The organism is Proteus sp. G2669 (assembly GCF_009915245.1).
Classification (GTDB): Bacteria; Pseudomonadota; Gammaproteobacteria; order Enterobacterales; family Enterobacteriaceae; genus Proteus.
Genome location: NZ_JAABLX010000041.1, coordinates 115344 through 173014, shown reverse-complemented (window position 1 = coordinate 173014; position 57671 = coordinate 115344). Strand labels below are relative to the sequence as shown.

Sequence of the window (57671 nt, the reverse complement as noted above, 5' to 3'; positions counted from 1 at the left end):
GCATAAATACCCGCATCAAGTGTGGTGAAATCCCCTTGCCCTACTTTACGGAGTTGATCGACAAATTTGATAATGCCAGATAGAGAAACCAGCAAAAATAGTGTCATCAAAATCGACTGTAAAATAGTACGCCCGATATATCTATCTAATACACCAAACATCAGGCAACTCCTTTCTTAAAGCGAGCTCGGAATTTACGCATAGGCAAGGTATCCCAAATATTCAATAAGATAGCTAAGCCAAGATAAACGCCATTAACACTCCACATCGCAATGAGAGGGTCAACTTTTCCTTTTTCGCCATTAGAATGTAGCGAGCTTTGTAATAAGAAAAAGACCAGATAAAGCAACATTGCGGGTAACATACTTAATACGCGACCTTGGCGTGGGTTCACCTCACTTAAAGGCACCACCATCACAGCCATAATGACAACAGAGAAAATCAAAGTTAATCGCCAATGGAATTCAGCGATAGATTCTGTTTCATTAGAATGCCAAAGTTCCGTCATCGTTTTTTGTTCTACACGATTACTGCTAATGGTAGATTCGCGATGCCCGATAACAGCTTGGTAGTCATTAAAATCGGTGATACGAAAATCACGCAATACAGCCGTACCTTCATAGCGAGTTCCCTCACTGAGTACAACAATCTGATTTCCGTTAGGCAATTCCTTGGTATAACCTTTATCTGCCACCACAACCGACGGACGCTGATCTTGCGTTGGACGTAACTGTGCGAGGAACACATCTTGGAATTGGTTACCTTTTACGCTACCTAGATAAAGTACCATATTACGGTCACTGGACATTTTGAATTGTCCTTCCATCAAGGCCGCCAAGCTTGGGTTTGCCTTGGCATCTTCAAGCACTTGCTCTTGATGCGCTGATGACCATGGAATAAGCCAAATGACATTCCCTGCGGCTAATGCGCTAGTCAGCAATGAAAGCAATAGTGCTGCTTGCACTAATGCTTTTTTACCTATCCCGCACGCATTCATGACGGTTATCTCACTTTCAACATAAAGTTTGCTGTAAGTCATCAGAAGCCCAAGAAAGAGGCTTAATGGAAGAATAAGCTGTGCCATCTCTGGAATTCCCAGCCATAGCAGAGAAATCACGAGGTTTGTAGGAATGTTACCTTCTACAGCAGCCCCTAAAATTTCAACCAGTTTCTGGCTAAAGAAGATAAGCATCAGGATAAACAAGATGGCTATCTGGCTTTTAAGGGTTTCCCGAGCTAAATATCGAATTATAATCACGCTAGTTATGCCTGTGAAAACTTGTCTTTTTGCAGGAAAATCGCTAACTTCGTTGTATATCTATCATTTGTGCATCTCAGTTAGACATTCTTGCAGCCCAAATGATATCAAAACATGCTATAAACAGGTTCCCAATAAGAACAAGCTTATAAGTTAGCTAAATTAGTTGTGTTCAATTAATGCATTTAGCTTAACATAAAAAGTAAACTTTCTATGGGGTAGATTAATGCGGATCACTATTCTAAACGATACTTTCCGTTTTTGTCTTTAATATTCAGGAGAACGCATGGAGTTTAATGTAAAAAGCGGCAGCCCAGAGAAACAACGCAGCGCTTGTATTATCGTGGGGGTGTTTGAGCCTCGTCGTTTATCTCCGATCGCGGAGCAACTTGATAAAATCAGTGATGGCTATATCAGCGCCTTATTACGCCGAGGTGAGCTGGAAGGTAAAGTTGGACAATCATTGCTGTTACATCATGTACCTAATGTTCTCTCTGAGCGCGTTTTACTGATCGGTTGCGGTAAAGAGCGTGAGTTGGATGAACGTCAATATAAACAAATCATTCAAAAAACTATTAATACGCTCAATGAAACTGGCTCAATGGAAGCGGTCTGCTTTCTCACTGAGTTGCATGTTAAAGGTCGTAATAATTACTGGAAAGTACGTCAAGCGGTTGAGACTGCAAAAGATTGCCTCTATACCTTTGATCAACTAAAGAGCAATAAGACAGAATTACGTCGTCCATTACGTAAGATGGTCTTTAATGTTCCTACTCGTCGTGAACTACCTAGTGGTGAACGTGCCATTGCTCATGGTTTAGCTATCGCATCAGGTATTAAAGCATGTAAAGATTTAGCAAACATGCCACCAAACATCTGTAATGCCGCTTATTTAGCTTCTCAAGCGCGTCAATTGGCAGACTCCTCTTCAAATGTTTCTACGCGAGTTATTGGCGAAGAGCAAATGAAAGAGCTGAACATGAACGCTTACCTTGCGGTAGGTCAGGGCTCTCAAAATGAATCTTTAATGTCTATCATTGAGTACAAAGGCAGTAAAGATCCTGAAGCTCGCCCAATCGTATTAGTCGGTAAAGGGCTGACATTTGACTCGGGTGGTATTTCTATCAAACCTGCTGATGGCATGGATGAGATGAAATATGACATGTGTGGTGCTGCAACAGTCTATGGCGTGATGCGTGTGGTTGCAGAACTACAATTACCGATTAACGTTATTGGTGTACTTGCGGGTTGTGAAAATATGCCGGGTGGAAAAGCCTATCGCCCTGGTGATATCTTAACAACTATGTCCGGCCAAACCGTTGAAGTATTAAACACTGATGCTGAAGGCCGCTTAGTTCTATGTGATACGTTAACTTATGTTGAGCGCTTTGAACCTGAGTTAGTTGTCGATATTGCAACATTAACAGGTGCATGTATGGTGGCTTTAGGGCATCACTACAGCGGATTAATGTCTAATCATAATCCGTTAGCACATGAGTTAATGAATGCATCAGAGCAAGCAGGTGATCGCGCTTGGCGTTTACCATTAGGCGATGAGTTCTATGAACAAATCGAATCTAACTTTGCTGACTTAGCAAATACAGGTGGTCGTTTAGGCGGTGCAATTACTGCCGGTTGTTTCTTAGCGCGTTTTGCAACGAAATATAACTGGGCTCACTTAGATATTGCAGGTACAGCATGGCGTTCTGGTAAAGCCAAAGGCGCAACAGGTCGTCCTGTTTCTTTACTGTCTCAGTTCTTACTTAATCGCGCGGGTTTGAATAGCGACGAGTAATACCGCATAATTATCAGGGTTAAGGTATTACCCTATTATTATGGTAAATAGAGCAGACTCCAAGAAGGGTATTGCAACGCAATACCCTTCTGTTATCGGGATATCATGAAAAACGCCACGTTTTATTTAATGGAACACCCATCAATACACGATGATTTACAGGCTCATGAGTGGCTTGCCTGTCAACTTACCGCTGAACATTGGCGCTTAGGCAAACGTATTTTGTTGGTTTGTGAGTCTCAGGCTCAAGCTGAATTGCTTGATGAGGCATTATGGGCAAGAGAACCTCATCAGTTTGTTCCTCATAATCTTGCAGGTGAAGGCCCTCGTTATGGCGCTCCTGTTGAATTATGTTGGCCTGGAAAACGTGGTAATGCACCTCGTGATCTCTTGATTAATTTGCAATCGCAATTCGTAGACTTTGCCACAGCTTTCCATGAAGTGATAGACTTTGTACCTATTGATGAACAATTGAAACAGTTGGCGCGTGAACGATATAAAATTTATCGTAGCGTCGGCTTTACTTTGACAATGGCTACGCCGCCAACCTATTGAATATGTAAAGAATATGGAAAATAAATCCGCACCGAAAGAGCCATCGCTCGACACAACATATAATCCAGCAGAGATTGAACAACCTCTGTATCAGCATTGGGAAAAAAACGGCTACTTTAAAGCCAATGGCGATACAACAAAAGAAAGCTTCTGTATCGTGATCCCACCGCCAAACGTCACAGGTAGCCTACATATGGGCCATGCTTTCCAGCAGACCATTATGGATACCATGATCCGTTATCAGCGCATGCAAGGTAAAAACACCTTATGGCAGTCAGGGACTGACCATGCGGGTATCGCGACTCAAATGGTCGTTGAGCGTAAAATTGCCGCTGAAGAAGGTAAAAATCGTCATGACTATGGTCGTGATGCGTTTATCGACAAAATTTGGGAATGGAAAGCTGAATCAGGTGGCAATATTTCTAACCAAATGCGTCGTTTAGGTAACTCTGTTGATTGGGAACGTGAACGTTTCACCATGGACGAGGGTTTATCTAAAGCCGTTAAAGAAGCTTTTGTGCGTTTACATAAAGAAGATCTTATCTACCGTGGTAAACGCCTTGTTAACTGGGACCCTAAATTACACACAGCGATTTCTGATCTTGAAGTTGAAAACCGTGAAGTTAAAGGTTCAATGTGGCACCTGCGTTATCCTTTAGCGGATGGGGCAAAAACAGCTGAAGGTAAAGATTACCTCATTGTTGCAACAACTCGCCCAGAAACCATGTTAGGTGATACTGGTGTTGCGGTTAACCCAGAAGATCCTCGTTATAAAGATTTAATTGGTAAAGAAATTATTCTACCAATCGTCAACCGCCGTATTCCTATTTTAGCGGACGAACACGCGGATATGGAAAAAGGCACGGGTTGCGTAAAAATCACCCCTGCTCACGACTTTAATGACTATGAAGTTGGACGTCGTCATCAATTACCAATGATTAATATCATGGATTTTGATGGCAATATCCGTGTTAGCGCAGAAGTATTAGACACCAATGGTGTTGAATCTGACGTTTACAGCACTGAAATTCCAGAAGCCTACCAAGGCATGGAACGTTTCGCAGCACGTAAAGCTATGGTCGCTGAATTTGAACGTTTAGGTTTATTAGAAGAGATCAAACCTCACGATTTAACCGTACCTTACGGCGACCGTGGTGGCGTGGTTATCGAGCCTTTACTAACAGACCAATGGTATGTTCGCGCAGCACCTTTAGCGAAACCCGCAGTTGAAGCTGTTAAAAATGGCGAGATCCAATTTGTACCAAAACAGTACGAAAACATGTACTTCTCATGGATGAATGATATTCAAGATTGGTGTATTTCTCGTCAACTGTGGTGGGGTCACCGTATCCCTGCTTGGTATGACAACCAAGGCAACGTTTATGTTGGTCGTGATGAAGAAGAAGTTCGTCGTGAAAACAATATCGCCGCTGATGTCGCATTACGCCAAGATGATGACGTACTGGATACGTGGTTCTCATCTGCACTGTGGACATTCTCAACATTAGGCTGGCCTGAAAACACTGAAGCACTAAAAACATTCCATCCAACGAATGTATTAGTCAGTGGATTCGATATCATTTTCTTCTGGATCGCTCGCATGATCATGATGACCATGCACTTTATCAAAGATGAAGACGGTAAACCGCAAGTTCCATTTAATACGGTTTACATGACAGGTCTTATTCGTGATGAAGAAGGCCAGAAAATGTCAAAATCCAAAGGTAACGTACTTGATCCTCTGGATATGATTGACGGTATTTCATTAGAGAACCTGTTAGAAAAACGTACTGGTAATATGATGCAGCCACAAATGGCTGAAAAAATTGCTAAACGTACTAGCAAAGAGTTCCCAGAAGGTATTGAAGCACACGGTACAGATGCTCTACGCTTTACCTTAGCGGCATTAGCTTCAACAGGTCGCGATATTAACTGGGATATGAAACGTCTATCAGGCTACCGTAACTTCTGTAACAAGCTGTGGAACGCAAGCCGCTTTGTTCTGATGAATACGGAAGATCAAGATTGTGGCTACCAAGGTGGTGAGATGACATTCTCACTGGCTGACCGTTGGATCTTAGCTGAATTTAACAATACCGTTAAAGCCTATCGTGAAGCGTTAGACAACTATCGTTTCGATATCGCGGCGGGTATTTTATATGAGTTCACTTGGAACCAATTCTGTGACTGGTATCTTGAGCTATCAAAACCTGCGGTACACAAAGGTAATGATGCACAAAAACGCGCAGCTCGTCATACTCTGATTGAAGTGCTAGAAGGCTTACTGCGTCTTGCTCATCCAATCATTCCATTTATCACAGAGACAATTTGGCAACGAGTGAAGGAAGTTAAAGGCATTGAAGGTGAAACCATCATGCTACAAGCTTTCCCTGAGTTCGATGCTTCACTGGTAGATGAACACGCGCTTAGCGATCTTGAGTGGATCAAAGAAGTTATTGTTGCAGTTCGTAATATCCGTGCTGAAATGAATATTGCTCCGGGTAAACCACTTGATGTTATTTTACGTGGTGCGGATGACAATGCTAAGCGCCGTGTTAGTGACAATATTGGCTTCTTAAAAGCCATGGGCCGTTTAGCTGATATTCGTCCATTAGCAGAAGGTGAAGAAGCGCCATTATCAGTGACTAAATTGGTTAGCGGTGCAGAATTGCTGATCCCAATGGCAGGCTTTATCGATAAAGATGCAGAGCTTGCACGTTTAGATAAAGAGCTTGAAAAAGTAGAAAAAGATATCACAACTTTAGACAGCAAATTATCTAACGATGGCTTTGTTAGCCGTGCGCCAGAAGCGGTTGTTGCTAAAGAGCGTGAACGCTTAGCGACATGCTTAAGTGCAAAAGAGAAGCTAATCGCACAGAAAATCTCTATCGCCTCTTTATAAGCACTATCGCTTTAAAGACGCTGAGATTGATAATGAAAAAACCGCGTTCTGAAGTGACCTCATAAAGTTGGACACTTTAAATTCGGCGGCTTGTAAGGCCTGATTTCGACATTCAACCGGAGTCAGGCCTTTTAATTTTTCTTTGTAGCCAATCAGCCACATTTTAGCTAGGTAAATTAAGTGATAGACAAAAGTAAACTCAAAAATATAAAGTTTTTTGAAAACGAACCACTGGTTCACCATTTGAATTACGCCCTTTCAGAGTGCGAAGAAAAAAATATTTTGCGGGGTTGGCGACCTTCATGTATGGAAGACAAATGGCTCTCATACAGTGAAGATGGCTGTGTTTTCGTTCACAGAAGCTGGACTGGTCATTTGATGTACAAATTTACGATCCGTGATCAGTCAATACAAAGCGTGGAAATTGCGATGGATGATTTTGTGAATATGACGAATGAACGGAAAATTGAGGTTTTTCTCTCACTTTTACCACGCTTATCAGAAGAGCACGAGAATGATTGGGAATAGCGCGTTATTGCTTTAAGAGTAAAGCCCCAGAATTTGTTAGTGGTTTTAGTGGCTGCGTCGAATATTTTCGGAGACTCATCAGGGAAAAGCATTTCTAAATCTTTGGTAAGGAAGATATTTCTACCTTTCTTATTGAACTTGTTAAAAACATTAACCGCTGTCATTAACTCCATATCACCCTCTACTAAATCCCCCCTCACAAGGGGTTGTTTTGTATATCGCGGGTTTTTACTTAGTCTCTTTCAGCAAAAAAATAAAACCATTTTTCACTTCATTTCTTATTATTCACGGTTCTATTCTCGTCAATACGTCATTTCATCCCCTATTTTCACTTAGATTTAATCACTCACTAAAATATAACGCTAGAAATAAAGGGAGAAATTAAGCAAAGAGAAAGGGTTAACGGTTTACAAACACGCTTAATCAATTAAGATAGTTTTTGTAGCCATCAGTGCTACTTTCAATGAAGAAGTTCCTTTCCGGTGCTCTCTCAATAAATAATCAAAAAATATTCTACTAATAAGTGAAAACGATGAGTGCAACTATGACTGCAACCCAAGCTATAACCTCAAATATTGTTATTCGAGCCATTGAAGAAAAAGACAACGCAAGTATTGCTCGCGTTATTCGTGAAGTCTCAGCTGAGCACGGTTTAACTGCCGATAAAGGCTTTGCGGTTGCCGATCCAATTTTAGATACCCTCTATGAAGTTTATCATCAGCCACGCAGTGCTTACTGGGTTGTTGAAATGGATGGAGAAGTTGTTGGTGGGGGTGGTGTCGCACCACTTGCTGGTGGCGATGGCAATACATGTGAACTACAAAAAATGTACCTTTCATCCAAACTGCGTGGCAAAGGTATTGCGAAAAAAATCGTTCTGCAATCTCTTGAATTTGGTAAAGAGCAAGGCTTTAGCCGTTGCTATTTAGAAACCACAGATATCTTAAAAGCGGCTGTCGGTTTATACGAAAAACTAGGATTCGAATTTATTGATGAAGCATTAGGCAACACTGGGCATAGTGATTGTGAGATCCGTATGGTGAAGCCACTTTAAGCGTTCTTGCTGTTCCCTACGTAATACAATAAATAAAATAAGCTCTACTTGACCCGCATTTCTTATGCGGGTTTTTATTAGCAATAAATAGCACCTATTAACACAAATCCAGTTTATCAAAATGATATAAATACAGTATGTTTATATGCTTATTTTCTCAATTAATTTCTTAATTAATTATTATCAAAATATTATTAATGAAATTCTCATCTTAAATTTTATTAAAAACCACAAGTTTAAATTGTTTTTAATTCCACTCTAGATAATTATATTACCCCTCTTAAATAAAATATTATTTATCTTATTTTATATTTTAAAAAAGAGATTTTTTTATATTGCTATTTATAGCTAATTTAATATCTTTATGCAGATAAAGTCATGCATTGGCTTTTATAACTCTAAAATTTAAAAGGAATTTTTTCATGAAAAACTTTGTTAAAATTGCACTTATTGCTTCTGTAATTACCGTAATGACCGGTTGTACTGGTAGCGTATACAATAAAGAAAAAGACTGTAACTACGACTACTTACTGCACCCAGCAGTTTCTATTTCTAAAATCATTGGCGGTTGTGGCGACACAAGCAAATAAGATTTAAGAAATAAACACATTAATAAACTACATTCTGACTTATTGTTGCTAAGAAAGAATGTAGTTTTTTGTTTTATCATACCTTATATTTTTACTCGTTTTTTATGAGTTGCACTCCTCACCAACATAAGAAATCAGAGCTTAGTGTTTCCATTTTAATGGAAGATAGATTAAATTAACCATTAATAAAATCTATTTTAGGTAATTTTATATGACATTAAACTACAAGATTATTATCGTCACATTATTTTTATCTATTCCTATATTGGCTTATTCCTCCCCTCAAATTAAATGTATTGCCGAAGAAAAGAACTTCTCCGCATGTGAGATATTAGCAACGCAGGGAGATAATAAAGCATTATTAGTACTTGGACGTTTCTATGAAACGGGTACCGAAGTTGAAAAAAATGTAGAGAAAGCGGAACAAATCTATCAACTCTTAGCAGATAAAAATGATGCTGATGGATTTAATCAATTGGCAATGCTTAAGGAAGATCAGGGCAAAAAACAAGAGGCTATTTTACTTTATCAAAGAGCAATAGAACTAGGCTCATCATCTGCTAATTATAATTTAGGCATACTATACAAATATAATAATAATTATAAAAAAGCAAAAGAGATGTTTGAAAAAGCAATTACCGATAATAATTCAGGTAAGGCTATGATGAGTTTAGGCGATTTATATTTTGATGGATTTGGTGTTGAAAAAAATATGGAATTAGCGGAACACTGGTATAAAGCTGCTATTCAAGCTGATAATTATCTTGCCATTACACGATTGGGAATACTGTATGGCAATCTGGAAAAATATGATGAAGCGATAATATATTATCAAGAAGCGATCAAAAAAGGTGATCCCGCCGCAATGAATTCAATGGGATTACTATATCAACATGGTTTTGGTGTAAAACGTGATATCAATAAAGCAGTTAAATTTTATCAAGATGCCACTGAACAAGACGAAATCGGAGGGCTAATTAACCTTGGTCTAATGTATGAAGAAGGCCTTGGGGTACCTCAAAATTATGAAAAATCCATCGAATTATATACAAGAGCCTATCAATTAGGTTATACCGATATTCAGTTACGAATTAATTTCTTAAATAACCATTTAATAAAAAGAATGAATAATTAAATTCTATGTTGCCTGTTTTCGACATATCCAGTCTGGTCTCAAAACAAGAGTATGATAAATACGAAAAGAGCGAAAGTTCTCACCACCAATATATCTACTCAGTCAATATCTCTATTTACTTTTTATAAATTCATTCATTTTTTTTGAACACCATCAACAAATTCCCCCTATTTTGTTCATCACGCGAACACTTTATGATCAGCCTCATTAAGAAATCGCAATAATCTGTATTACCTCCTTCTGTGTCTTGGTTATTGCGGTTTCTTTCCTTAACTCGGAGAACAATCATGACTATCAGACAGATTAATCATATTTATTCGGCGCCAAATTCACACTGGGTAGGTAATGGCTTTCCAGTCAGCACCTTATTTTCCTATCAGGAAAATGGTGAGAAACATAGCCCGTTTCTGCTGATGGATTATGCCGAGCCAACACTGTTTAAACCTGTTACTAATGCCCGTGGTGTAGGAGTGCATCCTCATCGTGGATTTGAAACCGTAACAATCGCCTATCAAGGTGAAGTTTCTCATCATGACTCTAAAGGTCACGCAGGAACGATTACCGCAGGTGATGTGCAATGGATGACAGCTGCTTCTGGTATTTTGCATAAAGAGTATCACTCTGAAAAAATGACCAAAGAAGGCGGTGTATTGGAAATGGTGCAACTTTGGGTGAATCTGCCAACAGCGTACAAAATGACACAGCCTCGTTATCAGGCGCTGAAAGCAGAGGATATCCCTCATGTTGAATTACCGGATAACCAAGGTTATGTCAGAGTGATTGCAGGTAATTATGCCAACACACAAGGTGTGGCAATGACCTACTCGCCGCTGAATGTGTGGGATCTACGTTTAAATCGCGCAGGTGTTTCACATTACAGTATTCCTGAAGGTCATAATGCAATGCTGTTTGTGGTGAAAGGTGCTGTACATATCAATGACAGTGAAATTGCACGTCAGCACGATATGGTGATGTTAGATAATCATGGTGATACGCTCACATTAGAATCAATGGGTGACACCATTGTTTTAATTTTAACCGGTGAGCCAATTAATGAGCCGATTGTAGGACAAGGGCCTTTTGTGATGAACACGCAAGAAGAGTTACAACAAGCTTTTAATGATTATGACAATGGTAAATTTGGTGTGATGGATTAATCGCTCTCCCCTTAAAACCAATAACACCAGTCACAAAGCAATAATTTTGTGGCTGGTGCTATTATTTTGCACTGATAAATCAGGCACAAAGGGACAACATTTAGCAAAAATTAATGTAAGCGTGATGACTTATCAGACTCTTCATCTTCGTCGTCTTCGTCTTCACCGTCTTCATCATCATACTCAGCGTCAGGATCTTCAAAGTAAGTTCCCCAACCATCGTAATAAACACCCATTTTTTCAGCTAAATTCATTAACTGTTCAACTTGAGCATCAATAAGCTCAGCATTTAAACCACTTTCACTCACAGCATCAAAACAAACTAAAATTTCACCTGATTCGACTTCGATTTCTTCAGGTTCAGTCACTTCATAACCTAATTTAAATACTTCAACGGCTGCTTTTTCTAGTGTTTCGAAGTTTTCACAAGAAATATGGTGCTCAATGGCATACAGTGCATCAGGATCACTGCCATCTTCCAGTAATTCTTCAATAATAAGACGTGTTTCTTCACGTTGTTCTGCTAACTCTTTGCTGTCCGCCATAATCATGCTCCGCAATAGTCTGAAAAGGTATCTTGTTCATTCTCCCACAGGGCGAATCAACACTCCATACCTAATATGATGCGCTTATCGCAGACTGTCTAAATTAAAAGTTTTCCTTTAGGGGTTGATGATGAATATTTATTGATATAAATTGAATATAAATTCAATAACAGGATATCACTCTATGAACCCTTTTTATCAGAAATCATTCTTACGTTTACTGGATTTTTCACCTGCTGAAATTCAACAACTACTTACATTGTCAGCACAATTAAAAAAAGCCAAAAAATCAGGTCAAGAAACTCAGTATCTTACTGGAAAAAACATCGCACTGATTTTTGAAAAAGATTCAACACGTACTCGTTGTGCCTTTGAAGTTGCTGCATTTGATCAAGGTGCAAGAGTGACTTATCTAGGGGGCGGAAGCCAAATTGGACATAAAGAATCGATAAAAGATACCGCGAGAGTATTAGGCCGTATGTATGATGGAATTCAGTACCGGGGTTACGGGCAAAAGACGGTAGATGCACTTGCTCAATATTCAGGTGTACCTGTTTGGAATGGTTTAACCAATGAATTTCACCCAACTCAACTGTTAGCAGACTTATTGACCATCACAGAACATCAAACCAAGCCGTTATCGGAAACCGTATTTGCTTACCTTGGTGACGCTCGTAATAACATGGGAAATACTATGCTGGAAGCGGCTGCGTTAACAGGTATGGATTTACGTTTAGTTGCGCCTAAAGCATGTTGGCCTGAAGCAGGTTTAGTGGCTCAATGCCAAGATATTGCCAACAAAAATGGCGGAAAAATCACACTCACTGAAAATGTGGCTGAAGGTGTTAAAAATGCAGATTTTCTTTACACTGATGTATGGGTTTCTATGGGCGAACCAAAAGAAGTTTGGAAAGAGCGTATTGCGTTACTGAAGCCTTATCAGGTCAATATGAACGTTGTGAAATTAACAGGAAACCCAGACGTCAAATTCCTTCACTGTTTACCCGCTTTTCATGATGAAGAAACCACAATGGGTAAAGCATTAGCTAAAGAGTTTAATCTATATGGTGGTTTTGAAGTCACTGATGAGGTGTTCGAATCAAAACACAGTATTGTATTTGATGAAGCAGAGAACCGTCTTCACACCATAAAAGCCGTGATGGTCGCAACCCTTGCCAATCCGTTCTGAAATACATAATCATGCAAAACACCTATTTTTTAATCGAGAAAAAATAGGTGTTTTCTTCGTTTTATCTCAAGCTTATTGATTTTTAAATCAAAAAAAAATTTTTAGAAAAAAACAAAAGCAAACGCTTGCGTGTAAATCTAAGATGCGTATAATGCGCCACAATTTGTCAGGAGGAAAGATGAAACAGCGCCTATTCCAATGTGTTAAAAAAAATCGCACCTTAACCGGTCGCAAGCGCATTCACTTTTTTCCAATAGCCCAATTTTTTAAAACCCCTCTTATGGAGGGGTTTTTTTTGGCCTATAAAAAACCATTCATCGCACAATTCATCGCTAAAGGAGAACTCTAATGACTAATCCGCTCTACCAAAAGCATATTATCTCCATCAATGATCTGGACAGGGAAGATTTGGAAGCTGTTCTTCGCGTTGCTGATAAATTAAAACAGCAACCTAATAACGAATTGTTGAAAGACAAAGTGATTGCGAGCTGCTTTTTTGAAGCATCAACACGTACTCGCTTATCATTTGAGACAGCTATCCACCGCCTAGGTGCATCAGTTGTCGGTTTTTCTGATGGAAGCAACACTTCACTGGGTAAAAAAGGTGAAACATTAGCGGATACCATTTCGGTTCTTCGCACTTATGCTGACGCCATTGTTATTCGCCATCCTCAAGAAGGTGCAGCACGTTTAGCCTCTGAGTTTGCGGGCGATATTCCAGTACTCAATGCGGGTGATGGTGCAAATCAGCATCCAACACAGACTTTGCTGGATTTATTTACCATTCAAGAAACACAAGGCCGCTTAGATAATCTCAATATCGCAATGGTCGGTGACTTAAAATATGGCAGAACAGTACATTCTCTGGCACAAGCATTAGCGAAATTTAAAGGTAATCATCTCTATTTTATCGCCCCTAAAGTGCTCGCCATGCCAGAGCATATTCTTCACTTGCTGGAAGAAAATGGTGTTGAATATAGCCAACATGAAACAGTCGATGAAGTGATGCCAGAGCTAGATATTCTCTACATGACACGCGTACAAAAAGAACGTTTAGATCCTTCTGAATATGCAAATGTGAAAGCACAGTTTGTTTTAACTAGCGCTGATTTAGTGAATGTGAAAGATAACCTTAAGATCTTACACCCACTGCCACGTATCGATGAAATCACGACAGATGTAGATAAAACACCTTACGCTTATTATTTCCAACAAGCTGGAAATGGTATCTACGCACGTCAGGCATTACTTGCCTTAGTTCTGAATAAAAACTTAGTTCTTTAATAAGGAGCACACCATGACACATGATCACAAACTAAAAGTTGAAGCTATCAAACGTGGGACTGTTATTGATCATATTCCAGCGCAGGTGGGCTTTAAAATTCTTTCACTGTTCCGTTTAACTGAAACGGATGAAAGAATAACCGTAGGTTTTAATTTACCTTCAGAAAATTTAGGTAAAAAAGACTTAATAAAAATCGAAAATGTCTTTTTAACCTCAGAGCAAGCAAACCGATTAGCGATGTATGCACCACAAGCAACCGTCAACATTATTGATGATTATCAAGTCGTTAATAAGATGGCATTAAGCTTGCCAGAATTGCTTGAAGATGTGGTGCCTTGTCCTAATAGCAACTGTATTAGCCATAACGAGCCAGTGCAAAGTAGTTTCCGTGTCAAAAAACTGGCCTCAGATGTTGTATTAACCTGCAAGTACTGTGAAAAAGAGTTCGAACGCCACGCGGTTATTCGTTAATTCTTTTAACTATCTGCTCGCAAGGGCAGATAGTTTTTTTATTATTAATACAATAAAATACCAATTTGTACTTATTGTAGATATTTTCTCTACTTAGAATCACCAAAGTAGACCTTCTGTTTTCCCTCATTTTTTGTCACCATAAAGTCAGGATATATCCGCTAAATCATTTACTTAATTACTTTGACAGAGACGAATTTTCGCCTTCTGCGGATAGACTTATGCAAACAAAAACTCGCTTATTACTCTTAACATTATCACTTGCTGTTTTTGGTGTGATCACAACCGAAGTTGCGGTGATTGGATTGCTACCACAACTTGTCGAACAGATGAATATCACTGCACCACAAGTGGGCTTTTTAGTCAGTATCTACGCTATTGTTGTCGCAATAACAGGTCCTACTATTACACTTTTATTTGGGCGATTTAATCGTAAAACGGTACTGTTAGTCATAATGGCTTTATTTATTATTTCCAATACTGTTTATGCATTAACACATCAATATCACGTTATTTTGCTATTTCGTATTTTGCCTGCATTTACCCATGCGCTATTTTTCGCAATAGCACTGATGGTAGCCGCAAATTCAGTACCAGTAGAAAAATCCACTCATGGCGTTGCTATTGTTTTTTCTGGTGTTGCGGTGGGAATGGTTTTAGGTATGCCACTTAGTGCTTTTATTGCTGAAACTTGGTCATTAAATATGGCATTTTGGTTTGGCGCTATCACCAGTGTTATCGCTTTTATTGGTATTGTGTTTTTTGTGCCTTCAATTAAAGTCACGGCACCTCTTAAGATTAGTGATCAACTAAAAGTATTAACAAAACCAACGGTTTGGTTAAGTATTGCTACTGTGACACTTATCTTTTCAGCCATGTTTGCTGGATTTAGCTATATTGCTGATTTTTTAGTGAATATCACTGGGTTTTCAAACAATATAACCAGTACATTACTGATTGTATTTGGTGTGAGTGGTTATTTTGGTAATTTTATTTTTAGTCACTATTTACAGCGAAATGTCGTTAAAACAACAATAACTTACCCAATCTTGTTCTGTTTTATCTACTTATTTATCTGGTTAAGCGGTTCTCAGGCGCTTGCTATGATCCCATTGATTATTTTTTGGGGGATACTACATACATCAGGATTAATTATTTCTCAAACATGGTTAATGAGAGATGCAAAAGCAGCCCCTGAATTTGCAAATAGTCTTTATATCGCCTTTTCTAATTTAGGGATAACCGTAGGTTCGATGGTAGGGGCTTGGGTAATTCAACATTTTGAATTACAAATGATAATTTGGGTAGGTATACTTTTTTCACTGCTTGCATTGAGTACTATTTGGTTACGAGTACGATTGCAATCACCAAATGGTAAAATAGTTTATCAGCAATAACTCTCTACTCATCAAACCCACCTTCTTTTGCCACCTGAAGCAATGCATCTGCTATATAACGTGTTTTAGGTGGCACTTTTTGCCCTTTATGCCACATCATATTGATAGGAGATTGATACCCTTCTGTTTTTATCAATATACGCTGTAATTGCCCTCCTTTAAGCAGATCCCCAATCATCCATAACGGAAGTTGAGCAATACCATAGCCATGGCTCACCGCGTCAAGCATTGCATCACCATCAGCAAGTTCATAAAAAGGAGTGGGAATATACTGGCGGAAGGTATCAGCTTCTTTTAGCATCCAATAAAAAGGGGCTTCTTGGCGAAATCCAACAATACAACGATGGTCTGATAACGCTTCAATTTCTTTAGGAATGCCATGTTTTTGCAGATAAATCGGAGAAGCACAGAGAACCAGTTTTTGTGTTGTCAGTTGTCGAGCAACAACATTGCTACTATCAGGCAAATGTCCGATACGAACGACTAAATCCACGCTCTCTTCATGCATATCAATATAGCGCTCACTAAATGAAATGCTCATCTTAAGCTGAGGTTGCTTATCCATTAATGTCATTAAAACAGGCATAATACATTTACGACCAAAAGCAGACGGTAAATCCAGACGAATTTTTCCTGTTAATACCGACTGATTTTCTTGAACTTGATTATTAGCTTGTTCAAGAATAGAAAGTGCTATTTGGCACTGCTGTAAATAATACTCACCTTCAGAGGTCAACGTTAAACGTCGTGTTGTTCTTAATAGTAGATTAATACCTAAATGCTCTTCTAACCGAGTCACACTTTTCCCAACGGCTGATTTGGTTACTCCTAAACGAGATGCAGCTTCAGTAAAGCTACCTGTTTGAGCTGTTGCAACAAAAGCGGTGATGCTTGAAAGTGAATTGAATTGTGTCATAAGTGCCCGCTGTGATTATTTTTAATCGTACATCAGTAATTCACAGATAAAAAGATCATAAAAAAGCACGATATCTTTCTATTATAGAATAATTACCCCTTAAAATCATAAAGAGGAGATTTGTAAAAAATAGAATTTATACATAAACCTCTTTTTGTGAAAAAAAGTTCTCTAATAATCGGATATATACTGATAAAAGCAGGCGTTAATAAAGGGTAATTGCATGAGTTTATTTTCTTTTTATACTCACAGACTTTATGATAAAGCCTGATATCTGTCATATTGCTAACTTACAGCGCTGGCTATAATAGCGCCGTGCTAATCAAGCGTTAGCCTTAATCTTATAAAAACAGGAGTTCTACATGTCTTACGAAATTAATACCGATAAAGCCCCTGCAGCAATTGGCCCTTATGTACAAGGCGTTGATTTAGGTAATTTAGTGATCACTTCAGGCCAATTACCTGTTGATCCAGCTACAGGTGAATTTGTTTCTGATAATGCCGCAGAACAAGCTCGTCAATCTTTAGAAAACGTAAAAGCAATTATTGAAAAAGCGGGTTTAACTGTTGCTAATATCATCAAAACCACTGTTTTCGTAAAAGATTTAAATGATTTTGGTACCATTAATGCCGCTTATGAAGCTTTCTTTAAAGAGCATAATGCAGCATTCCCAGCTCGTTCTTGTGTTGAAGTTGCTCGTTTACCAAAAGATGCAAAAGTAGAAATCGAAGTTATTGCTATCCGTTAATTTCATTTCAAAAATAGGTCATAAAAAAGCAAAGGTCTCTTTATGAGCACTTTGCTTTTTTTATGCTCTCATTTTTTGATAATAATTTATCACTTCTGTTTTTGGCACATATTTACAATTCAGCTAACCCCTCTTGATGCCTGATGTAGCAAAAATACCTTGATTTAGATCAGTTTTAATGAAGATTATTTCCCTTTCAATTACTATATATTGTGCTTTAATACATACCGACATACAACATATAGTAATTATACACATCTTATCCACAATAAGCCTGAATGCTGTGCCATCACCTGTTTTTATGGGATTTGAGCCTGTGGATAAATAGTTAAGGAGCAAGATTGTGAAAACCATAGTGATAAAACGAGACGGATGTAAAGTCTCTTTTGACCAAACCCGCATCAGCGATGCTATCAAAAGAGCCGCCGTAGCTTGTGAGATCACTGATGATGATTATTGCGATTCTATCGCGCAATCCGTTTCACAATCTCTCGCAGGACGTTCGAATGTCGATATCCGTGAGATCCAAGACGCCGTAGAAAATCAGCTGATGGCTGGTGAGCATAAAGATGTCGCCAGAGCCTACATTGAATACCGTCATGACCGAGATGTTGCCCGTGAGCAACGTGGAAGATTAACTCAGGAAATCCGAGGTCTTATCGAACAAAGTGATGTCTCTATTCTTCATGAAAATGCGAATAAAGACAGTAAAGTTATCCCTACCCAACGTGATTTACTTGCGGGTATTGTGGCTAAACATTACGCAAAATTGCATATCCTGCCAAGAGATGTGGTACTCGCTCATGAGCGTGGTGAAATTCATTATCATGATCTCGATTATTCACCGTTTTTTCCTATGTTTAACTGTATGCTAATTGACCTTAAAGGCATGTTAAACAATGGTTTTAAAATGGGAAATGCAGAAATAGAACCGCCTAAATCTATTTCAACAGCAACAGCAGTAACTGCACAAATTATCGCACAAGTAGCAAGCCATATTTATGGTGGTACAACGATAAATCGTATCGATGAAGTATTAGCGCCGTTTGTAAAATCAAGTTATGACAAACACTATAAAGTAGCGCAAGAGTGGCAGATTGCTGATAAAGAAGCCTATGCCAATGCGCGCACTGAAAAAGAGTGTTACGACGCATTCCAATCTTTAGAGTATGAAGTTAATACACTGCATACCGCTAATGGACAAACGCCATTTGTCACTTTCGGCTTTGGCCTTGGTACGTCAAAAGAAGCGCGTCTAATTCAACGTTCTATCCTTGAAAATCGTATGGCGGGTTTAGGCAAAAACCGTAAAACAGCTGTTTTCCCTAAACTTGTTTTTGCCATTAAAGATGGCTTAAACCATAAGTTCGGTGATCCTAATTACGATATCAAACAACTTGCGCTTGAATGTGCAAGTAAACGCATGTATCCAGATATCTTAAATTACGATCAAGTGGTTAAAGTAACAGGATCATTTAAAACCCCAATGGGTTGTCGTAGCTTCTTAGGTGTTTACGAAGAAAATGGTGAGATGATCCATGAAGGTCGTAATAACCTCGGTGTTATCAGCCTAAACTTACCGCGTATTGCAATTGAAGCTCAAGGTGATGAAGCGACATTCTGGTCACTGCTCGATGATCGCCTCGAATTAGCGAAAAAAGCACTGATGACTCGTATTGCTCGTTTAGAAAACGTCAAAGCGCGTGTTGCCCCAATCCTTTATATGGAAGGTGCTTGTGGTGTTCGCTTAAAAGCAGATGATAATGTAGCCGAAATCTTTAAAAATGGCAGAGCATCAATCTCATTAGGCTATATCGGTGTTCATGAAACCATTAATGCGTTGTTTGGTACTCAAACACATGTTTTTGATGATGAAACCTTAAGAGAAAAAGCAGTAGCGATTATCAATCGTCTGCGTGAAGCAACAGACCAGTGGAAAGCAGAAACAGGTTATGGCTTTAGCCTTTACAGCACACCAAGTGAAAACTTATGTGATCGCTTCTGTCGTTTAGATGCAGCTGAGTTCGGTATTTTGCCGGGTGTAACGGATAAAGGTTATTACACCAATAGCTTCCACTTAGATGTTGAGAAAAAAGTAAATCCATACGACAAACTAGATTTTGAAGCACCTTATCCTCCATTAGCCAATGGTGGTTTCATTTGCTATGGCGAATATCCAAACTTACAACATAACCTTAAAGCATTAGAAGATGTGTGGGATTACAGCTATACCCGCGTTCCTTATTACGGAACAAACACTCCGATTGATGAATGTTATGACTGTGGTTATACCGGTGAATTCTCTTGCACTAGCAAAGGTTTTACTTGCCCACGTTGTGGTAATCACAACCCAGCGAGAGTTTCTGTTATTCGCCGTGTATGTGGATATTTAGGTAGCCCAGATTCACGTCCATTTAATGCGGGTAAACAAGAAGAAGTTAAACGTCGTGTGAAACATCTGGCAAATGGTCAGTTAGGTTAAGAAAGTGAATTACCATCAATATTACCCTGTTGATGTTGTCAATGGCCCTGGTACTCGTTGCACCCTGTTTGTTGCAGGGTGCATACACCAATGCCGAGGTTGTTATAACAAATCAACGTGGTCGTTAACGTCTGGCAAGCCGTTTACTCAAGAGATGGAAGATCAGATTATTGCTGATCTTCAAGATAGTCGTATTAAACGACAAGGATTATCACTTTCAGGAGGTGATCCTTTACATCCGCAAAATTTATCTACAATTTTGCACTTGGTAAAACGAGTTAAAGCGGAATGTCCTGAAAAAGATATTTGGGTTTGGACTGGTTATTTACTGGCAGACTTGACACCAGAGCAACAAGAAGTGGTTAGCTATATTAACGTGCTAATTGATGGGAAGTTCGTACAAGAACTTTATGATCCCGCATTACTATGGCGTGGTAGTAGTAATCAGGTTATTCATAAGTTGAATTAATATCTAGAAGCTCATTTATAATGAGCTTTTTTTCTTTCACCATTCTCATTTAATCACCTCCGTTATCAAATGCGAATCATTTTCAAAAATGATAGTCAAAGTGATTAGTTTTGTTTTATTATTAACGCTCTTCACTATTCTTTTTATGATGATATTTGATATGAAAATAGCACTTTTGCCTTTTTTTTCAATAGTTTTACTTTCTGGTTGTAGCAGCACTTGGGAACCTAAAGGTGCATCAGATTACACATTACAAGAAGCTAAAATGCTTTGTGAACTTGATGCTAATACTCGCTACCCTATTCGCAAAGAAGTGCTACAACGTACTGTTTATCGTGATGTACAAAAAACATGTCGTAAAGATGATAAAGATCACTGTGGGGATAAAAAAACCTACACAGAACGTGTACCAATGACAGAAAGTTATGTTGAAGACATTAATCAAGAAGACAGAAAAACCTTCTACACCTCTTGTATGTCTTTAAAAGGATGGGAACAAAAAAGTCATTATTTTTGGGAATAATAAGAAGTTAAGAAAATAAGAAGCTTAATTACGTAGCCAATAAAGCTTAGTCCCGAACCCCAATTGATTATTCACCATCTTAATTTCTTGCAATTGTAATTCCCATAAAGGTACATGGATGGCGGCTAATGCGACAGGAAAACGTAAGCAATAATGTTTTCTTGCATTGAAGTCATCCTTACCTGCTAGCAAAGAAACAGCCCCAGTAAATTGGATGCCTTGTAAATTGGATACTACAATTTCTTGTGTGCTAATACTCCCTGCAACTAATAAATTTTCCTGCATCATCTGAGCATGACGAGTCTTTTTTTCTGAAAGAAAAACAAGCCTCATCTGACTTTCATCGAACCAATAAAAACAATTAGCACACCAAACATCACCCAACGAACATGTTGTACATAAGGTAAACACATGGTTATCACGTATATATTGTTTAATTATTTTGATCGAGTCTAATGAAGACATAATATACCTGCATAGAAACAAAAAGAGACGCTGTTTAGATGATAATTATATCATCAAAACGAGCGTCTTACCGCGTGTCTCTTATTACAGATTATTTATCAAAAATAGTCAAAATTAACGATAAATTTCAGCATTTACAGTGAGGTAATCTTCACCAGTTGCGCCAACAACTTTAAAGCCTTTTGCCCCTTCATCTTTTGCGATTTGAGCAATTTTAGCGGTTAAGCCATCTAAAGTATCACTGCCTGTGATTGTGATATACTCACCATTAACAGAAGGGCTTTTTGATACGCTATCAGATGCGATTGAACCGAATGAAATAGCACTTAAAGCTAATATTGCAGCGATTAATGTAGATTTTTTCATAATAAACTCCAATTTAATTCTAATTTTGTTAGGTATCGCGGAGTGTGTCTCTGTGACGTGGATCATATTATGCGCTTTAGTTTAACTTTAAAATTAGCAATAATTGCTGTTCACTTTCAAAAAAATTGAATGTCATTTTTTAAATAATAAATTTTATTGTCACAAATATTTCACAACATATTGATATACTTAATAGATTTATTTTTGACATACCTTAAATTACTCACTTAAAAAACTAAGAAATATTATTTATCAAAAGAAAAAGTAGCACGAAAAGGAAAAAATGATGGCTGACACAATGTGGTCACTCTATATTGTTAGAAATCGTCTTGGTTCTCTTTATACAGGGATCACGACAAATGTTGAGAGGCGTTTTCAACAACATCAGAATGGAACTGGTGCTAAGGCACTGAAAGGTAAAGGCCCTCTATTATTAGAGTTTCATTGTCAGGTTGGCGATAGACAGCGTGCTTCTCAACTTGAATACCAATTAAAACAATTGAAAAAGACGCAAAAAGAAAAGCTGATCACAGACCAGCCTTCAGACATTGCACTGTATTTAATACAGGACAAATAAATTTAGCTAAATTGGTCAAACAATGGCGAATAGTTGACTAAACCATGGATATCATCAACATTGCCATTTTCTAACGCATAAAGCTGAAAAGCCTCTTCTGTATCAGGCCATTTGCAATGCAAACCTTGAGATTTAGCAGGAATAAAACCTGATTTTTGATAATACTCAGGCTCTCCCAACACCACAACCGCACCGTAACCAAATTCATTTAGGCTATCTAGCCCTTCATTAATCAGTTGGCGTCCAATACCTTGGTTTTGGAACTCTGGTGCAACAGCAAGTGGCGCAAGACCAACCCACTGACAATCTATTCCATCAACATCAACTGGTGTAAAACCGATATAGCCAACTAATTGGCCTTCATCGCTAATAGCCACCATACCTAATGTTAATAGACCTTCTTCACGTAAATGTCCGACTAAATCAGCTTCAGAGCTTGTCGGAAACACTTGGCGTAAAAGGCTATCAATAGCAGGAATATCAACAGGAATTTCAACACGTATTAGCATGAAGTTGAGCTCAGTTCATGGCTGTGCATTTTGTCTTCAGTTTCTTCTTGAAGTCCACTTTTTACAAACTCAGCCAGTTGTAATAAACCAAAACGCAACACAGATGGCATTGAGTCTAATTCAATTGCATCCATCAGGTTCTTAACATATAACCCGAGTTCTGTATCACCCTCAATTTGTAGACGGCGTTGGAAAAATAAGGTGTCAGGATCTTCTTTGCGAGCTGCAATTAAAATAAGATCATTAGCATTACCACTAAAGCTGACATCTTCTTTTTCTAAGCGACTAACCACTAATTTATCATCACAAACACTGATAAACCACTGTAAATGTAAGTCTCTTATCTCAACTTTTAGCCATTTATCTTCTAAAAAGTGTAGATCACCTTCCGCAAGGGATTCACGAAACTGCCAACTTAAAAACTGTTCTAAAATATCGCGTTGCAAAGCAAATGGGGTAACTTGTAAAGGGTAGCGTAAAAAACGAGGCCCTTCTTTTACCAAATGGGCACGAATTTTGTTAAACACGTTCGGACTCCTATAAATAAATTTAGGGGCTATTGTGCCAGAAATGAACAGATATTCTGCGATCCTATATCAATATTCTGTTAATCCATTGTTCGCTTTTTGAGTTCTTTGATTTTACTTAAGTAAAAAACAAACTTCTCTGCCTTAAATCAAAACCTTTTTTTATCTTACTCATTACAATTTCTGATCATTCTTAATTTCTAAAGGGAAGTGAAGATGGAATTGCTGTGCCCTGCGGGTAATTTGCCTGCCTTAAAAGCAGCCATAGATAATGGTGCGGACGCCGTTTATATCGGCTTAAAAGATGATACGAATGCAAGACATTTTGCAGGTTTGAATTTCACAGAAAAGAAGTTACAAGAAGCGGTTAATTATGTTCACCGCCACCAGCGAAAATTGCATATTGCAATAAACACCTTTGCTCACCCTGATGGGTTTGAACGCTGGCAAAAAGCGGTTGATATGGCAGCATCTTTAGGTGCTGATGCGCTGATTTTGGCAGATATCGCCATGTTAGAGTACGCCGCAGAGCGTTATCCTAATATTGAGCGCCATGTTTCAGTGCAAGCCTCTGCAACCAATACACAAGCGATTGAATTTTATCAGCGTAACTTCGATGTGGCTCGTATCGTTCTTCCTCGAGTTCTATCTATTCATCAAGTAAAACAGTTAGCACAAACTAGCCCAGTACCTTTAGAAGTTTTTGCCTTTGGTAGCTTATGCATTATGGCTGAAGGTCGATGCTATCTTTCTTCCTACTTAACCGGTGAATCACCCAATACCGTAGGTGCTTGCTCTCCTGCACGTTTTGTACGTTGGCAACAAACACCACAAGGAATGGAATCTCGCCTTAATGATGTCCTGATAGATCGCTATGCGCCTGATGAAAATGCGGGCTACCCAACACTGTGTAAGGGGCGCTATTTTGTTGATGACCATTGTTATCATGCATTAGAAGAGCCAACTAGCTTAAATACCCTTTCCCTATTACCTGAATTAATGGCAATGAATATTGCCTCTGTCAAAATTGAAGGTCGCCAGCGTAGCCCTGCTTATGTCACTGAAGTTGCAAGAGTTTGGAGAACGGCAATTGATCAATGTAAAAAAGATCCCCAAGGCTTTAGCACTGATCCTCGCTGGATGAATGCATTAGGTAAAATTTCAGAAGGAACACAAACAACATTGGGTGCTTATCACCGTAAATGGCAATAATAAGGATAAGAAAATGAAATATGCATTAGGCTCTGTACTTTATTATTGGCAAAAAGGAGCACTTGAAGCGTTCTATGAAAAAACAAAACAATGTGATGCTGATATTATCTATTTAGGCGAAACAGTTTGCAGTAAACGCCGAGAAACTAAACCTCAAGATTGGATTAATCTTGCCAAAGAAGTTGCTAAAAGTGGTAAACAAGTGGTTCTTTCTACCTTAGCGTTATTACAAGCACCTTCTGAATTGAAAGAAATTACTAAGCTGGTTGATAACGGTGAATTTCTAGTTGAAGCGCATGATTTTGGCGTCATCAATATGCTTTATGAGCGTAATCTTCCTTTTATTGCGGGTCACGGACTAAATTGCTACAACGCTTATGCGCTACGTTTATTGCATAAACAAGGAATGATACGTTGGTGTATGCCTGTAGAACTTTCTCGCGAATGGCTAAGTAACCTTCTAAACCAATGTGAAACATTGGGTATTCGGAATAAATTTGAAGTCGAAGTTTTGGCTTACGGGCATCTTCCTTTAGCTTATTCAGCGCGTTGTTTTACTGCCCGTTCTGAAAATCGCTCTAAAGATGATTGTGAAACTTGTTGCCAAAAATACCCTCAAGGCCGTGAAGTATTATCTCAAGAAAATCAGCAAGTATTTGTGCTCAATGGTATTCAAACACAAAGTGGCTATTGTTATAACTTGGGTAACGATCAAGCATCAATGGCAGGTTTAGTGGATATTATCCGTTTATCTCCTGAATCTGACGCTATTTTTGATACCTTGCAACAATTTCGCCAAAATGAACAAGGCCAACAACCACTGACGACAGTTCATCATCATGACTGTAATGGCTATTGGCGTAAGTTAGCTGGATTGGCGTTGGTAGAGTAAGAATTCAATGATAAATCCACTTCATATCTATTTTGTGAAATGGATAAAAGGAATTTATTACCCGTTACACTATTGAAGTTAGTAGAAAATTCACCTCTTCTAAAATGAAGATATTTAATTGCTTATAACAACTTCTCTTTTGTTGATAATTTAGCAATAAATAAAAAGCCCTTAAGGGCTTTTTATTTTGACTCACCACGATGATGTAACCAATGTTTAAATTGGTGCGTAATATGTCTTAACTCACCATTACGTAACATACCCACCAGTACACCTAATACAGTATAAATCACACCTAAAACCAACATCATCACGATATCACCCAATATACTTTGGAATGACAATCCCATTTGATTTATGCCTGCCATAGCGTTTACAGCCCATGTAGAAGGTAATGCTGATGAAATGGCAAATACCCAATCAGGCATTGCTTGTAGTGGCCAGATCGTGCCAGAAATATAGAACACAGGTGTTGTTACAAATGCTAGTGTCAGATAAATCATCTCAACACTACGCAAGCATTCTGTAATTAATTTACCTAACCCTAAAACTGCTAATAAGAATGGAAATGTCAGCATCCAGACTTGATAAAGTGGAGCCTCTTGGCGATAGCCTAATACCCAAGGCCATAATGCAAAGAATACAGCCGACAAAAATAACCAAATCGGAATAAGTGCAGATAATGCCCCTAAATAAACAGCTAGCGGTGGTTTTCCTTTCGGTGTACTTCTTACTGCAATACTGACACGGACACAAGCAATTAAGAGCGAGTGCTGTAACAACATCACTAATAACCCAGGAAAAATAATCGCTGCGAAACTTACACCAGGGTTATACATCGCAATGGTTTCACCTTGAATGGGCTTTAACAGGATTTTCGATTGCTCACCACTAAAGCCGGCATTTTGTAAAATACGATCATTGTAAGAATCTAATAACTGTTGATAAGCCAACATCAATTCCTGCTGGATTTGTCCACTGGCAAGACGGTTTGTGGCATCACCAAAGACCGGAACAGTGACATCTTTACCATTGAGTAATTTCTTCTCAAAATCAGTTGGCACAATAATGATGGCAAAAAGCTCTCGCATAATCATATCGTGGCGCGCTTCATCTAAATTATCGTAGTTCTTAATGCTTAATTTGGGTGTCGAGTTTAATGCACGAATAAGTGAATAACTTGCAGGACTGTGATCTTGATTGATAACAGCGACAGGTAGATCCCATAAAACAGGTTTGGCATAAACCAAACTCATCACACACAGAGAAACAATTAACAACATCCACATAGGTTTTTCTAACATGCCCAGTAGAACACGTTTAAAAGTTTGGAAATACATCTGCATCATGCAACACCTACCTGTAATTCCAATCGTTTAAAAATACGTTTACGAACTAAGAAGGCGATAGCAAAAGGATAAATCAGTAAGAGTGAACAAACATACAAAATACCTTGTAGTGATACTTCTCTTAAGAAGATATCAAACATCGCATTTAAAGCGTGTGTTAACGGTTCTAGATTCGAGATAATTTGTGCAGGTAATATCATTGAAAGTTCAGGTACAGCCATTCCTGAAAATGCCAATGCAATACTCACCAACATCCCTATCATACTGTACGCAGTGATCGCACTATTGGTAAACGCAAAAAGCAGTAATCCCACACTTTGAGCCGCAATAATATAAAAGAATCCGACCAACACCATATATAGCGGATTACCATTTACCTTTGCCCCAGAAAAATACACTAATGCTGCTAATTCAACAATTAATAAGGTCAAGAAAAACAGTGTGTAAGGTGTGAGCTTACCAATAAGTGCAAATGTGAAGGGCTTAATATTCAATAGCATATTACCGCGTGACAACGAATAAATCGTACAGGTCACAACAAATAATTGAAGCATATGGATGGTAGCTGCAAATTGCTGATAATAAATATAACTACCACTGGCATTAAACAAACTGTCATAAGAGAGCGTTACTTTTGCTAATGGTGGAACAGGTTTATTCATTTCTTGTGCCAATACCGTACGATATTGCGCATTAAGCTCTGCAATTAATCCACTAAAGTCCTGTATTGCGTAGCTCCCAGCAGCATAATATAACCCGTTGTAATACATACGTGTGGTGGGTTGCTTTCCAGCTAATACGTTGCTTTCAAAATGGCGGGGTATTGTGAGTATTGCGTAATCTTTTGCGCTACCGAGTCGTTCCATTGCTGTACGAGGGTTGCCATCTAATGTATTTAATTGTGCATGGGAACCTGCATTTAAGTCTCTGATCAGTGTCCTCGATAATGGGCTATTATCATTATTGATCACTGAGACGGGTAAATTCAGCAATGTACCTTCAGAAAAGTTAGCACTAATTAACGTGAATAACATCAATGGGAACAGCCAGCTTAGCCAGTGAAAAACGGGGCTACGAACTGCCATATGAGTTTCTCGTGAAAATGCGCTACTAAAGCCACGCCAAGCTGCTTTTACTCTCATTATTCGCCCTTATTTATCCCAGCGCCATAACGCACTCATACCAGGACGTAGTCCCTCAATCGGTGTCACTGGATACAGTCGAATTTCAAACGTTTTTAAATCGAAATCACCCGTTGCTCTTGTCGCTCTTTTTGTTGCGTAGTCACCCATCGGAGCGATATAACGAATTTCCGCTTCGACTTCTTTGTTGCCCAGTGCAGGAACCATGATAGTAATGCGATCACCTTTGCGAATATCCGCTAAAATATCTTCACGCAGGTTATAAACAAAATAAGCATCAGGAATACGAATCAGTGTCGCGAGTGGGCTATTAGCATTAAAAAGCTCACCTATTTCTGCCGGAATTGGCCCAACTTCACCATCAACAGGTGCTTTCACTTGTAAATCGTCTTGTTGGATCTTCAGCTCGATAAGTTGTTGTTCTGCTTGTTGTACCGCAGCCATGTATTTATGACGTAATTCAATGCGATCGCCATTTTTAGCTTCATCTAATTCTGCTTGGGCCGCTCTTACTCGTTGTGATGCAACATCACGACTACGGCGTGCATTATCCAGTTCAGTTGCTGAGACATAACCTTGATTAGCCACAGCGCTAATACGCTGATAATCTCGTGTCGCATTACTGGCTTCTACTTTGGCTTGAGATAACACCGCTTCTAAATTACGAATGCTCTCTTCTCTTGTGCCATGTAGTGACAAATCTAATTGAGCTTGTGCTTGTGCTTTGGCAGCTTCGAGTGCCGCAACTTGTGCGTTAAGTTCGGGGCTTTCTAATGTGATCATTAATTGCCCGGCTTTGACATCATCACCTCGCTCTATATGGCGCTCAATTACACGACCTTTAGCTTTTGAGGCAACAATCACTTCTGGTGCATCGACTTCCCCTTGCAGTAATAAATATTGATTATGCGCGCGGAAAAGTACGGCTAATGCAATTAGTATTAGCATTAATAAAATAAGATAAATGGCTCTTTTTTTCATATAACGATTAGACCTTAATAGTGAAGTAGAACACTCACTGACAGAGTTATATTACACAATAACTCAGAATTTCTTTAAGAATTTTGTGCGCCAGATCACTGACGCAAAGGAATATTTTCTTTGAAAGCGCGATTAAGTTACTCTTATATCAAACTTTATCGCCTAATTAATAGCCCCGTTTTATCTGAACTTTTTATATTAATCAGATAAAAAAGAGAACGGTACTCAACACCTATGTATGAATTTGATCTTATTTTGCTGTTATTACAGCAAATGTGCGTTTATTTAATTATTGCTTGGTTTTTAAGCAAAACACCACTATTTACGCCACTTTTACAGGTCACGATAAAACTCCCTCATAAGTTGATGTGCTATGTCATTTTCTCTATTTTTTGCATTATGGGCACCTATTTTGGGTTACATATTAATGACTCTATTGCTAACACGCGCGCGATTGGATCTGTCTTAGGAGGATTACTCGGCGGCCCATATGTCGGCTTTCTTGTTGGCTTTACCGGGGGATTACATCGTTATTCTCTCGGAGGCATGACCGCACTAAGTTGTATGGTTTCAACTATCGCAGAGGGATTAATTGGTGGATTAGTTCACCGCTATTATGTCAAACGTGGCCAAATGCATCGGATATTTAATCCATGGACTGCGGCTGCAGTAACCTTCTTTGCCGAAATAATACAGATGAGTATTATTTTATTATTAGCACGACCGTTTAATGAAGCTCTTGCCTTAGTTAAGGATATTGCAGCGCCTATGATTGTTGCAAACACTATTGGTGCAGCAATGTTTATTAGAATATTACAAGATAGACGGGCAATATTTGAAAAATACACCAGCGCTTTCTCAGCACAAGCATTAAAAATTGCCGTTTGTACCGAAGGTATTTTGCGTAAAGGATTTAATCAAGACAATAGCACTCGAGTTGCAAAAGTCATTTATCAAGAATTAAGAGTCAGTGCTGTTGCTATTACTGACAGAGAAAAACTACTCGCCTTTATTGGTATTGGCGCCGATCACCATTTACCTGGTACGCCTATTTCATCAGAACAATCGAAACAGGCAATTAATAATAATGAAGTTGTTTATGCTGACGGTAATGAAACGCCGTACCGTTGCACACTTTCTCCTCATTGTAAGCTAGGATCAACCTTAGTTATTCCGCTAAGAGGTGAAAATAATCAAGTCATTGGAACGATAAAGCTTTATGAGGCTAAAAATCGCCTATTTAGTTCTATTAATCGTACCTTAGGTGAAGGCATAGCAAGCCTATTATCTGCACAAATTCTGGCAGGACAATATGAGCGAAATAAGCAATCACTTTTAGAATCAGAGATTAAACTTCTACATGCACAAGTAAATCCACATTTTCTTTTTAATGCGTTAAATACACTACAAGCCGTTATTCGCCGTGATAGTGAACAAGCAAAACAATTAGTCCAATTTCTTTCTGCGTTCTTTCGTAAGAACTTAAAAAGACCTGAAGCAGTTGTGACATTAAGTGATGAAATTGAACATGTAAATGCTTATCTGCAAATTGAAAAAGCCCGTTTCCAAGATCGTTTACAAATTGATATTCATATTCCAGAAACGTTAACCAATGCTCGTTTACCTGCTTTTTCGCTTCAGCCGATGGTCGAAAATGCAATTAAACATGGAACATCACAGTTATTAGACACTGGAAAGATTACAATTAGGGCGCACCAAGAGCACCATCTGATCATTATTGAAATCTGTGATAATGCGGGGCTTTATCGACCTCAATCTCCTTCCCATGAATTAGGATTAGGCATGAGGCTGGTGGATAAGCGATTAAAATTACGCTATGGCGAGCTTTATGGTGTTTTAGTCGAATGCCAAGCTGATGAATATACAAAGGTGAAAATTTGCTTACCTCTAGAAAAAAGCATGGATAACGTTACATAACAATGAATATATTAATCGTTGATGATGAGCCACTGGCTCGTGAGAATTTACGTTGTTTACTTGAAGTTGAAAAGGATATTCATATTGTTGGTGAATGCAGTAATGCTATTGAAGCCATAGGTGAAATACATCGTAAAAAACCTGATGTTGTTTTCCTTGATATTCAAATGCCTCGCATTACTGGACTTGAAATGGTCACAATGCTTGATCCTGAACATCGCCCTTATATTGTTTTTTTAACTGCATTTGAAGAATATGCGATCCAAGCCTTTGAAGAACATGCTTTTGATTATTTACTCAAACCTTTAGAGCAAGAGCGTCTCACAAAAACATTAAACCGTTTACGCCAAGGTAATAAGCAAAATATTGATTTATTAACTCCTCCAGAAGAACGCTTAAAATGCATTCCATGTACTGGGCATAGCCGTATTTGGTTAATGCCAATTGATGAAGCCATATTTGCTACATCAAGACTTAGTGGTGTTTATGTCACTAATAATCAAGGCCAAGAAGGTTTTACTGAATTAACACTACGTACATTAGAAACACGCACACAATTAGTTCGTTGCCATCGCCAATATTTAGTGAATATGGATTATGTTAATGAGATTATTTTTGGTGATAATGGGCAAGCTGAACTGATCTTACACAATAACAGCCAAATTCCTGTTAGCCGTCGATATCTAAAACCGTTAAAAGAAGCAATTGGCTTAATCTAATTATTTATATAAGGAAAAAATAGGATGGAACCTATTTATATTAAGGTTTATAAAAACCGTATTGAAATTCGTGATATTCACACCCAAAAAGATGCGTCTGTAGAGCGTGATTTCTCTCATAGTCGAATGTTAATTGGGGATTTCTATCCTGCTATTGAAGCCATTCATCAAGTGCTCTGCCATCAATATAAAAATTAAAGTCAGCACAAGTATCATTATTTTGTTGGATACAACGTAATTCTAGCCAATTACTTTTCATAAATATGTCTATTTTTTATATTGATAAAAATTCGATGTAATAAATTTTATATCATTTAAATAAGCATAAAAAAACCAGCCAATGTTCATTGACTGGTTTCGATTTTTTATCATCAGCTCAATTAACATTGAGTTGATTATAGGCTCTTATTGATTATGAGAGCTGCTACGACGACGTGGAGTACCTTCGTTGTTACGACTACGGAAGTTACCGCGTTCGCCACCACGATCATTACTACGTTCGCCACCACGATCGTTACTACGTTCGCCACCACGGTCGTTATTACCACGACGTTGTGATTGATCACCATTGTTAAAACGACGACCACCTTGTGGTTGACCATCACGGCGGCTGTTATTACGACGTTCACGGAAAGGTTGAGATTGAGCATCTCCCACTAATTGCATATTCAGTGGTTTGTTCATGATACGTGTACGTGTAAAGTGACCTAATAAGTCAGTTGGCATACCTTTTGGTAACTCGATAGTTGAGTGAGAACCATACAGTTTGATATTACCAATGTAACGGCTGCTGATATCGCCTTCGTTAGCAATTGCGCCCACGATATGACGAACTTCAACACCATCATCACGACCTACTTCAATACGGTATAAATCCATTTCACCAGCATCACGACGTTCACGGCGAGGAGCACGTTCACGATCGTTATCACCGCGACGACGATCATCACGATCGTTAAATTCACGACGAGGGCGACGAACTGGATCTGGTGGCAGGATAAGCGCACGCTCACCTTGAGCCATTTTCAGTAATACCGCAGCCAGTGTTTCCATATCTAACGCTTCTTCACCTTGTGGTGCTAATTTAGGTAACAGAGCGCGATATTGGTCAAGGTTGCTTGTTTCTAATTGCTGAGCGATTTGCTGTGCAAATTTTTCCTGACGACGTTGGCTGATAAGTTCTGCATTTGGCAGTTCTACTTCAGGAATAGTCATCTTCATTGTACGTTCGATATTACGCAGTAAACGGCGTTCACGATTATCAACGAATAAAATTGCGCGACCAGCACGGCCAGCACGGCCAGTACGACCAATACGGTGAACATAAGATTCTGAATCCATTGGGATATCATAGTTCACAACAAGGCTGATACGGTCAACATCAAGACCACGAGCTGCAACATCAGTCGCGATTAAAATGTCTAAACGACCATTTTTCAAACGCTCTAATGTTTGCTCACGCAGTGATTGGTTCATGTCACCATTTAATGCTGCACTGTTATAACCATTACGTTCTAATGCTTCTGCAACTTCTAATGTTGCATTTTTAGTACGCACGAAAATAATCGCCGCATCAAAATCTTCCGCTTCTAAGAAACGAATTAATGCTTCATTTTTACGCGCACCAAATGTCATCCAGTAACTTTGGCTGATGTCTGGGCGAGTTGTTACGCTGCTTTGAATGCGAACTTCTTTAGGATCATTCATGAAGCGACGTGTAATACGACGAATAGCTTCTGGCATTGTTGCAGAGAACAGCGCAGTTTGGTGTTCAGCTGGGATCTTACTTAAGATATTTTCAACATCTTCAATAAAGCCCATACGTAACATTTCATCAGCTTCATCTAAAACTAAGCCTTTCAGTTTAGATAAATCTAATGTGCCACGGTTTAAATGGTCTAATAAACGACCAGGTGTGCCTACAACCACTTGTGGCCCTTGGCGTAATGCACGTAATTGAACGTCATAACGCTGACCACCATACAGTGCAACTACATTTACTTTTGGTAAATGCTTAGAGAAATCTTCGATGGCTTCAGCAACCTGAACAGCAAGTTCGCGAGTTGGTGCTAAAACTAAAATTTGTGGTGCTTTTAATGATTCATCAAGATTGTGTAATAACGGCAGGCTAAATGCAGCGGTTTTACCACTACCAGTCTGTGCCATACCTAAAACATCATTGCCGTTTAAAAGGAAAGGAATACATTGTTGCTGAATTGGAGAAGGCTTCTCGTAGCCTAAGTCATTCAGTGCAGTCAAAATAGGTGCTGATAAACCTAGATCAGCAAAAGTCATATCGGTTTCAGTAGTCATGTCACTGTGCCTCATTCATTATGGCAGCCAGTTGACATAACATACCGCATGGTTTGTCGGTCTTTATCATCTAAAATGTGAACTGGCTCAAATTATATTATTAAACGAACAAACAAGCCCTCATCCTATGCAGATGATGGCTTTCAAACTGATCAGAGAAATGTTCGTCAGCTATTGCTGGTCCGATTCCGCTAGGTCTTCTTGTTGGCCTAACAGTGCTAATTCCAACAATGCGTAGCGGTGCTCAACAAAGTTATGTGCGTTGTTGGCAACCGTCAGCTTGAATAACGCTTCTGCGCTATCCATGTCCCCCAGACTTAGGTAATACTTACCTAAATAGAAGTTAGTTTCACTAAGATGCTCAGCGAGCGAAGTGTTATCGGTTGAGGCTTCACGTAGTTTTGACATTAATGCTTTTTCATTAATGTTACCTAAATAAAACTCAACTATATTCCATCCCCATTGCCCCGTTTTATCCGCCTGCTGGTATCGCTGTTTTAACTGTTGTTTAGCTAAATCAGTGTTTATCTCTTTTTCGACAAGATATAACCAAAGCGAACGAATGGGGTCATTTGGATCGACCTGATAAAACGCCTGCAGATCATCCTGCGCCAATTTCAATCGGCCACCGTAGTATAAAGCGATACCACGATTAAAACGCGCATTATTGTAAGTTGGATCAAGCTCTAAAACAGAATCAAACGCTTCATAAGCAGCATCATAGTTCGCTGCTTGCGTAAAATAGATACCTAGAAAATTAAAAATTTCCAGCATATCTGGTCTTATTGATAGCGCCATTGAAAAATCATTACGCGCTAAAGCTCGTAAACCGAGACTATCATACAGCACACCACGCTCATATAAAAGCTGTGCGTATTCATCTTCGGTTAATGAGCGACTCGCAAGAATTTGTTCTATACGAGCCAATATCACTTCTTGTTGTAAAGAAGGTTGTAATGGAGTGGCGAAAATCGCATTCTGACGCCATTCTGGACTAGTGCTGCATCCGGAAATAAAGATGAAAACAGCAATAGAACAACCGCGCAGAAATGTTTTCATTTCTCACTCCCAAAGTCAGACCTTTCAACAAAAAGCGTTCTGGACGTCCTACTTGTCAATCATAATAAGTCTCTACCGATACCTATGTCTAGATATCGGTAGTAGAATATCATTAATTCGCAGAATCTTCAGAAGAAGTTTCTGTTGCTTCCTGCTGATTAGCTTGAGCTTCTTTCATGCTTAAGCGAATACGGCCTTGACGGTCAATTTCCAGCACTTTAACTGGAACTTCTTGACCCATTTCCAAGTAATCACTCACTTTCTCAACGCGTTTATCTGCGATTTGAGAAATATGAACCAGACCTTCTTTACCGCCACCGATAGCAACAAACGCACCGAAATCTACGATACGAGTTACTTTACCGTTGTAGATACGGCCCACTTCAACTTCAGCTGTGATTTCTTCGATACGAGCAATTGCCATTTTAGCTTGCTCATTGCTTGTTGCAGCAATCTTCACAGTACCATCATCTTCGATTTCGATAGTTGTGCCCGTTTCTTCCGTTAATGCACGGATAACTGAACCACCTTTACCGATAACGTCTTTGATTTTGTCTGAATTAATTTTGATAGTATGAATACGTGGTGCGAATTCAGAAATATCAGCACGAGGTTGGCTAATTGCATCTTCCATAACACCTAAAATATGCAGGCGTGCGCTTTTCGCTTGGTTTAACGCAACTTGCATGATTTCACGTGTGATACCTTCGATTTTGATATCCATTTGTAATGCGCTGACACCGTTACGGCTACCCGCAACTTTAAAGTCCATATCGCCTAAATGGTCTTCATCACCCAGAATATCTGAAAGAACAACAAAGTTGTCGCCTTCTTTTACCAGACCCATTGCAATACCAGCAACAGATTCTTTAATTGGTACACCCGCATCCATCAGTGCTAAAGAAGCACCACATACAGACGCCATTGAAGATGAACCATTTGATTCAGTGATTTCAGAAACCACGCGAACAGTATATGGGAATTCTTCAATAGTTGGCATTACCGCTAACACACCACGTTTTGCTAAACGGCCATGGCCAATTTCACGACGTTTTGGTGAGCCCATCATACCTGTTTCACCAACAGAATATGGAGGGAAGTTATAATGCAGTAAGAAGGTATCAGTGTGCTCACCCATGATATCATCAATAGTTTGAGCATCACGCGCAGTACCTAATGTCGCAGTCACTAAAGCCTGTGTTTCACCACGTGTAAACAGTGCTGAACCGTGAGTACGTGGTAATAAACCTGTGCGGATATCTAATGCACGTACCATGTCTTTTTCACGACCATCGATACGAGGTTCGCCTGCTAATACACGAGCACGAACAATGTTTTTCTCTAAGCTAGAGAATAGATCGTTGATTTCACCTTCATCTAAGGTTTCATCTTCAGCTAATAACGTTGCAACAACTTCATCGCGAATTGCTTCGATTTGTTCATAACGTTCTTGTTTTTCAGTGATACGGTATGCATCACCGATGCGTGCTTGCGCTAATTCTGCAATGCGATCGTGTAAAGTTTGGTTAACGGCTTCTGGTGCCCAATCCCATTTTTCTTTACCGACTTCAGCAACTAATGCATTGATATTTTCAATCACAACTTGTTGTTGATCATGACCAAATACCACTGCACCTAACATTTCTTCTTCTGATAATAAATCAGCTTCTGATTCTACCATCAGCACAGCGCCTGCAGTACCTGCAACCACTAAGTCTAATTTACTCACTTTCAGCTCATCAACAGTTGGGTTCAGAACATATTGACCATCGATGAAACCAACACGAGCACCACCGATAGGACCATTAAATGGAACACCTGACAGAGCTAATACAGCAGAAGCACCAATCATTGCAACGATATCTGGGTTAACTTGTGGGTTAACAGAAACAACAGTAGCAACAATTTGGATTTCGTTTAAGAAACCTTCTGGGAATAATGGGCGTAATGGGCGGTCAATTAAACGTGCAATTAACGTTTCGCCTTCACCTGGACGACCTTCGCGACGGAAGAAGCTACCTGGGATACGACCAGCAGCGTACGAACGCTCTTGGTAGTTCACTGTTAATGGGAAGAAATCTTGACCAGCTTTAACTTTTTTCTTTGCAACAACGGTAACAAAAACAGCGGTGCCGTCCATGTCAACCATAACAGCAGCTGTTGCTTGACGAGCCATCATACCCGTTTCGATTGAAACCGTATGTTGACCGTATTGAAATTTACGAACTGTAGGATTCAGCAAAATAATATCCTTTATCTTATTGTCGCCAGATGTTTAGCGACGATGAATGATCTTTTCTCCGCTACGTCCCCTCGCGACTAATGAAAATATTGACCACTTATTAGCAATAAATACTTTCATTAGCCGCGCGAATTGTCGTAACTAGAGAGACTAAATAACAATCACCACATTAAAACATAACGACTAATATTAAAAATAGCACTTTCTAGTAGAAAAGGGGCCAACAGGCCCCTTTCCACTGAAACTCACTTGATTAGCGACGCAGACCTAAACGTTCAATCAGTGCAGAGTAACGAGCAACATCTTTACGTTTCAGGTAGTCCAGCAGATTACGACGGCTGGAAACTTTACGCAGCAGACCACGACGGCTGTGGTGATCTTTTTTGTGCTCTGAAAAGTGACCTTGCAGGTGGTTGATTTCTGCAGTCAGCAGTGCAACCTGAACTTCGCTTGAGCCAGTATCGTTAGCATCACGACCAAATTCAGCAACGATTTTTGCTTTCGCTTCAGTACTTAGAGACATAATAAACTCCAATTAAATTAAAATTTTTAGGATAGCCAATCTCTAATTCAGCTATCCAACTCAGCCACCTAAACAGATAGCCGCATTATTCTACGCTTCAAACACTTTTAGCGCAAGATTGCTATTAAGTGTTATCTTGTGCGCTATAGTCTACAACGACTCTTTTCGGAGCAACTAGGCCATCTTTAATGATAGCAAGGCCAATGAATTTTTTTTCATCACCTTCAGTTACTCTCACCCATTCGCCTTCATTGATATCATGATTAACGCGAACAGGCTGTCCTAGCTTGAGATAACCCGCAATGATCGTGGTTAAATTCACAACAGGAAAATCGGCCACAGCGGTATCCATAGGCAATAACAGTGCATCAAGTGCCGCGAAAGGATCTTCTTGTGCAGTTTGTGCATTTTCTATCATCGCTCTTAATTGCTCTAACGTTACCATTCGCTCTTTAGGATAATCTGCAACTTCTAATCGGCGTAAGAAAATAACGTGGGCACCACATTGTAATTTCTCACCAAGATCATCAATGATTGTGCGAATATACGTTCCTTTAGAGCAATGAATTTCTAGTTCTAATTCGTCGCCTTCCCAGCGAATAAACTGGAGTTCATAAACAGTAATCGGTCTTGCTTCTCGCTCAACTTCTATGCCTTGTCTTGCATATTCATAAAGCGGTTTACCTTGATGCTTTAAAGCAGAGTACATTGAAGGAACTTGCAATGTTTCACCACGAAAGCTCTCTAAGGCATCGTCTAAAGCTTGCTGCGTAAATTGCACTGGGCGCTCTTGGATAACTTCACCATGTGCATCAGAAGTATCTGTTCGTTGGCCTAAGCGGGCAATAACACGATAACGCTTATCCGAATCCAATAGAAACTGTGAAAACTTCGTCGCTTCACCTAAACAAATAGGTAGCATACCTGTTGCTAAAGGATCCAATGCCCCCGTATGCCCTGCCTTACTGGCATTAAACATACGGCGGACTTTTTGGAGTGCGTCGTTAGAGGAAATATCTTGGGGTTTATCGAGTAGCAATACGCCGTTAATCTCACGCCCCTTACGACGACGCCCCATTATTCTTCCTCTTTATGACGACGCTCTTCGTCGTTTTTAACGACATTAGAAACTAAATTAGACATGCGCATACCTTCAACTAATGAGTTGTCATAAGCAAATGTCAGTTCTGGCACAATACGTAAACGCATTGCTTTACCTAATAATGAACGAATAAAACCCGCAGCTTCATTCAAGGCAGTTAAGCCATCTTCAACCATCTCTTCTTCGCTTTTTTCACCACCAGATAAGTTTAAAAAGGTGACGAACACTTTGGCGTAAGCCAAATCGCGAGAAATTTCAACGCCAGATACAGTGGCCATTCCAATACGAGGATCTTTTACTTCACGTTGTAGAATGATGGCGATTTCTTTTTGCATTTCCTGAGAAACACGCTGACTACGGCTAAAATCTCTTGCCATTTTATCTCTCCCTGACAATAGGGTATTGCCCTGATTGTCACTATTAATTCAGATCTAAAATCAATGATATCTAAAGAGTATACATGAAGTGGTATTTAACAACCGCTTTCTCTGATTTCTTTCTTTAGAAATAAAATGTTTCTTTGTTGCTATTTTACCCTGTTATCTCACTTTCATAAATTACTGAAAGCCAATCTATTTCGGTTATGTTGAAAAATGAAGAGGAAAATAAAAGAGAATACAGCAAAGAAGGGAATAAGAAGGGAGCCGTTAAGCTCCCTTTTAAAACAAGACGTACTAGATTAATCAATAGAACGTTTGATTTCGATAACTTGGAAGACTTCAATCATGTCGCCAACACGAACATCATTGTAGTTTTTCACACCGATACCACATTCCATGCCGTTACGCACTTCGTTGACGTCATCTTTAAAGCGACGTAGTGACTCAAGTTCGCCTTCGTAGATAACCACGTTATCACGTAGAACACGAATTGGGTTATTACGTTTGATGTTACCTTCAACCACCATACAGCCCGCAATCGCGCCGAATTTCGGTGATTTAAACACATCACGGACTTCTGCAAGACCCATGATTTCTTGTTTATATTCAGGTGCCAACATACCACTCATTGCCAGTTTGATTTCGTCAATCAGGCTATAGATAACGGAGTAGTAACGTAAATCAACACTTTCTTGTTCAATAATACGGCGAGCAGATGCATCTGCACGAACGTTGAAACCAAGAATAATTGCGTTAGAAGCAGCCGCTAATGTTGCATCAGTTTCAGTGATACCACCTACGCCAGAACCGATGATTTTCAGTTTAACTTCGTTAGTAGACAGTTTAACTAATGCATCAGTAATCGCTTCACAAGTACCTTGAACGTCCGTTTTCAGAACGATGTTCAGTTCAGAAGTTTTACCTTCTTCCATGTTAGCAAACATGTTTTCCAGTTTAGATTTCTGCTGACGAGCCAGTTTAACATCGCGGAATTTACCTTGACGGTATAATGCAACTTCACGCGCTTTCTTCTCATCACGAACAACCGTTGCTTCATCACCTGCAGAAGGAACGTTAGACAGACCTAAAATCTCAACAGGCATTGATGGGCCAGCAGATTGAACGTCTTGGCCTAATTCGTTACGCATTGCACGAATACGACCGTATTCGAAGCCACACAGAACGATATCACCTTTATTCAGCGTACCTTCACGAACAAGGATAGTTGCCACAGGGCCACGGCCTTTATCGAGGTAAGATTCGATAACAACACCGCTTGCCATACCTTCTTTAACTGCTTTCAGTTCAAGAACTTCAGCTTGTAAAAGAATCGCATCCAGCAGTTCGTCAATACCTAAACCTTGTTTTGCAGATACGTGCATAAACTGAGTTTCACCGCCCCACTCTTCTGGCAGGATGCCATATTGAGACAGTTCAGTTTTCACGCGATCAGGATCAGCTTCGTGTTTATCGATTTTGTTCACAGCAACAACAACGGGTACGTTTGCAGCTTTTGCGTGTTGGATTGCTTCGATAGTTTGTGGCATTACACCATCATCTGCCGCAACAACCAGAACAACGATATCCGTTACCTGAGCACCACGAGCACGCATTGAAGTAAACGCGGCGTGACCTGGGGTGTCTAGGAAGGTGATTTCACCTTTATCTGTTTTAACGTGGTAAGCACCGATATGCTGGGTGATACCACCCGCTTCGCCTGATGCTACTTTCGTTGAACGAATGTAGTCCAGTAATGATGTTTTACCGTGGTCAACGTGACCCATGATAGTCACAACCGGTGCACGAGATACAGCACTTTCTTCGCCAGTATCACGATCACTCATGACTTGTTCTTCTAACTCGTTTTCACGACGTAAGATAACTTTGTGACCCATTTCTTCAGCAACAAGCTGTGCAGTTTCTTGGTCTAAAACCTGGTTAATGGTTGCCATAGCACCCATTTTCATCATGGTTTTGATAACTTCAGACCCTTTTACGGCCATTTTGTTAGCAAGTTCAGCAACAGAAATAGTCTCACCGATAATAACATCACGGTTTACAACAGCTGCTGGCTTATTGAAGCCTTGTTGTAATGAGCTACCTTTACGTTTACCTTTCTTGTTAGTACGACCAGCAGCACGTGCTTCTTCACGATCTGCTTTTTCAGAATGGCGGTTGTTTTTCTTAGGACGAGGAGCCTTGGCATTGCGACCACGACCGCGGCCACCTTCAACTTCAGCATCACTTTCATCTTCTGCATCACGAGCATAACGTGATGTTGTTACATGATAGTCTGAGCCTTCAGTTTCTGGTGCTTTAGGTTCAGCAGTCCATTTTTCAGCATTCTCTTCAGCTAAAAGACGTGCTTTTTCTGCTGCAACTCGTGCTTCTTCTTCTGCTTTACGGCGCTGTGCTTCTTCCGTTTTACGCTTCAGTTCAGCCTGTTCAGCATTGCGACGTGCTTTTTCCTGATCTGCTGCTTTATCAGCTTTTGGTTTATCGTTTTGTTTCACTTTATCTTTTTCCGCTGCTTCGCGCTTAGCTAATTCCGCTGCTTCACGTTTTGCTTCTTCAGCTTCACGTTTCGCTTTTTCTTCGGCGTCTTTCTTTGCCTTTTCAGCTTCACGTTTTGCTTTTTCTTCAGCTTCGCGCTGTGCTTTCTCTTGTGCTTCGCGCTGGGCTTTTTCTTCGGCTTCGCGATGCGCCTTTTCTTCCGCTTCACGCTGAGCTTGCTCATCCGCTTGCGCTTTTTCAACGGCGTCACGGTTCACATAAGTGCGTTTTTTGCGGACTTCGATGGCTACTGATTTACTTTTGCCACCTGTACCAGGAACACTTAACGTACTACGTACTTTACGTTGTAACGTTAACTTTTCTGGTTGGTTGGTTGAGACGTCTTTATCACGATTCAACCAAGCCAGTAAGGTTTCTTTCTCTTTTTGGGAGACAGAATCAGAGACGGTCTTCTTAATACCGGCATCAGCAAACTGCTGTACCAAACGTTCAACCGGTGTCTGAATCTCTTCTGCCAGTGATTTTACTGTTTCATCTGTCATTCTGTTCCTTCCTGCTCAGTTGTTACGCATCATTCCCAAACCAGCAGATATTACGTGCGGCCATAATGAGTTCGCCTGCGCGCTCACTATTTAAACCTTCAATATCAGTTAGGTCGTCGATACCCTGTTCGGCAAGATCTTCCAGTGTGCAGATACCACGGGCAGCTAGATCAAATGCTAAAGAGCGCTCCAAGCCTTCGAGAGCTAATAAGTCCTCGGCTGGCTGGTTATCGCCTAGGCTTTCTTTTTGAGCCAATTCAATCGTTGTTAATGCTGCTTTTGCTCTTTCACGTAGAGCTTCAACGGTGTCTTCATCTAATCCGTCAATCGCCAGCAGTTCACTGATTGGCACATAAACTAACTCTTCAAGGGTAGAGAAACCTTCTTCAACTAAAACAGTTGCGAAGTCTTCATCAATGTCGAGATGCTTAGTAAATATTTCAATGGCTGCGTTTGCTTCTGCCTGATGTTTTGCATTCAATTCATCAGCAGTCATGACGTTTAATTCCCACTTGTCATCACCACGATGTTTTTTCAGTAACTGAGCTGCCAGACGTACGTTTTGACCGTTACGGCCAATCGCCTGAGCAAGGTTACTGCTTTCAACTGCAACATCCATTGTACATTTGTCTTCATCGACAACAATAGAAGCAACATCTGCCGGAGCCATTGCATTAATCACGAATTGTGCAGGATTATCATCCCACAGAACAATATCAATTCGCTCGCCGCCCAATTCACTGGAAACGGCTTGTACACGTGCGCCACGCATACCAACACAAGCACCCACTGGGTCAATACGCTTGTCGTTAGTTTTTACTGCGATTTTGGCACGAGAACCTGGATCACGCGCTGCAGCTTTAATTTCAATGATTTCTTCGCCAATTTCTGGCACTTCAATGCGGAAAAGTTCAACCAGCATTTCAGGGCGAGAACGCGTCACGAAAAGTTGTGCACCACGAGTTTCTGTACGTACATCGTATAATACACCGCGTAAACGGTCGCCCGGACGGAAGTTTTCACGCGGTAACATATCTTCGCGTAAAATAACGGCTTCTGCGTTATTTCCTAAGTCTAGGGTGATGTTTTCACGGTTTACTTTCTTCACAACACCCGTGATAATTTCGCCTAATTGTTCGCGGAATTGATCAACAACCATTGCTCTTTCAGCTTCACGTACTTTTTGTACGATAACTTGTTTTGCAGTTTGTGTTGTAATACGGTCGAAAGTAACTGATTCAATCTGATCTTCAATATAACCACCTAGTTCGATACTAGGATCTTCATATTGAGCAGCTTCAAGTGTAATTTCACGAGTAGGCTGAGTCACTTCATCTACAGCAACCCAACGGCGGAATGTATCAAAGTCACCGGTTTTACGGTCGATACATACGCGAACATCAATTTCTTGCTCGTATTTTTTCTTAGTTGCTGTCGCTAGTGCGGTTTCCAGTGCTTCAAAAATCTTTTCACGAGGAAGAGATTTTTCGTTAGAGACCGCTTCCACAACAGCCAGAATCTCTTTGTTCATCCTAGTTGCCTCTTCAAAACTTAAAAGTGGGGTACCAGGTTAGCTTTCTGGATGTTGCTCAGTGCGAACACTTCGTCTTTACCATCCACAGTAACCGTGATCATTTCGCCAGCGACAGACTTAATAATGCCCTGCCATTTACGGCGGTTTTGCATTGCAATTCGTAATACGATAGCGGCTTCTTCACCGATAAATTGCTCATAATGCGTTGCAGTGAATAAAGGTCGTTCTAAACCAGGAGAAGAAATCTCAAGGTTATAAACTGTTTGAATTGGATCTTCAACATCCAGCACAGCACTGACCTGGTGGCTAACATCAGCACAATCATCAACAGTGATACCGTCTTCACTATCAATATAGATGCGCAATGTTGATTCTCGGCCACGAATAAACTCAAGACCGACAAATTCAAAGCCTAATGCTTCTACTGGTGCTGAAATCATCGCTGTTAATTTTTGCTCTAATGTGGACAAACCCACCCCCAAGGCATAAAAAAAGGGCCTATAGCCCAGTATTCTATTCTCTGATAACAAAAAACCCCGAAATTCGGGGCTTTATGCAACTGGACCCTGTAACTTGCCATTCGAGAATAACCTCTTCTTACGGCACATTCCACTCAGGATCATAATCGGTTCAAAAAGATGATTAATGAGAAAAGTGCTGTATTGTTAGAAGTGGTTGCGGGGGCCGGATTTGAACCGACGACCTTCGGGTTATGAGCCCGACGAGCTACCAAGCTGCTCCACCCCGCGTTCGAAAAACGTGGCAAATTTTACGCTGATAACAAGCAAAACGCAAGCTATCTGGAATAATGGTGCCGAGAACGGGACTTGAACCCGTACGCCCGTTTTATAGGCACTACCACCTCAAGGTAGCGTGTATACCAATTTCACCACCTCGGCACTTTAATGAGACTGTTATTGCGTAAATATTAACAATCTCATTTAAATCTTTACTTAGTTTACTGCGGAATATCTGTATTTGCTGGCGCTACAGGCGCTGCTAATTGCTCAGCTTTTTTTGCTTCTTCTGTAGTCTGCTCGATAGACATCCATTTGCTGTCTTCACGCACAGTTTTATTGGCACTTAGATTACCTAAAATAAGGGCAAGTACAATAAAAGCTGTTGCTAAAACAGCGGTCATACGGGTCATAAAGTTAGCTGAACCGCTTGAACCAAATACTGTACCGGAAGCACCTGCACCAAAAGAAGCGCCCATATCAGCACCTTTACCCTGCTGTAACAGGATCAGACCAACTAGCCCTGTTGCTACAATGATAAGAATAACAATGAGTGCCGTATACATTTGCGTTACCTTTTCTATGGAACTTATCGTCTTAACGATAACCTTCGATTGCTTCACCCGCTTTAGTTCAAGACCTTACTAAGCGGGTGTGAATACTAACCAAAGCTGAACTGACAAGCAAGGTTATTTTGCGACAAAGTGATTGATTGAAGAAAAAAGCATCAATTAACCTACGTGCTTCACAGCGTCAGCAATACGATTAGCCATCGCTGTAACTTGTTCTTCATTTTCGCCTTCAACCATCACTCGAATTAAAGGCTCTGTGCCTGATTTACGTAACAGTACACGCCCTTTACCTGCAAGTTCTTCTTCAACCGCTTTAGCGACTTTCTGAACTTCAGGCGTTTGTAATGGATCATGACTTCCTGTGAAGCGAACATTCACTAAAATTTGAGGTAATAGTTTCATGCCACTGCATAAATCATGCAAACTCATATGATTACGAACCATTGCACTTAAAACTTGTAAGCCTGCAACAATGCCATCACCAGTGGTTGTTTTATCTAATAAAATAATGTGGCCTGAGTTTTCAGCACCTAAACGCCAGCCTTTCTCTTGTAATTTTTCAAGCACATAGCGGTCACCCACTTTAGCTCGTACAAAAGGAATACCTAGTTGCTTAAGTGCAATTTCCAATCCCATATTACTCATCAGTGTACCAACAGCACCACCACGTAATTGCCCTTGGCGCAACGCTTCTCTCGCAATAATATAGAGAATCTGGTCACCATCAACTTTTAAGCCTTGATGGTCAACCATAATAATACGGTCACCGTCACCATCGAATGCTAAACCAACGTCTGCACCTTCTTCAAGTACACGTTGTTGCAACATACGAACATCGGTTGCACCACATTCAGCATTTATATTAATCCCCGTTGGTTCACAACCAATCGTAATAACTTCCGCGCCTAATTCACGAAATACATTAGGTGCAATGTGGTATGTTGCACCATGTGCACAATCAACAACCACTTTTAAGCCATTAAGATTGTTTTCGTTAGGGAATGTGCCTTTACAAAATTCAATATAACGACCTGCTGCATCCACGATACGATTTGCTCGACCCAGCTCTGCTGATTCAACACAAGTAATCGGCTTTTCCATTTCTGCTTCAATGGCTTCTTCTACTTCATCTGGTAATTTTGTACCGTCAATAGAGAAAAATTTGATCCCATTATCGTAATAAGGGTTATGAGAAGCTGAAATCACAATCCCTGCTTCAGCGCGAAATGTGCGAGTTAAATAAGCAACCGCAGGTGTTGGCATTGGCCCTGTAAATGAGGCTGATAATCCCGCAGCCGCTAAACCGGCTTCTAATGCAGACTCCAGCATATAGCCTGAAATTCGTGTGTCTTTACCAATAATGATTTTACGAGAGCCATGACGTGCTAATACTTTGCCCGCAGCCCAACCCAGTTTTAATACAAAATCAGGTGTAATTGGACTATCACCTACTTTTCCACGGATACCATCTGTTCCAAAGTATTTACGTTCGCTCATTCATTATTTTCCTTTGCAGAAAGAGTCGCTTGTACGACTTTCATCGCATCAACTGTCTCTTTAACATCGTGTACACGAATAATTTGTGCGCCTTGCATTGCCGCAATGACAGCACAGGCCACGCTACCAGCAACACGCTCTTGTGGTGGCACATTCAATAGTTGTCCAACCATTGATTTGCGTGACATCCCAGCAAGTATAGGTAGACCAAAGTGATGAAGTTCACTTAAGTGCGCTAATAATTGGTAATTATGCGCTAAATTTTTACCAAAGCCGAACCCTGGATCAAGAATAATTTGATTTTTTTCAATACCAGCATCAACGCAACGTTGAATATTTTCTCGTAAAAAACAATCCACATCTATCATCACATTCTCATAATGTGGTGATTGTTGCATAGTTTTAGGGTCACCTTGCATATGCATAATACACACAGGTAAACCCGTTTTAGCTGCGGCTTCAAGCGCTCCTGGTTCTTGTAAAGAGCGAATATCATTGATAATTGAAGCCCCTACATTTGCCGATTCAGTAATCACTTGAGCTTTAGATGTATCAACAGAAATCCAAACATCAAAACGCTTACGAATAGCTTCAACAACAGGAACAACACGTTGTAACTCTTCATCTATAGAGACATCATTTGCACCAGGTCTTGTCGATTCACCACCTATATCGATGATAGAAGCCCCTTCAGTAATTAATTTTGCTGCGTGGTTAACCGCATCATTAAGTGAATTATGAGTGCCACCATCAGAGAAAGAATCCGGAGTGACATTCAAAATCCCCATAACTTGAGGTGTTGATAAATTAAGTTCTCTTCCTCTAGCAATTAATTTCATTTCATTGATACCTTCATAAAAAAACCCCAGAAGCCTGGGGTTTGTATTTATAGCTTACTCAATATGTATAACCCAATAAGGATTAGTGAGTATTTTTATCAGAAGGCGTATCACTTTCTGACTCAGACTTATCTTTTGGCTCACTTGCCACATGCGTTTGTGTCGGCTGGGCAGTAGTTGTTGCATTACTATTGCCATTACTGCCTTCCCAACCTGCAGGTGGGCGAACATCACGACGATTCATTAAATCATCAATTTGAGGTGCATCGATAGTTTCATAAGTCATCAGCGCATCTTTCATTGAATGAAGAATATCAAGATTATCCATCAAGATCTGACGAGCACGAACGTAGTTACGATCAACGATAGCTTTAATTTCTTCATCAATAGTACGAGCAGTTTCATCAGACATATGTTGCGCTTTCGCAACAGAACGACCTAAGAATACTTCGCCGTCTTCTTCTGCATACAGTAATGGCCCTAATTTTTCAGAGAAACCCCACTGTGTCACCATGTTACGTGCAATATTTGTTGCTACTTTAATGTCGTTAGAGGCACCTGTAGAAACATGCTCAACACCATAAATAATTTCTTCTGCTAAGCGTCCACCATACAGTGTTGAAATTTGGCTCTCTAATTTCTGACGGCTAGCACTGATTTGGTCACCTTCAGGTAAGAAGAAAGTCACACCTAATGCACGTCCGCGAGGAATAATCGTCACTTTATGCACAGGATCATGTTCTGGTACTAAACGTCCAATAATCGCGTGACCGGCTTCATGATAAGCTGTTGATGCTTTTTGTTCTTCCGTCATCACCATCGAACGACGTTCCGCACCCATCATTATCTTATCTTTTGCTTTTTCAAACTCGACCATTGAAACAACACGTTTATTACCACGAGCAGCAAATAAAGCAGCCTCATTAACTAAGTTAGCTAAGTCTGCACCAGAGAAACCCGGTGTACCGCGTGCTAGAATTGCAGGATCAACATCTGGTGATAAAGGTACGCGACGCATATGGACTTTAAGAATTTGTTCACGTCCACGGACATCAGGTAAACCTACAACCACTTGACGGTCAAAACGGCCAGGACGGAGTAACGCAGGGTCTAAAACGTCAGGGCGGTTAGTTGCCGCAATAACGATAATCCCTTCATTTCCTTCAAAACCATCCATTTCAACGAGCATTTGGTTCAATGTTTGTTCACGTTCATCATGACCACCACCTAAACCAGCACCACGTTGACGCCCTACGGCATCTATTTCATCGATAAAGATAATACAAGGCGCGGTTTTTTTAGCTTGTTCGAACATGTCACGAACACGTGAAGCACCAACACCCACAAACATTTCAACGAAATCAGAACCTGAAATGGTGAAGAATGGTACTTTTGCTTCGCCTGCAATGGCTTTCGCTAATAACGTTTTACCTGTACCAGGAGGCCCTACCATCAGAATACCTTTAGGGATTTTACCCCCTAATTTCTGGAAGCGACCCGGATCACGTAAATATTCAACTAATTCGCTTACTTCTTCTTTTGCTTCATCACAACCTGCAACATCAGCAAAGGTTGTTTTGATTTGGTCTTCTGTCAACATGCGAGCCTTGCTTTTACCGAAAGACATCGCACCTTTACCGCCACCACCTTGCATTTGGCGCATAAAGAAAATCCAAAGACCAATAAGTAATAGCATTGGGAACCAAGACACAAAAATTTGAGTCAGAAGGCTTTGGCCTTCAAGTGGTTCACCTGTTACTTTTACATTACGGTTCATTAAAGTGGTCAGCAGGTTGTCATCACGCATAGGCATATACGTGCTGTACTTTGAGTTATCTGTTTTAGTTACATTAATATCATAACCACTTATGCTGACCTCGCGTAATTGGTTATTAGTTAACTCATTGATAAAGGTAGAGTAATCCACCTTACGACTATTCGAATCGCTGGGTCCGAAGCTCTGGAATAATGACATCAAAACGACTGCAATAACTAGCCAGAGGATCAGGTTTTTCGCCATGTCACTCAAGGGATTAACCTCATATTACAACTGTGTTAACAAATAGCTTTAGGGTACTAAAGTTTACGCCCTGTGGCTACAATATATACCTCACGAGAACGAGACCGCGAAGCGTCTGGTTTACGAACTTTCACTTTCGTAAACAGGGAGCGTATTTGCCCCAGGTACTCATCAAAGCCTTCTCCCTGAAACACCTTGACAATAAAACTTCCCCCGGGAGCCAGTACATCACGACACATATCAAGCGCTAACTCTACTAAATACATGGATCGAGGGATATCGACCGCGGGTGTACCGCTCATGTTTGGAGCCATGTCAGACATGACAACCTGGACTTTATTTTCACCTACTCTATCAAGCAATGCCTTCAACACAAGTTCATCACGAAAATCGCCTTGAAGGAAATCGACTCCGACGATAGGATCCATAGGCAAAAGGTCACATGCGATGATTCGACCTTTACTTCCTAACTGCTGTACAACATATTGAGACCACCCACCTGGGGCTGCCCCTAAATCGACAACGGTCATACCTGGTTTAAAGATATTGTCACTTTGCTGAATTTCTTCCAGTTTAAACCAAGCACGAGAGCGAAACCCTTTTTTCTTTGCTTGCTGAACATATTTATCACTAAAATGTTCTTGTAACCAGCGGCTAGAGCTTGCAGAACGTTTCTTATTGGCCATTGCGTTTTCCAACTATCATACACTTAGCTATCAAAATTTTTACTCTTTCACTCATTTAACCTCGTCTTAACGACATTTTATGGTGATAAGTGAGAGATGGCGTTAGAATAGTGTGTTTTCAATCCCAACAAAGCAAAAATTAATGATGACTCTTAACAAAAAACAAATTCAACACCTGAAAGGGCTCGCTCATCACCTGAATCCAGTCGTTATGATTGGTAACAACGGGTTGACTGAAGGCGTTCTTGCAGAAATTGAACTCGCTCTGGCACACCATGAGCTTATCAAAGTCAAAATCGCAGGCGAAGATCGAGATGTTAAAAACTTGATCGTGGCAGCGATTGTACGCGAAAGCGGTGCACAGAATGTACAAGTAATCGGAAAAATTCTTGTTCTTTATCGTCCTTCAGAAGCACGCAAGATTATTTTACCGAAATAATACTTGTATCTTTATATAAAAATGCCATAAGTAACTCTATGGCAAAAAAGGCCTTTTAAGGCCTTTTTTATATTACCACAGGATAGCAGCCTAGTTTTCTATAGAAACGTAAAATTATAAATTAAATGTATTCTACGTTTAAAACTTCGTACTCAACTTGTCCACCCGGTGTTGTGATAACAACAACATCATCTAACTCTTTACCAATTAACCCACGCGCAATCGGTGAATTTACAGAGATTAAGTTAACTTTAATGTTTGCTTCATCATCACCCACAATGCGGTAGGTCTGCTCTTCTTCAGTTTCAACATTTAACAGAGTCACTGTTGAACCAAAAATAATACGGCCATTGTTATTCATCTTAGTAATATCAATGACCTGAGCATTTGATAATTTTGCTTCAATTTCTTGTACTCGCCCTTCACAGAAACCTTGTTGCTCTCTTGCTGCATGATATTCTGCGTTTTCTTTTAAGTCTCCGTGCTCACGCGCTTCTGCAATAGCCGCGATAATTTCGGGACGACGAACACTTTTTAAATATTCCAGCTCTTCGCGTAGTTTTTCCGCACCAAGAACGGTCATAGGGATCTGATTCATGTGTTAATACCTCAATACTATTCCTAATAAAAAATAGGTATCATCCTGATTTTTTATACTAACAACACAGAGAAAAGGATCTATTTACTCTTCTCAAGACAAAAAAAGACACAGGCAACCTTAAATTGGGCCTGTCTCTACATATGTTCGGTGAATAAGGAAAGACGTTTATTCCCTTATTCATGCTGTTGGGAAGCAAACTTAGCCCCCAGACCTAAAACTAAATCTAACACAACAGACGCATTGCTTCACGCCTTATCTCTCTTTATAAATCAATAAACAGATATTTTCTGATAATGCAGTAATCGCTCGTTATATCGTTTACTTTTGCCCTCATTGCCCTTTAGTATTAGCCTCTGGCAATCAATACTGTAACGTTAGTACGCTATAGTCACGGACAGAGAAATTATGCGCTTATTATCAACATTTCGACGGATACTTTACACATTAAGTATCATCAGTTTTTCAACCCAAGCAATACCCGTTGAAAACTATACATCCCTTCTTCCTGAAGGAACACAAGTGGGTTTGATTACCCAGCCTGTGGGCGCAGCTTCTCCTAATCTCAATTATCATGCAGATCAATTAGCTCTTCCTGCCAGTACTCAAAAAGTGGTCACCGCCTTGGCGGCATTACTTCAATTAGGGGGTGATTACCAATTCACCACAACAATGGAGACGGAAGGCAAAATAAAGAATGATCAACTCAACGGAGATTTGATCTTTCGTTTCAGCGGTGATCCAACATTAACTCGCCAACAGTTAAGAGGAATGGTCGCAGTATTAAAACAATCCGGCATCACTAAAGTCCATGGCGATTTGCTGATTGATACTTCTGCTTTTTCGAGTCATGACAAAGCACCTGGTTGGGTTTGGAATGATATGACTCAATGTTTTAGTGCGCCACCTAGTGCCGCAATTGTTGATAAAAACTGTTTTTCTGTCTTATTGCAAAGTGGCAATAAAGATGGCGATATTGCCACAATACGCAAAGCTTCATTTTACCCAGTTACCGTTTTAAGCGAAGTTGAAACTTATGAGAAAGGCTCAACACGTACTCGTTTTTGCGAATTAGATGTCACTGTCCGTGATTTAAATACCTATGTAATAACAGGATGTATTCCTAAACGTGACGATGCAGTGCCTTTAATGTTTTCTATTCAAGATGGTGCGCATTGGGCTGGCACAATTTTAAAAGAAGAGTTACAAAGAGCTAATATTGAACTTGATGGCTATATAAAACGTCGCTCTTACGTTAAAGCACCGGTTACTGTATTAGCACAAACACAATCTAAGCCTCTACATAACTTGCTTACTACAATGTTAAAAGAGTCTGACAATATGATTGCAGACACTGTATTTAGAACCATTGGACGTGAATATTATGGTGTTGCTGGAACGTGGCGTTCAGGCGCGGAAGCAACTCGTGCGATTTTAAAACAAAAAGCAGGAATTGACTTAGGTAATACAGTAATGGTTGATGGTTCAGGTCTTTCTCGCCATAACCTCATTTCACCTGCAACAATGATGCAAGTCCTTCAATATATTGGGCAACACGAAAATGAACTCAACTTTATTACTATGCTTCCCCTCTCTGGACACGATGGAACATTACAATACCGAGGCGGTTTTCATGAAGCAGGTGTCGATGGCAAAGTTTCTGCCAAAACGGGTTCACTAAAAGGGGTCTATAATCTTGCTGGCTTTATGACGACAGCTAATGGACAAAAAGTTGCTTTTGTTCAGTACGTCTCTGCATATTCACCACCAACGCAAAATCGTAATGCAGGGCGCGCCTATTTAGTACGTTTTGAAACTAACCTGTATAAAGATATGTACAATAACCGCTAAGTTTACGATATCGAGATAAAAGAAAACGCCTGATAAACAGGCGTTTTTTATTTTTTCATGATAAGAATGATAATTAACGTTGGTAGATAAACTCTATACCATCATCATCTTCTTCATCCCAATCATCATCGTCATCTTCTTCAAAATCAGGATTTTCAAGCTGTTCTTTGTGGTAATCATCCCACATAAAGTCAACTTTTCCTGGCTCTGCAACTGTCGCCACTAAATCTTGCTCACGTGGTGTTACATTCAGGAATTCCATGATATTCCAGCAAAGTTTTTTCACACCTTCTTGGTTGATGGCCGCTATCATGTAATAGTTTTCATCCCAACCCAGTGCTTCAACAATCGCTTTTGCCTTCTCTTTTGCTTCTTCAGCATCAAGAAGATCCACTTTATTGAATACTAACCAACGTGGTTTTTGTGCTAATTTTTCGCTGTATTTCTCTAATTCAGAGACAATAATTTGTGCGTTCTCAACAGGATCTGATCCATCAATAGGATCGATGTCGATCAAGTGCAATAACACACGACAGCGTTCTAAGTGTTTTAAGAATTGGATCCCAAGACCTGCACCATCAGCAGCGCCTTCGATTAATCCAGGAATATCAGCAACAACAAAGCTCTGATGATTATCCATTCGTACCACACCTAAGCTCGGTACTAAGGTGGTAAACGGATAATCGGCAACTTTAGGTTTTGCTGCCGATACTGCACGAATAAACGTTGATTTACCCGCATTCGGCATACCTAACATACCTACATCGGCTAATAACATTAGCTCTAAGAGAACATCACGAGATTCACCCGGAGTACCCATAGTACGTTGGCGTGGAGCACGGTTAACCGAAGATTTAAAGCGAGTATTACCTAAACCGTGAAAGCCGCCTTTAGCGACCATTTGTTTTTGTCCGTGAACAGTTAAGTCAGCAATAATTTCATTGGTGGCTAAATCACGGACTCGTGTTCCAACAGGAACACTAATTGTAATGTCTTGACCACGCTTACCGGTGCAGTCACGGCTGTGACCATTTTCACCACGTTCTGCGCGATAAGATTTTGTAAAACGGTAATCAATTAGAGTATTGAGGTTTTCGTCTGCAATCATGTAGACATCACCACCATCACCGCCATCACCACCGTCTGGTCCCCCATTAGGGATATATTTTTCGCGACGAAAGCTCACACAGCCGTTACCACCATCGCCCGCGACGATCAGGATCTTGGCCTCATCAACAAATTTCATGATTTTACTCCGTATAGTAGCCATTAACGTGCTGGATGGCCGAAATTACCCAGAGATGGCCTTTTTTAAATATAAAAAGCCCCGCAACAGACTTGCAGGGCTTTTGACTCGGTGCTTAAAGGACCAGTAATTATTCAGCTTCGATGCTGATAAATTTACGGTTGTTTGGACCTTTAACTTCGAACTTAATTTTTCCGTCAGCTAATGCAAACAGGGTGTGGTCACGACCACAACCAACGTTAGTACCTGCATGGAACTTAGTACCACGTTGACGAACGATGATGCTACCTGCTAATACAGCTTCACCACCGAAACGTTTAACACCCAGACGTTTTGCTTCGGAATCACGACCGTTACGAGTCGAGCCGCCAGCCTTTTTATGTGCCATTGAACTACTCTCCTAAACCTTAAGCGATACCAGTGATTTTAACATCAGTAAACCACTGACGGTGGCCCTGTTGTTTACGGCTATGTTTACGACGACGGAACTTAACAATCTTAACTTTCTCGCCGCGACCGTGAGCAACCACTTCCGCTTTAACTTTAACGCCCGCAAGGATTGGAGCGCCAATTTGAATATCATCGCCATTAGCGACCATCATTACAGTGTCAAACTCGATTGTTTCGCCAGTAGCTACTTCAAGTTTCTCTAAACGAATAGTTTGACCTTCGCTGACTCGGTGTTGTTTACCACCACTTTGGAAAACCGCGTACATATAAACTCCGCTTTCCGCACACTCCCAATATGTATAATTTGAGTGCACAATTAAAATATTCACATAGGGCGCGAATTCTACGCAAATTTAGTGCCGATGACAAGTACAGATCGCAAACTAGCATTAAAAAAAAGAGTTTTTTATGCGATATTTATTTCAGCCATTTTTAAAGTACAATCTAAATTATAAGAGAGTAAAATCTATGGCATGATCATTTTTTATTAATAATAACGCGCTCATTGGCGAGCCAAAGTCGAAAAAACATGAATTTAGAATCTATTATAAAACTAACATCCGCTGATATGGCTGCGGTAAATGAGGCAATCCTTTACCAGCTTAATTCAGATGTTTCTTTGATAAACCAACTTGGTTACTACATCATTAGTGGTGGTGGTAAAAGGATCCGACCAATGATCGCAGTGCTCACTGGACGAGCATTGGACTATCAAGGTGACAAACATATCTCGGTCGCAGCGCTTATCGAGTTTATTCATACTGCAACGTTGTTACATGATGATGTTGTTGATGAATCTGATATGCGTAGAGGAAAACAAACGGCAAATGCCGTCTTTGGAAATGCAGCAAGTGTGCTTGTTGGCGACTTTATTTATACACGATCTTTTCAGATGATGACGGATCTTGATTCAATGCGTGTATTAAAATTAATGTCTAGCGCCACCAATGTGATCGCCGAAGGTGAAGTCTTACAATTAATGAATTGTAACGATCCTAATATTTCTGAAGATGACTATATGCAAGTTATTTACAGTAAAACAGCGCGCCTATTTGAAGCGGCTTCTCATGCGTCAGCCATTCTTTCTGGTGCCACACCTGAGCAAGAAAAAGCATTCCAAGATTATGGACGTTATCTTGGTACTGCTTTCCAGCTCATTGACGATCTGCTTGATTATGATGCTGACAACAGTCAGTTGGGTAAAAACACAGGCGATGATCTTGATGAAGGCAAACCTACGTTGCCATTACTTCATGCCATGCATAATGGTAATGAAGAAGAATCTCAATTAATTCGCCAAGCTATTGAGCAAGGTAATGGTCGCCATTTATTGGATACCGTTTTAAATACCATGAAACAAAGTGGATCTTTGGAATATACCCGCCAAAAAGCAGAAGAAGAAGCAGACAAAGCAATTGAAGCTTTATCTATCATACCTGATTCACCTTATAAAGAAGCGCTTATTGGGCTTGCTCACGTTGCTGTACAACGTCAATCGTAATCCTAATAATACTACCCCATTAATGGTATAGAAAAGCCTGCCAGAGCGACTATGTCGACTCTGGTGGGTTTTTTAATTTATTGAGTACTTCTTCATTTTCTCGCTCAATTGCGTCTTGATTATCAGCATCAATATAACTAATGAGCTTTGCTAACCCTTCTCGAAGCACAAACTTCACAATTTTTTCACGTTCTGATTTGGTTAATTGATAATACGCTTCCACCCAGATCAAAAAAGCATCCTGACGCTTTGATAAATACTCTGCGGGAGGTTCATGTGCAGCTAATACCCCAATGACCTCATCAGGTAGACTTTTCACTGAATACTCGACAGCTTTCCCCTGCACACCACGTTTACGGCGATTTTCCCACCCTTCACGACGCGCCATCAAGTTCACTCCCTGCGGTGAGTTAGGTAACCCCGCAAGCCCCACTAATTCTTTCGCTGTATACCATTCTTTTTTCATGATCTCATCTCACATTCAACTAAGAGGTTAGTCAGATAGATATCTGTTGCGGATAACGCAATAATAGATTCTTTAAACTCGCCTAATCATTGACGAGTTTTTCTAAAAAACTTCTAATACCATCCCGCAATATCAGCTCTGTTAATGTTTTTTGTTCACCATCATTTAGTTGTTGGAATGCTTTCACCCAGATAACGAGTGGCTCCTCTTTTTTATTTAGTTTGTAATGTGCTAATGGTTCATAAAGTTCCAGAGCAATTAAAGTTTTATCTGGTAAACAAGAATAATGATATTCAACACCATTACCTTGCTTATTCTTTATCTTTTGTTTTTGCCAAAATTCACGTTTAGCTTTTGCATTTACACCTTGTGGTGATTTAGGTAATCCACCTATACCCGTCAATTCCTTTGCCGTATACCACTCTTTTTTCATTATGTTTCTCTAAAATTGTTATCAACTTCAAAAAAGAAATTATTAAGAAAAAAATCAGAAATCTTTTTAGAAAAATAATGTTATTTTATTTTCTAAATAATCAGTTTAAATGCTTTAGGACATTTCTAATAAACTGTTATTTATACCACTAACACAGCAATTAATTTTATAGAAAAAGGATTAAAAATGATTTCAAGGAAATCTGATTGGCATCCTGCCGATATTATTGCCGCACTTAGAAAACGAGGAACAACACTTGCTGCCATCTCTCGCCAAGCAGGGTTAAGCTCTTCAACACTCGCTAATGCACTGTCACGCCCTTGGCCTAAAGGAGAAAAAATCATTGCTGATTATCTTGGTGTTGCTCCTTCTGAAATTTGGCCAAGCCGTTATTTTCATCCTGAAACAGGAGAATTACTTGAACGAAAGATTCGTGACAAAACTAATAAT

General features: G+C 39.9%; 58 protein-coding genes and 2 tRNA genes (2 of these 60 cut by a window edge). 27 read left to right on the top strand and 33 right to left on the bottom strand.

The genetic code is table 11. From position 1 onward, the window contains the following. Together lptG and lptF are read right to left on the bottom strand one after the other, a co-directional pair. On the bottom strand, positions 1-161 hold the 5' portion of the coding sequence (lptG, locus tag GWI68_RS11300) for an LPS export ABC transporter permease LptG (protein WP_109408533.1). Its footprint begins 919 nt before the window's first position; only the first 161 of its 1080 coding nucleotides appear in the window; it begins with the start codon at positions 159-161; the stop codon falls past the left edge of the window. Continuing rightward, a complete protein-coding gene (gene lptF, locus GWI68_RS11295) occupies positions 161-1258 on the bottom strand; it encodes an LPS export ABC transporter permease LptF (RefSeq protein WP_166540317.1) in 1098 nt (365 codons plus the stop codon). The genes lptG and lptF overlap by 1 nt, the downstream gene beginning before the upstream one ends. 286 nt (positions 1259-1544) lie before the next feature. Between lptF and pepA the strand changes: the two genes are divergently transcribed. From pepA to GWI68_RS11255, 8 genes are all read left to right on the top strand, one after another. After that, on the top strand, positions 1545-3053 hold the full coding sequence (gene pepA, locus GWI68_RS11290) for a leucyl aminopeptidase (RefSeq protein ID WP_036939243.1): 1509 nt from the start codon (positions 1545-1547) through the stop codon (positions 3051-3053). A gap of 105 nt (positions 3054-3158) precedes the next feature. After that, on the top strand, positions 3159-3608 hold the full coding sequence (locus tag GWI68_RS11285; protein WP_006535638.1) for a DNA polymerase III subunit chi: 450 nt from the start codon (positions 3159-3161) through the stop codon (positions 3606-3608). 13 nt (positions 3609-3621) lie between these two features. Further along, entirely contained in the window at positions 3622-6510 is a 2889-nt protein-coding gene (locus tag GWI68_RS11280) for a valine--tRNA ligase (RefSeq protein WP_166540316.1), read from the top strand. Between the two features lie 180 nt (positions 6511-6690). Beyond that, positions 6691-7038: a hypothetical protein gene (locus GWI68_RS11275; protein WP_227336314.1), complete on the top strand. Its 348-nt coding sequence runs from the start codon at positions 6691-6693 to the stop codon at positions 7036-7038. A gap of 532 nt (positions 7039-7570) precedes the next feature. Further along, positions 7571-8092, top strand: coding sequence for a GNAT family N-acetyltransferase (locus GWI68_RS11270; RefSeq protein WP_243733346.1), 522 nt, complete (start codon positions 7571-7573; stop codon positions 8090-8092). Between the two features lie 422 nt (positions 8093-8514). After that, entirely contained in the window at positions 8515-8682 is a 168-nt protein-coding gene (locus GWI68_RS11265; protein WP_036914671.1) for a YhfL family protein, read from the top strand. A gap of 211 nt (positions 8683-8893) precedes the next feature. Further along, positions 8894-9817, top strand: a complete 924-nt coding sequence (locus GWI68_RS11260) for a tetratricopeptide repeat protein (RefSeq protein ID WP_166540315.1) — start codon at positions 8894-8896, stop codon at positions 9815-9817. 287 nt (positions 9818-10104) lie between these two features. After that, positions 10105-10974 (top strand): pirin family protein, encoded by an 870-nt coding sequence (locus tag GWI68_RS11255; protein WP_166540314.1) that lies wholly within the window; start codon positions 10105-10107, stop codon positions 10972-10974. 110 nt (positions 10975-11084) lie between these two features. Here GWI68_RS11255 and rraB read toward each other — a convergent pair whose 3' ends face one another. Further along, the gene (gene rraB, locus GWI68_RS11250; RefSeq protein ID WP_109408523.1) at positions 11085-11519 is read right to left on the bottom strand and encodes a ribonuclease E inhibitor RraB; all 435 of its coding nucleotides are present in this window, start codon (positions 11517-11519) and stop codon (positions 11085-11087) included. 184 nt (positions 11520-11703) lie between these two features. On the opposite strand from rraB, the gene argF reads away from it, so the two are divergent. The 5 genes from argF (at position 11704) to GWI68_RS11225 (ending at position 15861) form a co-directional block, all read left to right on the top strand. Beyond that, positions 11704-12708, top strand: coding sequence for an ornithine carbamoyltransferase (gene argF / locus GWI68_RS11245; protein ID WP_166540313.1), 1005 nt, complete (start codon positions 11704-11706; stop codon positions 12706-12708). 178 nt (positions 12709-12886) lie between these two features. Then, the gene (locus GWI68_RS11240; RefSeq protein ID WP_166540238.1) at positions 12887-13057 is read left to right on the top strand and encodes a hypothetical protein; all 171 of its coding nucleotides are present in this window, start codon (positions 12887-12889) and stop codon (positions 13055-13057) included. After that, positions 13057-13992, top strand: coding sequence for an aspartate carbamoyltransferase (gene pyrB / locus GWI68_RS11235; protein WP_109408521.1), 936 nt, complete (start codon positions 13057-13059; stop codon positions 13990-13992). Before GWI68_RS11240 ends, pyrB begins: the two co-directional genes overlap by 1 nt. A gap of 13 nt (positions 13993-14005) precedes the next feature. After that, complete coding sequence (gene pyrI, locus GWI68_RS11230; protein WP_006535648.1) at positions 14006-14464, top strand: aspartate carbamoyltransferase regulatory subunit; 459 nt, start codon at positions 14006-14008, stop codon at positions 14462-14464. A 221-nt stretch (positions 14465-14685) separates the two neighbouring features. Beyond that, positions 14686-15861, top strand: a complete 1176-nt coding sequence (locus tag GWI68_RS11225; protein WP_166540312.1) for an MFS transporter — start codon at positions 14686-14688, stop codon at positions 15859-15861. A gap of 4 nt (positions 15862-15865) precedes the next feature. On the opposite strand, the gene GWI68_RS11220 is transcribed toward GWI68_RS11225, so the two are convergent. Beyond that, positions 15866-16777 carry a LysR family transcriptional regulator gene (locus GWI68_RS11220; protein WP_166540311.1) on the bottom strand — a complete coding sequence of 304 codons (912 nt, stop codon included), beginning with the start codon at positions 16775-16777 and terminating at the stop codon, positions 15866-15868. A 362-nt stretch (positions 16778-17139) separates the two neighbouring features. On the opposite strand from GWI68_RS11220, the gene GWI68_RS11215 reads away from it, so the two are divergent. The 4 genes from GWI68_RS11215 (at position 17140) to GWI68_RS11200 (ending at position 21000) form a co-directional block, all read left to right on the top strand. After that, entirely contained in the window at positions 17140-17526 is a 387-nt protein-coding gene (locus GWI68_RS11215) for a RidA family protein (protein ID WP_006535650.1), read from the top strand. Positions 17527-17869: 343 nt separating this feature from the next. Then, entirely contained in the window at positions 17870-20008 is a 2139-nt protein-coding gene (gene nrdD / locus GWI68_RS11210) for an anaerobic ribonucleoside-triphosphate reductase (protein ID WP_166540310.1), read from the top strand. A 4-nt stretch (positions 20009-20012) separates the two neighbouring features. Beyond that, positions 20013-20477: an anaerobic ribonucleoside-triphosphate reductase-activating protein gene (nrdG, locus tag GWI68_RS11205; RefSeq protein ID WP_109408516.1), complete on the top strand. Its 465-nt coding sequence runs from the start codon at positions 20013-20015 to the stop codon at positions 20475-20477. Between the two features lie 160 nt (positions 20478-20637). Further along, positions 20638-21000: a hypothetical protein gene (locus GWI68_RS11200; protein WP_243733345.1), complete on the top strand. Its 363-nt coding sequence runs from the start codon at positions 20638-20640 to the stop codon at positions 20998-21000. 24 nt (positions 21001-21024) lie between these two features. Here GWI68_RS11200 and GWI68_RS11195 read toward each other — a convergent pair whose 3' ends face one another. Both GWI68_RS11195 and GWI68_RS11190 read right to left on the bottom strand, forming a co-directional pair. Then, on the bottom strand, positions 21025-21465 hold the full coding sequence (locus GWI68_RS11195) for a YhbP family protein (RefSeq protein WP_166540309.1): 441 nt from the start codon (positions 21463-21465) through the stop codon (positions 21025-21027). A gap of 114 nt (positions 21466-21579) precedes the next feature. Then, positions 21580-21831: a YdgH/BhsA/McbA-like domain containing protein gene (locus GWI68_RS11190; RefSeq protein WP_166540308.1), complete on the bottom strand. Its 252-nt coding sequence runs from the start codon at positions 21829-21831 to the stop codon at positions 21580-21582. Positions 21832-22117: 286 nt separating this feature from the next. On the opposite strand from GWI68_RS11190, the gene GWI68_RS11185 reads away from it, so the two are divergent. Next, a complete protein-coding gene (locus GWI68_RS11185; RefSeq protein ID WP_109408513.1) occupies positions 22118-22408 on the top strand; it encodes a GIY-YIG nuclease family protein in 291 nt (96 codons plus the stop codon). 2 nt (positions 22409-22410) lie between these two features. Here GWI68_RS11185 and GWI68_RS11180 read toward each other — a convergent pair whose 3' ends face one another. Next, a complete protein-coding gene (locus GWI68_RS11180) occupies positions 22411-22917 on the bottom strand; it encodes an N-acetyltransferase (RefSeq protein WP_166540307.1) in 507 nt (168 codons plus the stop codon). Further along, positions 22911-23444, bottom strand: a complete 534-nt coding sequence (locus tag GWI68_RS11175; protein ID WP_166540306.1) for an SCP2 domain-containing protein — start codon at positions 23442-23444, stop codon at positions 22911-22913. The genes GWI68_RS11180 and GWI68_RS11175 overlap by 7 nt, the downstream gene beginning before the upstream one ends. 216 nt (positions 23445-23660) lie before the next feature. Between GWI68_RS11175 and GWI68_RS11170 the strand changes: the two genes are divergently transcribed. Both GWI68_RS11170 and GWI68_RS11165 read left to right on the top strand, forming a co-directional pair. Further along, positions 23661-24656 (top strand): peptidase U32 family protein, encoded by a 996-nt coding sequence (locus GWI68_RS11170; RefSeq protein WP_109408510.1) that lies wholly within the window; start codon positions 23661-23663, stop codon positions 24654-24656. 13 nt (positions 24657-24669) lie between these two features. Then, positions 24670-25548, top strand: a complete 879-nt coding sequence (locus tag GWI68_RS11165) for a U32 family peptidase (protein ID WP_166540305.1) — start codon at positions 24670-24672, stop codon at positions 25546-25548. A 182-nt stretch (positions 25549-25730) separates the two neighbouring features. Here GWI68_RS11165 and GWI68_RS11160 read toward each other — a convergent pair whose 3' ends face one another. Genes GWI68_RS11160 through GWI68_RS11150 form a run of 3 tightly spaced genes read right to left on the bottom strand, consistent with a single transcriptional unit; the run spans position 25731 to position 29020 of the window. After that, on the bottom strand, positions 25731-26894 hold the full coding sequence (locus GWI68_RS11160; protein WP_166540369.1) for an ABC transporter permease: 1164 nt from the start codon (positions 26892-26894) through the stop codon (positions 25731-25733). Further along, on the bottom strand, positions 26894-28039 hold the full coding sequence (locus tag GWI68_RS11155) for an ABC transporter permease (RefSeq protein ID WP_166540304.1): 1146 nt from the start codon (positions 28037-28039) through the stop codon (positions 26894-26896). The genes GWI68_RS11160 and GWI68_RS11155 overlap by 1 nt, the downstream gene beginning before the upstream one ends. A gap of 9 nt (positions 28040-28048) precedes the next feature. Further along, entirely contained in the window at positions 28049-29020 is a 972-nt protein-coding gene (locus GWI68_RS11150; protein ID WP_166540303.1) for an efflux RND transporter periplasmic adaptor subunit, read from the bottom strand. 234 nt (positions 29021-29254) lie between these two features. On the opposite strand from GWI68_RS11150, the gene GWI68_RS11145 reads away from it, so the two are divergent. The 3 genes from GWI68_RS11145 to GWI68_RS11135 are packed head-to-tail and all read left to right on the top strand — an operon-like array spanning position 29255 to position 31875. Continuing rightward, positions 29255-30958, top strand: a complete 1704-nt coding sequence (locus GWI68_RS11145) for a sensor histidine kinase (RefSeq protein ID WP_109408506.1) — start codon at positions 29255-29257, stop codon at positions 30956-30958. 2 nt (positions 30959-30960) lie between these two features. Beyond that, positions 30961-31677, top strand: a complete 717-nt coding sequence (gene btsR / locus GWI68_RS11140) for a two-component system response regulator BtsR (RefSeq protein ID WP_109408505.1) — start codon at positions 30961-30963, stop codon at positions 31675-31677. Between the two features lie 24 nt (positions 31678-31701). Further along, a complete protein-coding gene (locus GWI68_RS11135) occupies positions 31702-31875 on the top strand; it encodes a hypothetical protein (protein WP_166540237.1) in 174 nt (57 codons plus the stop codon). Positions 31876-32082: 207 nt separating this feature from the next. Here GWI68_RS11135 and GWI68_RS11130 read toward each other — a convergent pair whose 3' ends face one another. From GWI68_RS11130 to rlmE, 16 genes are all read right to left on the bottom strand, one after another. Further along, positions 32083-33990: a DEAD/DEAH family ATP-dependent RNA helicase gene (locus tag GWI68_RS11130; RefSeq protein ID WP_166540302.1), complete on the bottom strand. Its 1908-nt coding sequence runs from the start codon at positions 33988-33990 to the stop codon at positions 32083-32085. Positions 33991-34161: 171 nt separating this feature from the next. Further along, positions 34162-35049 (bottom strand): lipoprotein NlpI, encoded by an 888-nt coding sequence (nlpI, locus tag GWI68_RS11125; protein ID WP_109394665.1) that lies wholly within the window; start codon positions 35047-35049, stop codon positions 34162-34164. A gap of 112 nt (positions 35050-35161) precedes the next feature. Further along, positions 35162-37291 (bottom strand): polyribonucleotide nucleotidyltransferase, encoded by a 2130-nt coding sequence (gene pnp / locus GWI68_RS11120; RefSeq protein WP_166540301.1) that lies wholly within the window; start codon positions 37289-37291, stop codon positions 35162-35164. A gap of 253 nt (positions 37292-37544) precedes the next feature. After that, positions 37545-37814, bottom strand: a complete 270-nt coding sequence (gene rpsO, locus GWI68_RS11115; protein WP_166540300.1) for a 30S ribosomal protein S15 — start codon at positions 37812-37814, stop codon at positions 37545-37547. 124 nt (positions 37815-37938) lie between these two features. Further along, complete coding sequence (gene truB / locus GWI68_RS11110; protein WP_166540299.1) at positions 37939-38892, bottom strand: tRNA pseudouridine(55) synthase TruB; 954 nt, start codon at positions 38890-38892, stop codon at positions 37939-37941. Further along, the gene (rbfA, locus tag GWI68_RS11105; RefSeq protein ID WP_109408501.1) at positions 38892-39293 is read right to left on the bottom strand and encodes a 30S ribosome-binding factor RbfA; all 402 of its coding nucleotides are present in this window, start codon (positions 39291-39293) and stop codon (positions 38892-38894) included. The genes truB and rbfA overlap by 1 nt, the downstream gene beginning before the upstream one ends. A 302-nt stretch (positions 39294-39595) precedes the next feature. Then, positions 39596-42352, bottom strand: coding sequence for a translation initiation factor IF-2 (gene infB, locus GWI68_RS11100; protein WP_072069567.1), 2757 nt, complete (start codon positions 42350-42352; stop codon positions 39596-39598). Between the two features lie 22 nt (positions 42353-42374). Further along, positions 42375-43883: a transcription termination factor NusA gene (gene nusA / locus GWI68_RS11095; RefSeq protein WP_006535691.1), complete on the bottom strand. Its 1509-nt coding sequence runs from the start codon at positions 43881-43883 to the stop codon at positions 42375-42377. A gap of 20 nt (positions 43884-43903) precedes the next feature. Next, positions 43904-44356, bottom strand: a complete 453-nt coding sequence (gene rimP / locus GWI68_RS11090; RefSeq protein WP_072069568.1) for a ribosome maturation factor RimP — start codon at positions 44354-44356, stop codon at positions 43904-43906. A 202-nt stretch (positions 44357-44558) separates the two neighbouring features. Next, positions 44559-44635 (bottom strand) — tRNA-Met (locus GWI68_RS11085). Positions 44636-44695: 60 nt separating this feature from the next. Continuing rightward, positions 44696-44785, bottom strand: a tRNA-Leu gene (locus tag GWI68_RS11080). 59 nt (positions 44786-44844) lie between these two features. Then, positions 44845-45189 (bottom strand): preprotein translocase subunit SecG, encoded by a 345-nt coding sequence (gene secG, locus GWI68_RS11075; RefSeq protein WP_036914692.1) that lies wholly within the window; start codon positions 45187-45189, stop codon positions 44845-44847. A 165-nt stretch (positions 45190-45354) separates the two neighbouring features. Further along, positions 45355-46692, bottom strand: a complete 1338-nt coding sequence (gene glmM / locus GWI68_RS11070) for a phosphoglucosamine mutase (protein ID WP_109408500.1) — start codon at positions 46690-46692, stop codon at positions 45355-45357. Continuing rightward, positions 46689-47531, bottom strand: coding sequence for a dihydropteroate synthase (folP, locus tag GWI68_RS11065; RefSeq protein ID WP_166540298.1), 843 nt, complete (start codon positions 47529-47531; stop codon positions 46689-46691). The genes glmM and folP overlap by 4 nt, the downstream gene beginning before the upstream one ends. 82 nt (positions 47532-47613) lie before the next feature. Then, complete coding sequence (gene ftsH / locus GWI68_RS11060; protein WP_109408498.1) at positions 47614-49560, bottom strand: ATP-dependent zinc metalloprotease FtsH; 1947 nt, start codon at positions 49558-49560, stop codon at positions 47614-47616. Between the two features lie 47 nt (positions 49561-49607). Further along, on the bottom strand, positions 49608-50237 hold the full coding sequence (gene rlmE, locus GWI68_RS11055) for a 23S rRNA (uridine(2552)-2'-O)-methyltransferase RlmE (RefSeq protein WP_036939360.1): 630 nt from the start codon (positions 50235-50237) through the stop codon (positions 49608-49610). 145 nt (positions 50238-50382) lie between these two features. On the opposite strand from rlmE, the gene yhbY reads away from it, so the two are divergent. Then, positions 50383-50676: a ribosome assembly RNA-binding protein YhbY gene (gene yhbY / locus GWI68_RS11050; protein ID WP_036914752.1), complete on the top strand. Its 294-nt coding sequence runs from the start codon at positions 50383-50385 to the stop codon at positions 50674-50676. Positions 50677-50797: 121 nt separating this feature from the next. Here yhbY and greA read toward each other — a convergent pair whose 3' ends face one another. Beyond that, positions 50798-51274 carry a transcription elongation factor GreA gene (gene greA / locus GWI68_RS11045; RefSeq protein ID WP_072069572.1) on the bottom strand — a complete coding sequence of 159 codons (477 nt, stop codon included), beginning with the start codon at positions 51272-51274 and terminating at the stop codon, positions 50798-50800. Between the two features lie 408 nt (positions 51275-51682). Here greA and dacB point away from each other — a divergent pair, with 408 nt between their 5' ends. Next, positions 51683-53125 (top strand): serine-type D-Ala-D-Ala carboxypeptidase, encoded by a 1443-nt coding sequence (gene dacB / locus GWI68_RS11040; protein ID WP_109408497.1) that lies wholly within the window; start codon positions 51683-51685, stop codon positions 53123-53125. A gap of 73 nt (positions 53126-53198) precedes the next feature. On the opposite strand, the gene cgtA is transcribed toward dacB, so the two are convergent. The 3 genes from cgtA to rplU form a co-directional block, all read right to left on the bottom strand. Continuing rightward, positions 53199-54371 carry an Obg family GTPase CgtA gene (gene cgtA, locus GWI68_RS11035; protein WP_166540297.1) on the bottom strand — a complete coding sequence of 391 codons (1173 nt, stop codon included), beginning with the start codon at positions 54369-54371 and terminating at the stop codon, positions 53199-53201. Positions 54372-54501: 130 nt separating this feature from the next. Further along, positions 54502-54759, bottom strand: coding sequence for a 50S ribosomal protein L27 (gene rpmA / locus GWI68_RS11030; protein ID WP_006535706.1), 258 nt, complete (start codon positions 54757-54759; stop codon positions 54502-54504). Between the two features lie 19 nt (positions 54760-54778). Beyond that, entirely contained in the window at positions 54779-55087 is a 309-nt protein-coding gene (gene rplU, locus GWI68_RS11025; RefSeq protein ID WP_036939370.1) for a 50S ribosomal protein L21, read from the bottom strand. A gap of 263 nt (positions 55088-55350) precedes the next feature. On the opposite strand from rplU, the gene ispB reads away from it, so the two are divergent. After that, on the top strand, positions 55351-56322 hold the full coding sequence (ispB, locus tag GWI68_RS11020) for an octaprenyl diphosphate synthase (RefSeq protein ID WP_109408495.1): 972 nt from the start codon (positions 55351-55353) through the stop codon (positions 56320-56322). Between the two features lie 49 nt (positions 56323-56371). Here ispB and GWI68_RS11015 read toward each other — a convergent pair whose 3' ends face one another. After that, positions 56372-56788: a DNA-binding protein gene (locus GWI68_RS11015; protein WP_036939375.1), complete on the bottom strand. Its 417-nt coding sequence runs from the start codon at positions 56786-56788 to the stop codon at positions 56372-56374. An 82-nt stretch (positions 56789-56870) separates the two neighbouring features. Then, complete coding sequence (locus tag GWI68_RS11010; RefSeq protein WP_072069576.1) at positions 56871-57221, bottom strand: DNA-binding protein; 351 nt, start codon at positions 57219-57221, stop codon at positions 56871-56873. A 186-nt stretch (positions 57222-57407) separates the two neighbouring features. On the opposite strand from GWI68_RS11010, the gene GWI68_RS11005 reads away from it, so the two are divergent. Beyond that, a protein-coding gene (locus tag GWI68_RS11005) for a helix-turn-helix transcriptional regulator (RefSeq protein ID WP_072069577.1) crosses the window boundary here: on the top strand, positions 57408-57671 show its 5' portion. It continues 3 nt past the right edge of the window; only the first 264 of its 267 coding nucleotides appear in the window; it begins with the start codon at positions 57408-57410; its stop codon lies beyond the right edge, outside the window.

What these genes read in the sequence shown, in the direction of transcription:
- GWI68_RS11145 (WP_109408506.1), top strand. Translation starts at nt 29,255, where the DNA reads ATGTATGAATTTGATCTTATTTTGCTGTTATTACAGCAAATGTGCGTT.
- GWI68_RS11015 (WP_036939375.1), bottom strand. Translation starts at nt 56,788, where the DNA reads ATGAAAAAAGAATGGTATACAGCGAAAGAATTAGTGGGGCTTGCGGGG.
- GWI68_RS11240 (WP_166540238.1), top strand. Translation starts at nt 12,887, where the DNA reads ATGAAACAGCGCCTATTCCAATGTGTTAAAAAAAATCGCACCTTAACC.
- GWI68_RS11155 (WP_166540304.1), bottom strand. Translation starts at nt 28,039, where the DNA reads ATGAGAGTAAAAGCAGCTTGGCGTGGCTTTAGTAGCGCATTTTCACGA.
- rpmA (WP_006535706.1), bottom strand. Translation starts at nt 54,759, where the DNA reads ATGGCACATAAAAAGGCTGGCGGCTCGACTCGTAACGGTCGTGATTCC.
- GWI68_RS11165 (WP_166540305.1), top strand. Translation starts at nt 24,670, where the DNA reads ATGAAATATGCATTAGGCTCTGTACTTTATTATTGGCAAAAAGGAGCA.
- GWI68_RS11010 (WP_072069576.1), bottom strand. Translation starts at nt 57,221, where the DNA reads ATGAAAAAAGAGTGGTATACGGCAAAGGAATTGACGGGTATAGGTGGA.
- GWI68_RS11265 (WP_036914671.1), top strand. Translation starts at nt 8,515, where the DNA reads ATGAAAAACTTTGTTAAAATTGCACTTATTGCTTCTGTAATTACCGTA.
- GWI68_RS11255 (WP_166540314.1), top strand. Translation starts at nt 10,105, where the DNA reads ATGACTATCAGACAGATTAATCATATTTATTCGGCGCCAAATTCACAC.
- GWI68_RS11270 (WP_243733346.1), top strand. Translation starts at nt 7,571, where the DNA reads ATGAGTGCAACTATGACTGCAACCCAAGCTATAACCTCAAATATTGTT.
- rpsO (WP_166540300.1), bottom strand. Translation starts at nt 37,814, where the DNA reads ATGTCTCTAAGTACTGAAGCGAAAGCAAAAATCGTTGCTGAATTTGGT.
- argF (WP_166540313.1), top strand. Translation starts at nt 11,704, where the DNA reads ATGAACCCTTTTTATCAGAAATCATTCTTACGTTTACTGGATTTTTCA.
- GWI68_RS11185 (WP_109408513.1), top strand. Translation starts at nt 22,118, where the DNA reads ATGGCTGACACAATGTGGTCACTCTATATTGTTAGAAATCGTCTTGGT.
- GWI68_RS11170 (WP_109408510.1), top strand. Translation starts at nt 23,661, where the DNA reads ATGGAATTGCTGTGCCCTGCGGGTAATTTGCCTGCCTTAAAAGCAGCC.
- folP (WP_166540298.1), bottom strand. Translation starts at nt 47,531, where the DNA reads ATGAAATTAATTGCTAGAGGAAGAGAACTTAATTTATCAACACCTCAA.
- rlmE (WP_036939360.1), bottom strand. Translation starts at nt 50,237, where the DNA reads ATGGCCAATAAGAAACGTTCTGCAAGCTCTAGCCGCTGGTTACAAGAA.
- GWI68_RS11190 (WP_166540308.1), bottom strand. Translation starts at nt 21,831, where the DNA reads ATGAAAAAATCTACATTAATCGCTGCAATATTAGCTTTAAGTGCTATT.
- GWI68_RS11225 (WP_166540312.1), top strand. Translation starts at nt 14,686, where the DNA reads ATGCAAACAAAAACTCGCTTATTACTCTTAACATTATCACTTGCTGTT.
- GWI68_RS11180 (WP_166540307.1), bottom strand. Translation starts at nt 22,917, where the DNA reads ATGCTAATACGTGTTGAAATTCCTGTTGATATTCCTGCTATTGATAGC.
- GWI68_RS11220 (WP_166540311.1), bottom strand. Translation starts at nt 16,777, where the DNA reads ATGACACAATTCAATTCACTTTCAAGCATCACCGCTTTTGTTGCAACA.
- GWI68_RS11215 (WP_006535650.1), top strand. Translation starts at nt 17,140, where the DNA reads ATGTCTTACGAAATTAATACCGATAAAGCCCCTGCAGCAATTGGCCCT.
- nusA (WP_006535691.1), bottom strand. Translation starts at nt 43,883, where the DNA reads ATGAACAAAGAGATTCTGGCTGTTGTGGAAGCGGTCTCTAACGAAAAA.
- btsR (WP_109408505.1), top strand. Translation starts at nt 30,961, where the DNA reads ATGAATATATTAATCGTTGATGATGAGCCACTGGCTCGTGAGAATTTA.
- GWI68_RS11280 (WP_166540316.1), top strand. Translation starts at nt 3,622, where the DNA reads ATGGAAAATAAATCCGCACCGAAAGAGCCATCGCTCGACACAACATAT.
- GWI68_RS11160 (WP_166540369.1), bottom strand. Translation starts at nt 26,894, where the DNA reads ATGCAGATGTATTTCCAAACTTTTAAACGTGTTCTACTGGGCATGTTA.
- GWI68_RS11195 (WP_166540309.1), bottom strand. Translation starts at nt 21,465, where the DNA reads ATGTCTTCATTAGACTCGATCAAAATAATTAAACAATATATACGTGAT.
- ispB (WP_109408495.1), top strand. Translation starts at nt 55,351, where the DNA reads ATGAATTTAGAATCTATTATAAAACTAACATCCGCTGATATGGCTGCG.
- infB (WP_072069567.1), bottom strand. Translation starts at nt 42,352, where the DNA reads ATGACAGATGAAACAGTAAAATCACTGGCAGAAGAGATTCAGACACCG.
- pyrB (WP_109408521.1), top strand. Translation starts at nt 13,057, where the DNA reads ATGACTAATCCGCTCTACCAAAAGCATATTATCTCCATCAATGATCTG.
- cgtA (WP_166540297.1), bottom strand. Translation starts at nt 54,371, where the DNA reads ATGAAATTTGTTGATGAGGCCAAGATCCTGATCGTCGCGGGCGATGGT.
- nlpI (WP_109394665.1), bottom strand. Translation starts at nt 35,049, where the DNA reads ATGAAAACATTTCTGCGCGGTTGTTCTATTGCTGTTTTCATCTTTATT.
- GWI68_RS11150 (WP_166540303.1), bottom strand. Translation starts at nt 29,020, where the DNA reads ATGAAAAAAAGAGCCATTTATCTTATTTTATTAATGCTAATACTAATT.
- pepA (WP_036939243.1), top strand. Translation starts at nt 1,545, where the DNA reads ATGGAGTTTAATGTAAAAAGCGGCAGCCCAGAGAAACAACGCAGCGCT.
- greA (WP_072069572.1), bottom strand. Translation starts at nt 51,274, where the DNA reads ATGAATCAGATCCCTATGACCGTTCTTGGTGCGGAAAAACTACGCGAA.
- dacB (WP_109408497.1), top strand. Translation starts at nt 51,683, where the DNA reads ATGCGCTTATTATCAACATTTCGACGGATACTTTACACATTAAGTATC.
- rplU (WP_036939370.1), bottom strand. Translation starts at nt 55,087, where the DNA reads ATGTACGCGGTTTTCCAAAGTGGTGGTAAACAACACCGAGTCAGCGAA.
- rbfA (WP_109408501.1), bottom strand. Translation starts at nt 39,293, where the DNA reads ATGGCAAGAGATTTTAGCCGTAGTCAGCGTGTTTCTCAGGAAATGCAA.
- truB (WP_166540299.1), bottom strand. Translation starts at nt 38,892, where the DNA reads ATGGGGCGTCGTCGTAAGGGGCGTGAGATTAACGGCGTATTGCTACTC.
- secG (WP_036914692.1), bottom strand. Translation starts at nt 45,189, where the DNA reads ATGTATACGGCACTCATTGTTATTCTTATCATTGTAGCAACAGGGCTA.
- GWI68_RS11285 (WP_006535638.1), top strand. Translation starts at nt 3,159, where the DNA reads ATGAAAAACGCCACGTTTTATTTAATGGAACACCCATCAATACACGAT.
- GWI68_RS11130 (WP_166540302.1), bottom strand. Translation starts at nt 33,990, where the DNA reads ATGACTACTGAAACCGATATGACTTTTGCTGATCTAGGTTTATCAGCA.
- yhbY (WP_036914752.1), top strand. Translation starts at nt 50,383, where the DNA reads ATGACTCTTAACAAAAAACAAATTCAACACCTGAAAGGGCTCGCTCAT.
- glmM (WP_109408500.1), bottom strand. Translation starts at nt 46,692, where the DNA reads ATGAGCGAACGTAAATACTTTGGAACAGATGGTATCCGTGGAAAAGTA.
- GWI68_RS11260 (WP_166540315.1), top strand. Translation starts at nt 8,894, where the DNA reads ATGACATTAAACTACAAGATTATTATCGTCACATTATTTTTATCTATT.
- rraB (WP_109408523.1), bottom strand. Translation starts at nt 11,519, where the DNA reads ATGGCGGACAGCAAAGAGTTAGCAGAACAACGTGAAGAAACACGTCTT.
- GWI68_RS11200 (WP_243733345.1), top strand. Translation starts at nt 20,638, where the DNA reads ATGAAAATAGCACTTTTGCCTTTTTTTTCAATAGTTTTACTTTCTGGT.
- GWI68_RS11135 (WP_166540237.1), top strand. Translation starts at nt 31,702, where the DNA reads ATGGAACCTATTTATATTAAGGTTTATAAAAACCGTATTGAAATTCGT.
- pyrI (WP_006535648.1), top strand. Translation starts at nt 14,006, where the DNA reads ATGACACATGATCACAAACTAAAAGTTGAAGCTATCAAACGTGGGACT.